General features: G+C 60.3%; 46 protein-coding genes and 1 pseudogene (1 of these 47 running past the window's edge). 20 read left to right on the top strand and 27 right to left on the bottom strand.

The annotated features are described in order from the left end of the window. From BC360_RS16675 to speB, 4 genes are all read right to left on the bottom strand, one after another. Positions 1-973: the 5' portion of a purine-cytosine permease family protein gene (locus BC360_RS16675; protein ID WP_065795999.1), read on the bottom strand. It extends 488 nt beyond the left edge of the window; 973 of the gene's 1,461 nt are visible here — the first part of the coding sequence; it begins with the start codon at positions 971-973; its stop codon lies beyond the left edge, outside the window. A gap of 1 nt (position 974) precedes the next feature. After that, a complete protein-coding gene (locus tag BC360_RS31635; RefSeq protein WP_139110080.1) occupies positions 975-1,145 on the bottom strand; it encodes a hypothetical protein in 171 nt (56 codons plus the stop codon). Positions 1,146-1,267: 122 nt separating this feature from the next. Beyond that, positions 1,268-2,776 carry an aldehyde dehydrogenase family protein gene (locus tag BC360_RS16670; protein WP_065795998.1) on the bottom strand — a complete coding sequence of 503 codons (1,509 nt, stop codon included), beginning with the start codon at positions 2,774-2,776 and terminating at the stop codon, positions 1,268-1,270. A gap of 89 nt (positions 2,777-2,865) precedes the next feature. After that, on the bottom strand, positions 2,866-3,843 hold the full coding sequence (speB, locus tag BC360_RS16665) for an agmatinase (protein WP_065782050.1): 978 nt from the start codon (positions 3,841-3,843) through the stop codon (positions 2,866-2,868). Positions 3,844-3,934: 91 nt separating this feature from the next. Here speB and BC360_RS16660 point away from each other — a divergent pair, with 91 nt between their 5' ends. Beyond that, on the top strand, positions 3,935-4,870 hold the full coding sequence (locus BC360_RS16660; protein WP_065795997.1) for a LysR family transcriptional regulator: 936 nt from the start codon (positions 3,935-3,937) through the stop codon (positions 4,868-4,870). Between the two features lie 291 nt (positions 4,871-5,161). On the opposite strand, the gene repB (BC360_RS16655) is transcribed toward BC360_RS16660, so the two are convergent. Together repB (BC360_RS16655) and repA (BC360_RS16650) are read right to left on the bottom strand one after the other, a co-directional pair. Then, the gene (gene repB / locus BC360_RS16655; protein WP_065795996.1) at positions 5,162-6,142 is read right to left on the bottom strand and encodes a plasmid partitioning protein RepB; all 981 of its coding nucleotides are present in this window, start codon (positions 6,140-6,142) and stop codon (positions 5,162-5,164) included. Positions 6,143-6,198: 56 nt separating this feature from the next. Then, positions 6,199-7,422, bottom strand: a complete 1,224-nt coding sequence (gene repA / locus BC360_RS16650) for a plasmid partitioning protein RepA (protein WP_065795995.1) — start codon at positions 7,420-7,422, stop codon at positions 6,199-6,201. 440 nt (positions 7,423-7,862) lie between these two features. Between repA (BC360_RS16650) and BC360_RS33175 the strand changes: the two are divergent. Both BC360_RS33175 and BC360_RS33170 read left to right on the top strand, forming a co-directional pair. Further along, positions 7,863-8,192 (top strand): annotated as a pseudogene (locus BC360_RS33175) (acyl-homoserine-lactone synthase); the annotation flags it as partial. Then, on the top strand, positions 8,137-8,376 hold the full coding sequence (locus BC360_RS33170) for an acyl-homoserine-lactone synthase (protein ID WP_065795994.1): 240 nt from the start codon (positions 8,137-8,139) through the stop codon (positions 8,374-8,376). The pseudogene BC360_RS33175 and the gene BC360_RS33170, both read left to right, overlap by 56 nt. Before the next feature lie 326 nt (positions 8,377-8,702). Here the strand turns inward: BC360_RS33170 and BC360_RS16640 are convergent, their stop codons facing one another. Both BC360_RS16640 and BC360_RS33165 read right to left on the bottom strand, forming a co-directional pair. Next, positions 8,703-9,233 (bottom strand): dihydrofolate reductase family protein, encoded by a 531-nt coding sequence (locus tag BC360_RS16640; protein ID WP_065782062.1) that lies wholly within the window; start codon positions 9,231-9,233, stop codon positions 8,703-8,705. A 118-nt stretch (positions 9,234-9,351) separates the two neighbouring features. Then, complete coding sequence (locus BC360_RS33165; RefSeq protein WP_065782064.1) at positions 9,352-9,711, bottom strand: ArdC-like ssDNA-binding domain-containing protein; 360 nt, start codon at positions 9,709-9,711, stop codon at positions 9,352-9,354. Positions 9,712-11,439: 1,728 nt separating this feature from the next. Between BC360_RS33165 and BC360_RS16625 the strand changes: the two genes are divergently transcribed. Next, the gene (locus tag BC360_RS16625; protein WP_065782068.1) at positions 11,440-11,646 is read left to right on the top strand and encodes a cold-shock protein; all 207 of its coding nucleotides are present in this window, start codon (positions 11,440-11,442) and stop codon (positions 11,644-11,646) included. 227 nt (positions 11,647-11,873) lie between these two features. Here BC360_RS16625 and BC360_RS16620 read toward each other — a convergent pair whose 3' ends face one another. Continuing rightward, positions 11,874-12,311, bottom strand: a complete 438-nt coding sequence (locus tag BC360_RS16620; RefSeq protein WP_065782070.1) for a hypothetical protein — start codon at positions 12,309-12,311, stop codon at positions 11,874-11,876. Between the two features lie 2,494 nt (positions 12,312-14,805). Here BC360_RS16620 and BC360_RS16615 point away from each other — a divergent pair. Then, positions 14,806-14,988 (top strand): hypothetical protein, encoded by a 183-nt coding sequence (locus BC360_RS16615; protein ID WP_065795992.1) that lies wholly within the window; start codon positions 14,806-14,808, stop codon positions 14,986-14,988. Positions 14,989-15,285: 297 nt separating this feature from the next. Here the strand turns inward: BC360_RS16615 and repC are convergent, their stop codons facing one another. The 4 genes from repC to BC360_RS16590 all read right to left on the bottom strand — a co-directional run bounded on the left by repC (position 15,286) and on the right by BC360_RS16590 (position 21,078). Continuing rightward, positions 15,286-16,503: a plasmid replication protein RepC gene (gene repC / locus BC360_RS16610; RefSeq protein ID WP_065795991.1), complete on the bottom strand. Its 1,218-nt coding sequence runs from the start codon at positions 16,501-16,503 to the stop codon at positions 15,286-15,288. A 205-nt stretch (positions 16,504-16,708) separates the two neighbouring features. Next, the gene (gene repB / locus BC360_RS16605) at positions 16,709-17,725 is read right to left on the bottom strand and encodes a plasmid partitioning protein RepB (protein ID WP_065795990.1); all 1,017 of its coding nucleotides are present in this window, start codon (positions 17,723-17,725) and stop codon (positions 16,709-16,711) included. A 94-nt stretch (positions 17,726-17,819) separates the two neighbouring features. Continuing rightward, the gene (gene repA, locus BC360_RS16600) at positions 17,820-19,028 is read right to left on the bottom strand and encodes a plasmid partitioning protein RepA (RefSeq protein ID WP_065795989.1); all 1,209 of its coding nucleotides are present in this window, start codon (positions 19,026-19,028) and stop codon (positions 17,820-17,822) included. Positions 19,029-20,148: 1,120 nt separating this feature from the next. Beyond that, entirely contained in the window at positions 20,149-21,078 is a 930-nt protein-coding gene (locus BC360_RS16590; RefSeq protein ID WP_065795987.1) for an AraC family transcriptional regulator, read from the bottom strand. Positions 21,079-21,269: 191 nt separating this feature from the next. Here BC360_RS16590 and BC360_RS16585 point away from each other — a divergent pair, with 191 nt between their 5' ends. The 12 genes from BC360_RS16585 (at position 21,270) to BC360_RS16530 (ending at position 37,528) form a co-directional block, all read left to right on the top strand. After that, positions 21,270-22,742, top strand: a complete 1,473-nt coding sequence (locus tag BC360_RS16585; RefSeq protein WP_065795986.1) for an alpha-glucosidase/alpha-galactosidase — start codon at positions 21,270-21,272, stop codon at positions 22,740-22,742. A 149-nt stretch (positions 22,743-22,891) separates the two neighbouring features. Beyond that, positions 22,892-24,970 (top strand): ABC transporter substrate-binding protein, encoded by a 2,079-nt coding sequence (locus tag BC360_RS16580; RefSeq protein ID WP_139110077.1) that lies wholly within the window; start codon positions 22,892-22,894, stop codon positions 24,968-24,970. A 77-nt stretch (positions 24,971-25,047) separates the two neighbouring features. Continuing rightward, positions 25,048-26,061: an ABC transporter permease gene (locus tag BC360_RS16575; RefSeq protein WP_065782087.1), complete on the top strand. Its 1,014-nt coding sequence runs from the start codon at positions 25,048-25,050 to the stop codon at positions 26,059-26,061. Next, positions 26,058-27,179, top strand: coding sequence for an ABC transporter permease (locus BC360_RS16570; protein WP_065795984.1), 1,122 nt, complete (start codon positions 26,058-26,060; stop codon positions 27,177-27,179). The genes BC360_RS16575 and BC360_RS16570 overlap by 4 nt, the downstream gene beginning before the upstream one ends. Positions 27,180-27,189: 10 nt before the next feature. Next, positions 27,190-28,860 carry an ABC transporter ATP-binding protein gene (locus BC360_RS16565; RefSeq protein ID WP_065782091.1) on the top strand — a complete coding sequence of 557 codons (1,671 nt, stop codon included), beginning with the start codon at positions 27,190-27,192 and terminating at the stop codon, positions 28,858-28,860. 17 nt (positions 28,861-28,877) lie between these two features. Next, positions 28,878-30,248: an alpha-glucosidase/alpha-galactosidase gene (locus BC360_RS16560; protein WP_065795983.1), complete on the top strand. Its 1,371-nt coding sequence runs from the start codon at positions 28,878-28,880 to the stop codon at positions 30,246-30,248. A 230-nt stretch (positions 30,249-30,478) separates the two neighbouring features. Further along, on the top strand, positions 30,479-31,483 hold the full coding sequence (locus BC360_RS16555) for a LacI family DNA-binding transcriptional regulator (protein ID WP_065782095.1): 1,005 nt from the start codon (positions 30,479-30,481) through the stop codon (positions 31,481-31,483). 42 nt (positions 31,484-31,525) lie between these two features. Then, entirely contained in the window at positions 31,526-32,818 is a 1,293-nt protein-coding gene (locus BC360_RS16550; RefSeq protein WP_065796038.1) for an ABC transporter substrate-binding protein, read from the top strand. 94 nt (positions 32,819-32,912) lie between these two features. Next, the gene (locus BC360_RS16545; protein ID WP_065795982.1) at positions 32,913-33,848 is read left to right on the top strand and encodes a carbohydrate ABC transporter permease; all 936 of its coding nucleotides are present in this window, start codon (positions 32,913-32,915) and stop codon (positions 33,846-33,848) included. Continuing rightward, positions 33,841-34,734: a carbohydrate ABC transporter permease gene (locus BC360_RS16540; RefSeq protein ID WP_065795981.1), complete on the top strand. Its 894-nt coding sequence runs from the start codon at positions 33,841-33,843 to the stop codon at positions 34,732-34,734. The genes BC360_RS16545 and BC360_RS16540 overlap by 8 nt, the downstream gene beginning before the upstream one ends. Before the next feature lie 3 nt (positions 34,735-34,737). Continuing rightward, on the top strand, positions 34,738-36,459 hold the full coding sequence (locus tag BC360_RS16535) for a beta-fructofuranosidase (RefSeq protein WP_065795980.1): 1,722 nt from the start codon (positions 34,738-34,740) through the stop codon (positions 36,457-36,459). Between the two features lie 22 nt (positions 36,460-36,481). Then, a complete protein-coding gene (locus BC360_RS16530) occupies positions 36,482-37,528 on the top strand; it encodes an ABC transporter ATP-binding protein (RefSeq protein ID WP_065795979.1) in 1,047 nt (348 codons plus the stop codon). 128 nt (positions 37,529-37,656) lie between these two features. On the opposite strand, the gene BC360_RS16525 is transcribed toward BC360_RS16530, so the two are convergent. The 8 genes from BC360_RS16525 to BC360_RS32970 all read right to left on the bottom strand — a co-directional run bounded on the left by BC360_RS16525 (position 37,657) and on the right by BC360_RS32970 (position 47,358). Further along, positions 37,657-38,745, bottom strand: a complete 1,089-nt coding sequence (locus BC360_RS16525; RefSeq protein WP_065795978.1) for an ABC transporter ATP-binding protein — start codon at positions 38,743-38,745, stop codon at positions 37,657-37,659. A 9-nt stretch (positions 38,746-38,754) separates the two neighbouring features. Beyond that, the gene (locus BC360_RS16520; RefSeq protein WP_065795977.1) at positions 38,755-41,001 is read right to left on the bottom strand and encodes a glycoside hydrolase family 2 protein; all 2,247 of its coding nucleotides are present in this window, start codon (positions 40,999-41,001) and stop codon (positions 38,755-38,757) included. An 11-nt stretch (positions 41,002-41,012) separates the two neighbouring features. Continuing rightward, the gene (locus tag BC360_RS16515; protein WP_065795976.1) at positions 41,013-41,828 is read right to left on the bottom strand and encodes a carbohydrate ABC transporter permease; all 816 of its coding nucleotides are present in this window, start codon (positions 41,826-41,828) and stop codon (positions 41,013-41,015) included. Then, positions 41,825-42,721, bottom strand: coding sequence for a carbohydrate ABC transporter permease (locus tag BC360_RS16510; protein WP_065782108.1), 897 nt, complete (start codon positions 42,719-42,721; stop codon positions 41,825-41,827). Before BC360_RS16510 ends, BC360_RS16515 begins: the two co-directional genes overlap by 4 nt. 105 nt (positions 42,722-42,826) lie before the next feature. Continuing rightward, positions 42,827-44,095 (bottom strand): ABC transporter substrate-binding protein, encoded by a 1,269-nt coding sequence (locus BC360_RS16505; RefSeq protein ID WP_065795975.1) that lies wholly within the window; start codon positions 44,093-44,095, stop codon positions 42,827-42,829. A gap of 125 nt (positions 44,096-44,220) precedes the next feature. Continuing rightward, positions 44,221-45,276: a LacI family DNA-binding transcriptional regulator gene (locus BC360_RS16500; RefSeq protein ID WP_065795974.1), complete on the bottom strand. Its 1,056-nt coding sequence runs from the start codon at positions 45,274-45,276 to the stop codon at positions 44,221-44,223. Between the two features lie 775 nt (positions 45,277-46,051). Next, entirely contained in the window at positions 46,052-46,837 is a 786-nt protein-coding gene (locus BC360_RS16495; protein ID WP_065782113.1) for a DUF899 domain-containing protein, read from the bottom strand. 215 nt (positions 46,838-47,052) lie between these two features. Beyond that, positions 47,053-47,358 carry a L,D-transpeptidase gene (locus tag BC360_RS32970; RefSeq protein WP_274533925.1) on the bottom strand — a complete coding sequence of 102 codons (306 nt, stop codon included), beginning with the start codon at positions 47,356-47,358 and terminating at the stop codon, positions 47,053-47,055. 165 nt (positions 47,359-47,523) lie between these two features. Here BC360_RS32970 and BC360_RS16490 point away from each other — a divergent pair, with 165 nt between their 5' ends. Continuing rightward, complete coding sequence (locus BC360_RS16490) at positions 47,524-47,796, top strand: DUF2188 domain-containing protein (protein WP_065782115.1); 273 nt, start codon at positions 47,524-47,526, stop codon at positions 47,794-47,796. Between the two features lie 460 nt (positions 47,797-48,256). Here BC360_RS16490 and BC360_RS16485 read toward each other — a convergent pair whose 3' ends face one another. Then, positions 48,257-50,605 (bottom strand): PBP1A family penicillin-binding protein, encoded by a 2,349-nt coding sequence (locus tag BC360_RS16485; RefSeq protein WP_413813749.1) that lies wholly within the window; start codon positions 50,603-50,605, stop codon positions 48,257-48,259. A gap of 873 nt (positions 50,606-51,478) precedes the next feature. Here BC360_RS16485 and BC360_RS16475 point away from each other — a divergent pair. Beyond that, complete coding sequence (locus tag BC360_RS16475; protein WP_065782118.1) at positions 51,479-51,847, top strand: hypothetical protein; 369 nt, start codon at positions 51,479-51,481, stop codon at positions 51,845-51,847. Positions 51,848-51,947: 100 nt separating this feature from the next. On the opposite strand, the gene BC360_RS16470 is transcribed toward BC360_RS16475, so the two are convergent. The 5 genes from BC360_RS16470 to BC360_RS16450 all read right to left on the bottom strand — a co-directional run bounded on the left by BC360_RS16470 (position 51,948) and on the right by BC360_RS16450 (position 57,263). Continuing rightward, positions 51,948-52,862 carry a sugar phosphate isomerase/epimerase family protein gene (locus BC360_RS16470; protein ID WP_065795972.1) on the bottom strand — a complete coding sequence of 305 codons (915 nt, stop codon included), beginning with the start codon at positions 52,860-52,862 and terminating at the stop codon, positions 51,948-51,950. A gap of 25 nt (positions 52,863-52,887) precedes the next feature. Then, complete coding sequence (locus BC360_RS16465) at positions 52,888-54,015, bottom strand: sn-glycerol-3-phosphate import ATP-binding protein UgpC (RefSeq protein ID WP_065795971.1); 1,128 nt, start codon at positions 54,013-54,015, stop codon at positions 52,888-52,890. 42 nt (positions 54,016-54,057) lie between these two features. Beyond that, positions 54,058-54,945 (bottom strand): ABC transporter permease subunit, encoded by an 888-nt coding sequence (locus tag BC360_RS16460; RefSeq protein ID WP_065795970.1) that lies wholly within the window; start codon positions 54,943-54,945, stop codon positions 54,058-54,060. Between the two features lie 7 nt (positions 54,946-54,952). After that, positions 54,953-55,843: a carbohydrate ABC transporter permease gene (locus BC360_RS16455; protein WP_065795969.1), complete on the bottom strand. Its 891-nt coding sequence runs from the start codon at positions 55,841-55,843 to the stop codon at positions 54,953-54,955. Between the two features lie 76 nt (positions 55,844-55,919). Then, entirely contained in the window at positions 55,920-57,263 is a 1,344-nt protein-coding gene (locus tag BC360_RS16450; protein ID WP_065796035.1) for an extracellular solute-binding protein, read from the bottom strand. Between the two features lie 111 nt (positions 57,264-57,374). On the opposite strand from BC360_RS16450, the gene BC360_RS31620 reads away from it, so the two are divergent. Beyond that, entirely contained in the window at positions 57,375-57,593 is a 219-nt protein-coding gene (locus BC360_RS31620) for a hypothetical protein (RefSeq protein ID WP_139110075.1), read from the top strand. Positions 57,594-57,671: the final 78 nt, after the last annotated feature.

The raw sequence follows: 57,671 nt of genomic DNA, 5'->3' as shown, positions 1-57,671 counted from the left end.
TCGCCATTGAGGTCATGTTGGCGAAGGCGACGAAGAGCAGCGCGATGATGCCGATGACGGGACCGGCGATCCTGGTCATCCAGATGGTCGGATCGCTCTCGCCGAGCGCGACGGCCGCCAGGAGACCGACGATCTCGCCGAGCGCGGCGGCGCCGAAGATGCCGAGGACGTTCGGCCAGAACGCGGTGCGCTCGTTCTTGGTGAGCCGCGCCAGGTTGCCGATATAGGGCCACCAGGAGAAGCCGGCGGCAAGGTTCACTTCGACCGCGACGATGAAGTTCAGCGTCTTGTCCTCGAAGGGAGGCGAGAGCGCCGGCATCGCCAGAAGTTCGCCTAGGGAATGGTGACTGAGGATGAGATAGAGCATCACCACCATCAGGATCACCAGCGCGGGCGAGACGACCATGTTGAAGAACTTGATCGAGGTCGGCCCCTTGGCGACGATGAACCAGGTGACGAGGATGGCGCCGACGGCGGCGATGATCATCTTGACGCCGGTCGGGTTGGCGGCCTCCCCGGCGCTGAGCGCCATCAGGCCGTCGATCGAGCGGCCGAACATCATGGCGAGTACCGCAAGCCAGCCCATGGTGAGCAGCACCACGGCCAGCACATAGACGACGCGGCTGCCGTTGTAGCCGAACTGGCTGCGCAGCGCGATGAACTGCTCGACGCCGTAGCGGCCGGACATGGTGGTGGTGGCGAGCGCCGTCAAAACCACGCCAACGATGTTGCCGATAATGATCGCGGCGATGCCCTCCTTCGGCCCGACGAAAAGGCCGATGGCGCCACCGATCAGGAAGGCCCAGGTGGCGATGGCGAGCGCCGAATTGGCGTAGGTGAATTCCCAGAAGCCCCAGAGCCGCTCGGACGGCAGCAGCGGCGCGTCACCGCGTTCGGCGGCGGCGCGATTGCGGCTGGCGTCCTCCCGCTCGACTTCGGCGGCGACAAGCTCGTGTGCAACATGATCGGTCATCTCAGGCCCCCCAGATCCAGAAGGCGGCGACGAGCACGACCGTCAGTACAGTCATGCCGGTATAGTCGAGCGCGGTCATCGTGCCCTCGAAGCAGTGCCCCGCCTCAATATCCTCATAGATGCGGGCGCGGCGCGCCAGCTCGTTTTGCCAGGCGATATCGTTGTCTTCCATGGTCGTTCCCCTTGTCGCACCGCGCCTTCTGGCGTCTTTCCGCGAGAAATTGCGGCTCCATCAGCCGCCGATCTTTGGAACCGGGCCACCCATGGGCGGCGGCCGGGCGATGGGTCAGGGCCTCATGGCAGCGTGATCCAGACAGCCTTCGTCTCCATCAGGTAGTCCAGCTGCTCCGGCCCCAGATCCTTGCCGAAGCCCGACGCCTTGAAGCCGCCGAACGGCATGGAGGGATCGATGGTGCTGTGGGCGTTGACGTAGATCGAGCCGGCCTGCAGGCGCGGAATAAGCCCATGCACACGCGACAGGTCGTTCGAATAGATGGCGGCGGCGAGGCCGAAAGCGGAGTCGTTCGCCAGCGCGACCGCGTCGTCCAGATTGCCGAAGGCGGCGGTGGCCAGCACAGGCCCGAAGATTTCCTCGCGCACGATGCTCATTTCGGGTTTGCAGTGGGCGAAGATGGCGGGCTCGATGAAATGGCCCGGCCGATCGGGGCTGCCGCCCCCATGGATCAGTTCGGCGCCTTCGCGGCGGCCAGCCTCGATATACGCAGAAACGACCTTCTTCTGCTGCGCCGACACCAGGGGTCCGATGTAGCAATCGCGGTCGAGGCCCGGCGCGATCTTCAGCGTGCGGGTGACGGCGACCAGTTCGTCGAGGAAGGCATCGTGAACCGATCGCTGGACATAGACACGCGTACCGGCATCGCAGACCTGCCCGGAGTTGAAGAACACGCCGTTGGCCACGGCGCGGGCAGCGCTCGTCAGGTCGGCATCCTCGAGCACCAGAACGGGTGATTTCCCTCCCAGTTCCAGCGTGACGTGCTTGAGCTCGCCGACCGCGGTCCGGCCGACCTCCTGCCCGACCGGCGTAGAACCGGTAAACGTAACCTTGTCGATCCCCGGGTGGGACGACATGGCCGCACCGACCACACTACCCCGGCCGGTCACGACATTGACCACGCCGTCCGGGATTCCGGCCTCCTGTACCAACTCCGCGAAGCGGAGGGTCGAAAGCGACGTCAGTTCAGCCGGCTTGACGACCGTCGTGCAGCCGACCGCAAGCGCGGCCGCGAGCTTCCAGGCCATGGTCTGGAGCGGAAAGTTCCAGGGAACGATGGCCGCAACGACACCAAGAGGCTCCTTGCGCGTATAGGCCAGGTAGTTGCCGGGAATGGACGGCTCGACGGTGCGCCCGTGCAGCTTGGAAGCCCAGCCGGCGAAATAGCGGAAGGTATCGATCGTCCCCTGAACGTCTACCTCGCGGGCAAACGTCACCGACTTGCCCATGTCGATGGCTTCGATTTCCGCCAATTCTGCAGCGTGCATTTCGATAAGATCGGCGAGGCGGTGCAGGAGGCGCTCTCGCTCGAGTGGCTTGAGGCGGCGCCACTCCCCACCGTCGAACTGCCGGCGCGCGGCTGCGACGGCGCGGTCGAGATCGTCCGTCGTGCCCGAGGGAACTCGGGTTATCTGGCCCCCAGTGGAGGGCTCGAAGACGTCGAAAGTCGCGCCGTCGCTACTGTCGACCCAGGCTCCACCGATGAACATCGTCTGCGGTTTGGCCAGGAACCGGCGCGTCGCGTCGCTGACGCCATACTGTTCCAGATAGTTGCGGACGCTATCGTCCATGTCTCTTCCTCCTCATCAGCCGGGCGCTCCACGCGCACCGGTTTTTTGCGATGTCGGCAGTGCCGCACCGCCCTCCCCTGGTTTTTCGATCAGGGCTGCGTTGCTCTGTCATGCATGACGCGACCGATCAGGTTCATCAGCACCTGTGCCGCCAGAATGGAGGTGCCGCCGGTGTGGTCGTAGTCGGGCGCCACCTCGACCAGGTCGATGCCGACGACCGTGCCGCGCTTGGTCAGCGCCGCCAGGATCTCCAGCACCTCGTAGTAGATGAAGCCGCCGTGCGACGGCGTGCCGGTGCCCGGCGCGATCGACGGGTCGAAACCGTCGATGTCGATGGTGACGTAGTAGCGCGCCCCGGCCGGCACGCGCTCGACGACCGCATCCGTGCCGAGTGCCCGGATCTGCCGTACCGACAGAATGTCGGAGCCCATCTTGCGGGCATCCTCATAGCCCTCCTTCGCCGTGGAGGAGACGTTGCGGATGCCGAGCTGCGACAGGCCGCTGACATAGGGCTTTTCCGCTGCGCGGCGCATCGGGTTGCCATGGCCGTAGCGCACGCCGTGACGCTCGTCGACGAAATCGAGATGCGCGTCGATCTGGACGATGTGGATCGGTCCGTTACGGGCACAGTCCTCGGCAAAGGCGTTGACGCAGGGGATGTTGACGGAATGATCGCCACCCAGCACCACCGGCAGCGCACCGGCGGCAAGGATCTTGCGCACGCCGAATTCGATATTGGCATGGCTCTTCATCGTGTCGGTATGAACGATGTCGGCATCGCCGATATCGACGATCGAAACCTCTCCGCTGGGCAGATAGGTGACGTCGTCCTCATGATCGTAGGCGCCGCCGTGGCCGAAGGAAAACAGCGTCGAGGCTTCGCGAATGGCGCGCGGCCCGAAGCGCGTTCCCGCCCGCCATTGCGTGCCGCAGTCGAACGGCGCTCCGAGAATGGCAACGTCCGCGTCGATCGCGTCCCAGTCCGGCTGATAGGGATATTTGCCGAAGGTGCAGATGCCGACGAACGGCAGGTTCAAACGTCCGGACTCATAAGAATTGCTGGCCATGTCTGTCCTCCACAGATGGAGGGAGTGTGCAGAAGGCAGATACACATAAAAATATCTATGATTGGATGTTTAGTTGTGACTTAATCAATGCATGATCAACAAGATCCGCCACCGCGTCCTCAATCTGTCGCTCGGCGATGCCGAGCTTCGACTGCTGCGCGTTTTCGCCTCCGTCGTTCAGTGTGGCGGCTTCTCCGCCGCCCAGGCCGCGCTCGGCATGACGCAGGCGACGATCTCCACCCATATGCGCCATCTGGAGGATCGCCTGGGTCTGCGCCTGTGCAGCCGCGGCCGTAGCGGCTTCCTGCTGACGGATGAGGGACGGCTCGTCTATGAGGCCACGCTGGAACTCCTCGGTTCGTTGGAGAAGTTCCAAAGCCGCGTCGGCGAGGCTCAAGGCGAGCTCATGGGCAGCCTCACCTTCGGCACCGTCGATGCGATGATCACCAATCGCGACCTGAACCTCCCGGGTGCGCTCGCCGCCTTTCACGCCGAGGCGCCGCGCGTGCATCTGGAAATCGACGTCGCCGCCCCTCAGGTGCTGCACCAGGGGCTTCTGAACGGATCCTACCAGATCGTGCTCATGCCGTCGGTCGGCAGCGTCATGCCGCATTTCCGCAGTCAACCGGTCTTTGCCGAGGTGCAGAAACTCTACTGCGCCGAGGGACACCCGCTCTTCCCCCGCCCCGATGCGGAACTCACGGACGCGCTTCTCGAAACGCAATCCTTCGCCGGTCGCACCTACATGCTGAACGAGACGATCTGCGGGGTGAACTTCAATTGGGCGGCAGCCACCCCCCATATGGAAGGAACGCTGTTGCTCCTGCTCTCCGGCGCCTATATCGGTTTCCTGCCCGATCACTACGCCGACGAATGGGTCCGCCTCGGCCGACTGCGGCTGCTTGCCCCGGAAAGAATGACCTTCGAGGACACATTTCACATTGCCTATCCGCGCAACAAGCCCTCGCGGGCCGCAGAAATGCTCGCTCGGGCGATTGCCGTCAGCAGGCGGCTAACCCCGAAATAACTCCAATACCCGCCGAATACGTTGTCAATCCCCCGCTGTCGCCAGACGGCGTCAATGCACCGCTTACAGTTATAGAAAAGAATTCAATAACTCATGACATGGAACTGGACGCAGCACGGCTGGCCCGAATTCACCTATGACGCGATTCGGCTTGATTCCAAAATGCGAGCAATATATTGATTTTTCATCGTAATTTTCTGCAATTGCCGGCCGGCAACTCCACACCAAACGGCCTCACAAAATCATGACGCCTTCCTCGCGCGTTGCCGGTCTGCGCTCGCAACTGCGCGTTCAGTCTTCTTTTCGATCCTTCGCTGACAGGAACTCGGCGTAAAGCCGATCGAGGTTGTCTGCGAGGTATTTTCCGAACTGTCCGGCATTCTTCGATTTCATTGAAAGCGCGAATGCCTTGCCGGAGTTCGAATACTGAGCTTGCACAGCTTTATCTTCGGCCTGCCAGCGATCCTTGACCTGAGGCACCGCCTTTCTGACGGGCTTCTTCGACGTCGCAAGCGCGTTGAAGAGCGCATTGAAACGCTCGTCGCTGCCGAGCGAGCCAAACCAAGCCTGGCCGAGGACTTCACCGATCTGTTCGGCGTTGTCGGCCTTGCCGGCAAGGAGCGAGAGTTCAAGCCAACGATCGCGTCCGGTTGACGGGGCAGGGCCTATCTTCTCGATGACCGCAGTCGAAATCCGTTCGGTCACGGTCATCATCTTCGAGATCGCGGTCTTGTCGGCAGCAAGCGATGCAGAGATCACCGAGCGGTCATATCCAAGCGCCTCCAGGCTATGGGCAAAGCTCGCCCGCTCGATGAAGGAGAGATTGGCACGCGCGGAATTCTCCTGCCCCTGGGCGATGACGTGCGTGCGATCATCCAGCGCCTTGACGACGGCCTTGACCTTGCGGCCGAGTTCGCGAGCGGCCCGAGCACGGCGATGTCCGAACACCACCTGATAGCGACCAGAAACCGACGGGTGAGGGCGCACCAGGATCGGCGTATCCTGGCCTCGTTCAGCGATCGCGTGCTTGAGAGCCTCGAATTCGTCTCGGTCATCCTCCAGGCGGTCGGCCACGAAGGATCGCTCGATCGATCCCGGATCGAGTTCAACGACCGCCTCACCCTCGAGAAACTTGTCGGCCTGTCGGGAGAGTTCATCGAGCGAACGAACCATGCTCTTCGATGCACCGCGCATCGGATAGGCGGGCGCGATGTCTCCCTGCGGGATATCGGCTGCGTCGACCAGGCCTGCCAGTAGGTTCTTTCTCGCCATCTCGTTACTCCATTCGTCAGTACCGCATTTGCGGTCATCCCATACCGCGGCGATCGTCAGCCGGCGACCTTGCGTCCCCAGGACGCGTGCACCAGGTCGGTGATTTCGGCATTGACAGCGTTGAAGGCGTCCATGGCGCGCTCATAGGTCGAGCGCGTCATCTGGCTCTTGTCGACTTCATAAAGCGTCTGCTTCGTGATCCCGGCGTCCGACACCGCTGTTGACTTCAGCATCTGGTTCTTCAGCACGAACTGGTGGAACAGGGTCTGCATGAAGCCGACCATCTGCGCCTGCGGTCCGTCTGTCGGCTCATACCGGGTGATCAGATAGCGATACCATTCCAGGTTCACCTCGGCACCCGCATCGCGGATCGGCTTCAAGATGCCGCCGAGCATCAGGAGGAATTGCCCCATCGACATAACATCGAGCATCTGCGGATGAATTGTAATGAGAACGCTCGTGGCTGCGGTCAGCGCCGTGATCGTCAGATACCCTAGCTGGGGAGGGCAGTCGATCACGACGACGTCGTATCGGTCATCCACTTCGGCAAGCGCGCGAGAGATGCGCGTGAAGAAGGTCTTGCCCTCATTCGAACTCCTGTTCGACATCGCAAGCGGCGTGTCGTACTCGAATTCCTGCAGTTCGAGGTTCGCGGGGATGATGTCGAGCCCCGGGAAATTCGTCGGCAAGATGATCTCGGAAATCGGCCGACGCTGTTCGTCGTACCGGATCGCCTCGTAAAGCGACGGCGTCATGTCGAGCTCAGGCTGGAAGCCGTGAAGCGAGGAGAGAGAGGCCTGCGGGTCGAGGTCGACGGCCAGCACCCGGTGGCCGGTCAGGGCCATGTACTGCGCCAGGTGGGCAGCCGTCGTCGTCTTGCCCGAACCGCCCTTGAAGTTGACGACTGCAATGATTTGAAGTTTTTCGCCGACCCGCCGTTGCGGCACGTAGTTGCGTGCCTCCGAGCGACCATGCTGGTCGAGATATTGGCGGAGTTCCACCATCTGCTCGGCGCTATAGGAACGCCTTCCCGACGTCGACGTCTGGGGAAGGGGCCCCTTGCCTTCAAGGTGAAGCTTTTTCAGGGTGCTCTGCGACACACCCAAAAACTGCGCGACTTCATTTAGCGAGAACTGGCGTAGCAGCTTCTTGGCGTTCGGGGGGAACTGCTGCATGCTCAAGAGATGAAGCTTCTTCGAGATCAGGTCGCCCTGTTCCAGGATCAGATCCTCGAATTGCATTGGCTGCGCAGGCGCCGCGGAGGGCGAATTAGCGTTCATTTCAGGGTAACTCTCGAATAACGGTTTTTCGGTCGGATAGACGGCCCAAGCGTTATTAGGGGTCAAATTGCCCTGCTGGCAAGGAATATAGGGTTAACAGAGGATTAACGTTGCTCGCACAGGGTGCCGGATATCCTCACGCAAAATAGCAAATTGTCCTTTGAATCCTTTGCCTTAGAGCGCATCAGCCCTACCAGAGGCCGCTCGCAGATTTGCGGGGGCGAGCGTTCTTCTACCGGCAGCAACGAGCGGCAATCCCTGCGCGAAAGACCGGCATCGGGGCGACTCACCTTCGAACTCGGCTTGGCAAGGCCGATTCGGCTCTTCCCTTGAGCCTCGGCTTCGAGCGCTTTGTCACGAAATCTCGCCTGCATTTCTGCGACCTGAACCGCCGATGGATCTGCCGCACCCCTCAACGCCGCAACGAGGAGGAAGCAGGGGTGATCAGCATTACGGCATTGCCAGGCAGCGCCAGTGACAGGTCGGACGCTTATCTCGATCAGATGTTCAGACTGCGGGCCCGCGTGTTTTCCGAACGCCTCGGCTGGGACGTGACAATACGCGATGGCCGCGAGCGCGATACCTTCGACGATCTGCGCCCCGCCTACATCATCGCCTTGAACGGCACTGGCAGGGTCGTCGCCTGCGTGCGCCTGCCGCCGGCAAGCCGGCCGATGATGGTCACGACCGTGTTTTCCGAAAACTTGGGCGACAATGTTCTTACTCGCAAGCACCAGATGGTCGAAAGCTCGCGCTTCTGCGTGGACACGGCGGTGTGCGAGCGGGGGGAAGGGGGCACTCCACGAAATCACCCGGGTCATGTTTGCCGGCATCATGGAGTGGTGCCTGGTCAATGGCTACACCGAGATCGTCGCGGCAACAGACGTCGTCGTCGAACGAATTCTCGGCAGGGCAGGGTGTTCCCCCATACCTACGCATCCGTGGCAGATGTAACGCCCGACGCCCTGTTGCCGATATGAGCCATCGTCGCAAAGCGCCCAATTGATGCGGGCCAGCATCGGGCAGGGCGAAATCGCTCGGCTGCTCATGAAGTGCGATCCCAAACCCTTCCGGGCTATTCCCCTCAACGATCGTCGGTGCGAGTTTGCCGCACCGGAGGCAAGCTTGTGCTCCATGTCGTTCGAGCGACAATCTTGACGCCGAAGCCATATCTTTTGACCAGCGTTGCGGCAGCTTCCGACCTCATCGCGGACATCAAAGACTGGCGTCACCGATCCCAAAAGCGGCGACTTCAGCTATCCGTCGGCTAATCGCCCTGACTATGCTGGCACGTATGTCAACCTGATTACGTTCTCGCCGATACGATCGCTCGCCACGAGGCGCAGTGGCGGCCGCGGGCCGGCGAAGAACGGCTTACCGCCGCCGAGCACAACGGGATGCATGTACAATTGATACTCGTCGACAAGGCCTAGATCAGTCAGGCTTCTCGCTAACTCTGGTCCGGAGACTTCAATCACCCCATCGAGTTGAGCTTTCAGCCCGCGTATCGCCGCCTCGACCTCATCCTCGACAAGAGTGGCGTTCGGGCCGACCGACTTCATCGAGCGCGACACAACCCACTTGGGTTGGCTACGCCACGCCACCGCATAGTCACGTTGTGCCTCGTCCCACTCGGGGTGATCTTCGTCCCAATACCGCATCGTCTCGTACATGCGGCGACCATACACACTGCCGGCTAGGCCGCGCACGTCGTCGATGAAATGACGAAAAAGCGTAGGATCGGGCGCAAACGCCGTGTGGTCGACGTAGCCGTCCAGCGACTGGTTCAAGCCAAAGACGAGCTTCGCCATACGGAATCTGCTCCTCGCCGCTTTCCCGGGGCCGAGCCGAAGATACGCGCAAATGAAGCGGGCTACAATCTGGCCACCCGCGCGCCCTCGTAGCGGATTTTTGCGCGGCTGGCGGCAATCAGCGCATCGGCCAGCTCGAATCGGGGAGATTTGGTTGTCCTTGGGCGAGCGCCCTTCGCGGGCTGGCAGCCATCGACCTGGCGGAGTTGAACACCCAGCTCAGGCGGACGCAGCGAGCGTGGCGGCTATCCTCGTCATCGGCGCCGTCGCCCTTGCACTCGAGCTTTTTGAACCAGATGACCGGAGTGGCCTTTGCCCCCTTGCTGGCGCGCGCGCCCTTCTCGGACCGCTGCTTGAAGGTAGCCCAATGATTTTCAGCGTAGCCGGCCTCTCGGGCGGCCAGCCCGCAAGCTCCGTGCCCGACCGATCTCCCGCAGGATAATGCAGCGATCCGGACCCCCAGAGCTTCACCGTTCAAAAAGAGACAGATTTCAGTGTGAGCTTCTGATGACCCTTGGTAAAGCGTGGGGTGTTTAAAGGTGACGGATTTGCAAGGCAGACTGAGCAGTTGTACACTTTATTAACGATATGAATTCACGAGGTAATATTCCGATACGGAAGCAATCGGCATATTCACTTCCACCACCCGGATGACCGCGCCCAACTGTCCTTGATTGGATAAATCCACTGCCAGGTGCGCAACCTCTTGCAAGATCTCGATTTTTGTCAGTCACGGGCAGGTTTTGCACTGCCACGACAGACGCGGCGCGGTGCCCCATTGGCAGGCGCGGGCCCAGAACCTTTCGTCAACACGCCTGAGATTTCGTCTCGTCGCGGTCGGTTGACCAGAGGAGCCGATCAAGGTGTTTCGCCGAAACAAGCCTACATCAGAGCATAGGCGAATTCAAAGGGAACGGCATCAGTCGGCTGATGACGGGGGTTCAGGGGGCTCTCGCGGTCGAATGAAGCACCGACGACCAGATCCTAGACGAGTAATGACCACTGCGTCGACGTGAGATGACTTTCCCCATGCATCAGAGCCCTTCTCACCACCGGCCCCTGCAAGACGCTCCGATGACGTCGGGGGCACGCCAACGAACCGAAGCGCATTTGCGTGCGCGGGGCGATACCACGCTGTTTGATGATGCCTCGGGTATCGCCTTCCTTGATATCATGCTCCTTCGCGAAGTAGCCAACCTCATACTTCTGATTGCATGCTGCGACGCGTCGATCTATGACGCTTTTAGCTTGCCATCTTGCATTAGAGACCTCCTTTCCTCTGAAAACAAAGCAGACGGGAATCTCGGGGTCCACGGCCACCCAAAACAACGCTCGCGAGACGGCCATCGCCCGCCCACCTCAAGGCATGCCTAAAGGGATGGAAGGTCGGTTTGTTGTCTGCAGACAACATCGATGGTGGGCGGTCACCTGGAGCGCCTCTGCGACCGTCGCATATGCCAGTCATCGGCATGCGCACTACGCACGGCGATACCTGAATCCCGACCACCAGTTCCCGTCTTCAGCCTGCCGTTGGAAACATCGGAATCGTGCGATGTTGTCAGCTGACAACACCGGCCGCGATCCAAGCCTTCGAAAACCCAAGGGTTACGCGTCCGCCAATCAGCGCAAGACCGACCACCAACGGCGATCGGACCCGCTGGACCGGAGTGCCGCTTCGTGCACGCCAACGCACGTATTCCAGCAGCAGCGTCGGGTGACGGCGTCAGCCAACAAGCGTTATCGCGCCGGCCGTCCCGACACGCTCGCCAAATCCGCAGCACAGACCCCGCCCAATGATCTCCCACCCCGCGACCATGCACACCAAGAGGGCAGGGCATGGCTGCGAACCTTGCGTCCCATTAGGCCCGGCGACCGCTCGGTCTTGCTTTTGTTGTCTGCAGACAACATCCAAGGTCGGACTACCTTCCGAACAATAGCGTACACGCAACTGCATTCATGCTTCGAAAATGGGGGTGGTGGCCTCCAATCATCTGTTGTCTGCAGACAACAAATCGGTCCTTGATGCCAACGTGATCCGGAGGTTTGCTGGCCATCTCCCGTGCCGTTAATGCCAACGCAAAAAGAAACCGGCTCAAACGACATAATTTGGAGCACCCTCTTCCCTTCTCTGCCCGATGGGCTAGTTTTGATGGCGCAACACACGCCGTGCGAACCCCTGGTTCCAAGGCTTACAAAGGGGAAAGTTATGGCGACTGGTACCGTGAAGTGGTTTAACTCGACGAAGGGCTACGGCTTCATCCAGCCCGACGATGGCGGTACAGACGTCTTCGTCCATGCTTCCGCCGTCGAGCGAGCAGGCATGCGCGGTCTGAACGACGGCCAGAAGATCAGCTACGACCTGGTCCAGGACCGCAAATCAGGCAAGATGTCGGCTGACAACCTGCGCGCCTGACCCGATCCGGGAACACCCCTTCCAATGGGCCGCGCGGCCTATTGGAAGACCAGCATCCGCGACCCCCGGATCAGGACACAACATCCAAGGCTACGCTGATCGTTCCCAACGATGTATTTAAGCGCACAACATTGCCGCGAAACTGGGTCAATACGCCCTACACGGAAAGGGGTCGCGCCCTTCGAGCAGCACCCCGATCGGTTATAAATCGCGGCCGCAGCGCCAGCCTAGGCGATGAAAAATGCAGCCACCGCCGACCAGAAGCTCTTCGGCCGCTCCGAAAGTAAAGCGCGGACCTGGCGCGCCGCGGCGGCCGCGCTGACCGTTGTGCCGAAGCGGCAGTAGCAGACGATGTCATGCAGCTCTTCGTCACAGATCTCGAAGAAGCGTTTCGCCTCGCCATAGGTGTCGTTGTCCATGCCGGCCGCATGGAGAACCGGATCGCGGAAGGCGACCGTTATCGGCGAGTAGTCGCTACGTAGCGCATCTCGCTCGTCACTGAACTGGAATTCGGTTTCATGAAGCGTATCGAGGTGCCTATGCCGAATATCCTCCAACAACTCTGCCCAACGTTCCAGTCGCTGGCGGCGCGTCATCTCGTGCGCACCGAAGAATGGCTCTATCTGCGCAATGTTCTGCAACTGCTCCAAGGTGTGATGCTTCATTGTCGCCTCCAATCAAACGACGTTGCGAAAGCCAGCCCAACACCAGCCTGTTCCTAGTCGGTGGCGCTGTCCAATCACGATGCTGGTGAGACGGGCGATCGCAAGTCATCGCATGTTGCGGCGGCATTCCGACACTGTCGGATCAGGCCCTTTGAAAGTCGCCCCAGAGCTTCCCGATCTGGACTCGGGAAGGCGAGGGGAGAAACTGCGACATACGGGATGCCATGACGTTACAGCGCCGCGCGTCTATTTAGACGCGCAAAGGTCGCTGTAACACTTTGAGTTGCTGCATAATTCCGCCGCCGGGGCATTACTCAGCGCGTCAATGTCAACAGAGGGCAGCTGGTCGCGCTCAATAGAACGCGTGCGCCGCTTCCGGTAGCTAACGGCGATGTCTGCAATTCTCAATTGCGACGTGCCCGAACAGCAATCCCGTGAAACCATTCAATCGCTGCCAACCCACATTGGAGGACGCTGGAAATGACATATATTCTCTCGAATATGCTCACCCTTTGCGGAGGCTTTCCCGTTCTCGGGATGCATCGCACATCCTGCATTAGCCCATCGGGTTGACAGACCATCAGAGTGCCGGCGTTCAAAAGGTCGGCGTTTCCCAACTGACCAAACGCACCGACCCACGGGAGCACTCTTGTCCAAGCCTCAACCATGTTCCAGAGCATCCGATCGCGTCGCAGCACCGGGCTAAGCCCATGCGTGAAATAGCACCTTCGCCCGGCGGTACCCGCCGGCAGCGCTCGACGAACTCTGCCGTCCGTTTCGCACATGGAGAACCGCACTTTGGCTCGTCCAATACGGACGCACCTGCGCTTCGCAAGCTGGCAATTTTGCGCGATGGAGCAAGCGAAAGTTGCTACCGATGAACATTATTTCAACGGCATTTTACCCGAAATCACCGGCCATAGCCAAACGCGACAATATCAACCGTGCTGCGCCGGTGTTTGTGTGGCAGAAGTAAATTCCACCTTTTCTTCCGTTACGCGGTTTATTGGTCACAGGAACATATAGTTAACGTTGTGCAACCAACAACAACAGGGCTCCTCCCGAGCGTCCTTGCGTGATATCTGGGCGCCGAAATCGCAGGAACATGACCAATCCCGCTTTCCCATGGCTCGGTGAAATCCGAGCGGTTGCCAGCAGATTTCGCGCCGCGACAATCCGGTTGGCGGCGACTTTCAAGGAATTGCGACACGCATGGCCGACCCGTCTGCAAAGCACCTGGCGCGTCGCGCGAACGAATGGGGTGACCTAATACCAAGGGAAACGAGGCCGCCGCGGACGCGCTGGCGCCCGATCGATCGGACGACGATGCCGAAATCAAGACCGTCATTTCCCATGCCCGCACGTAATCGCGGCTGCGCAGGATAGCCACTGGCCGGGACTGAGGCGACCGATGTAGGTGAAAGATACGCTTGAGGGCCATTTGCGGATCCGCGACAAGGTTGCCTGCCAATGAAATCATGATCATTAGCGGATGACCCTTGGTCGATCGGTCCTATGGCATGGACCTCACACGGCAAGTCTGGACACACTTTGCAACTCATTGCGATGCGGGCGCTGGCCGGCGCATCTCTAGCCTCGCCATCACCGGAATTTTTTTACATGCATCGCCACAAATCCGCGGGCGAAAGGACACCTGTCTATCTCGGCGGAACTCTAGCGACACTTTTCCTATTGCCCTGCTGTCATCGTCGGGCTCTTCTGTTCCCGCAGTTCTAACCAGGGCCGCTTCGGATGCCCATAATTGCAACAGCGCCGACAAGCGTCGGCTTGCCTCGGGCCTCGCAGCGATGTCGCGGTGGAAGCCTGACCCACGGGATCAACCGGCCAAGTAGTGCGAGCGCCAACGAGACCGCCAAGCACTTTCAGCCCGGTTGTCGTATACGCAGACATGGTGAAACCATGACGGCGTCCATCGGCAAGAGATCTTCCGGCGCAACACCGCTGGTGTGACGAGGATCATCGGACCGTGCGGCGACCGATCCGGTGATCGCCGGTTGACTAAAGCCACCAGCCAATTGCCTGGCAACCGAATGTGACACGGACGAGCCGCGCCAGTTGCTGGGAACCGTCGGCTTGTTCATAAATGCGCGCCGCGCAAGTTACAGACGCTCGCGAGTTCGTCAGCCATTTGGAATGACGGGTCACGGCACCTCCAGCCGGAAGACCCGGTTCCGCATAGCGCAACGCGACGCGCGGATTTTCGGATCTGCATTTGAACGGCCAGGACGCGGAATTGCCTGTTTAAACACATTTCCGCTTCGCCTCTTTGGATGACGCCCGAAATAGCTAAGAACAGGGCGCGAACAATCCTCACATCCAGGCCTCATGCTACCTCCGGTCTCAGGTGATCGGCCGGTCCTGGTGCTAGAATGCCGCCAGCCACAAATTCCAAGAACCTGTCCCTCGGCTCTGCCCGTTTCCCGGGAGCCAGCTGCACCCTTTCCCCGTTCCGGTCGTGCAAATGGAGGTCGCTATGTTGGATGAAAGAAACTACCTGAAGCCAGAACGTCACGCCTCCGCCGGCCTGCCCGTTGGCATATTACTCATCTTGGTCTTCGCGCTTTCGGCCTATCTGCTTGTCGGAAGCGAGCTTGTTGGCAAGAAGCCCTCAGTTCCGACCGTCTATCTTCCGATGGTGTCGCAGCAATCGCGCTAACGGCATTCCCTACCGCGACGAAATTGGAGGAGGGGAGGTCAGGGGCTGTGGCGACGACAACCGATCGTCGAAACCGCGACCGGCCTGCCAACCCATTCCGGAGAAATGGCCGGCCCCCTGGCGCGGCAAACCCCTATGGGGGCGCCGGCATTCGCTGTTTCAGACACTCGCTCCTGCATGATTCCTTAAATCGGAATCGATTTAAGGACAAAATTATGCAGCAACTCAAAGTGTTACAGCGCCGCTCTCGAAGGGAAGCTTCGAGCCGAAACCACGTATGCCCATCTCCAGGGCGGCTCACGATGCGGAAGCCAGATTGGATGCCGGCGCCCCGCGAAGCAGTGCCATCAGCATGGGCCCAATCGAGAACTCACCGCGCCGCGCTCGGTTCGTCAGATCTCTGAGATAGCCGCCGGCCGAATTGATGTGACCTGATCGCTCGTAGATGCAGGCCACCACAGATGCTGCCGTTGCCGGCCCCATCACCTCGCACGCCTCCTCATAGGCTGACGGGCTGACGGCAAGCATCGAGCGGACCGTCACGGCAGCCATCATGAGGTCACGCCAACTCGAAACCTCGCCGTTTGGCCCGAACGGTTTGATCTCGGGGCAGGCCCGCAAGACCATCTCCAACGGGAATGGCTGTAAGCCCTTCGGCTTTGCTCCAGTTTCTGCCTTCGGCTTTTCGCCCTGCTCTTTTTCAGAGCTAGGTTCAAGTTCATGGAAGGATTCGGGTTTTGAATTCTGTATGTGCCGCTCAAATGGACCAGCATTGCCGGTCATATTCTCGGAAAATTCGTTATCATCCAGCATGTTGACGACTTCTTCGTGCAGAAGCGTCATCTCATCGGCGATGGCCGCCAAGTCCTTCAGGCTCGGCGAGCGTGGAATTCGTGCGACGAGGGCGACAAACATGTCTTCGACATGAGCCCAATCGCCGGCGGCCCCCTCTTCGATCGCGGCAGTAATCAGCTTGCGAATGTCTCGACGGCACAGGGACACACGCTCCTTGGCGATCAGAAACCGCCGGCGTTCGGCCGCAACTTCCTGCGCCATTCCTGCCAGTTCTTCCGAGCGGGCCAACAGCGGCGCGAGGTCGAAGCCATAGGCCTCTTCGATGCCGCCCTCACCATCCTTGCGCGCGTATCTCTTGCCGTTCGGGCTGTCCTTGCGCGAAACCAGGCCCGCCTCGACCAATGCAGCGAGGCTGCGGCGAAGCGTGCTGCCACCGATGCCATTGGCACGATGGGTCAGCTGCGCGTTCGACGGAAACACGATGAGGTCCTTGCCTTCGGCCAGTTCGCCCTGCGGATAGAACGACAGCAGTGCATTCAGCACGGCCAGAGCACGGTCCTGGACACCAAGAAGCGTCCTTGCCTCGCATACGTCGCGAAGGACCTTCCACTTGTCGACGGTCTTTCCGGCTTTTACGCCGGACGATCTGATCTGCCCCTTCACCAGGGCGAGCGACATCGGCCGCCGCCCGAATGGCGTCGTTACGGATAACCTGTCCATTTCAGCCTTACCTTCTTTCAGGCAAAGGAATAGCGGTCACCGAAACGGCGCCAAATCTCTTGAGAGAGTCTTGACTGTGAATCCCGGAAGTGCGAATCTCGAAATCGCCAAATGACGAGAAAGGGCCTTCAGAGACGGTGTTTCGGGGGCCTTTTTTCTTTTGCCGGTGCTGCTCCTCTAAATTTTCAGTCTTCAGTACGGCGCCCTATTCGGCGCTGCTCTGCTTTTCCGCAAGCACCGCCTCGTAAGCTTCAAACAGCTCGGGCAGCTTCGCCGTCAGATAATCTGCAAATCCGTCATTGCGATCGCGCCGGATCGACAGGCGCCATTGCTTGTCGGTCGTAGCCACCTTTCCAATCTCCGCGCCTGATCCGCTGGTAACGACCTCGGGCGCAAGCTGAGCGGCCGGCCTCTCCTCGGATTTGGTTGCCGCCGCAAACGCCACCATAAAGCGGTCGTCCGTTTCCCGTGTCGCAAAGCCGGGTTTCGTTGCAACAGCCAGCGCACGCTTCAATGCCGCCTCGTTGCCGATCGCATCGACCAGCGACTGCCAACGGCCGCGACCAATCTTCGGTGCACGCCCGATGGCGTCCACAAGTTCACCTGGCAGCGCGCGCGCAACGGCGACAAGCTTGGAAACTTCAGCCCGGTCAACGGAAAGTGCCGACTGGATCAGCGCCCGAGCAAACCCTGCATCCTCCAAACGACCGGCAAATACCGCGCGTTCGATGAAGCTCAGATCTTCACGGGCGGAGTTCTCCACCCCTTGCGCGACGACCAGATCTTCATCGGTCAGCGTGCGCACATAGGCCTTGACAGGGATATTGAGTGCACGAGCGGCGCGAATGCGGCGATGCCCATAGGCGCTCTGGTAGCGGCCGGTGACCGAAGGGTGCTCGCGAACGAGGACGGGAATTTCCTGGCCCCTTTCCCGGATCGAAGTCTTCAACGCCTCGAAACTGACAGCGTCCTGCTCGCTGAAGCGATCGGCAAGAGGCGAGGGATCGATCAGGGAAGGGTCGACCTCCACGGCGAGCTGGCCCGAAGCAAGCTTCGCGCGAAGCACTTCATACTCCTTCTCGACGTCGGAGAAGGTATCCTTGAGTGAGCGCACTGCGCCGGAACTCACGCGTGGCAGCGACGGCCGCTTGATGTCATTGTCAATGGCATGCTCGCTCTGCCCGGCAAACATCGAGCGAATGGACTGGGTGCGCTTGCTCAATGGAAGGACCTCCTCGATAGAGGCGAGGCGTTGTCTGTAGACAACATCGCTCGCCCAAGGGGAAAGAGTACTGGCACGGGGAAGGCGCAATCACTCATCGCTGCCATACCTGCGAAATCAGGTCGATCACCTCGGTGTTGACTGCGTTGACGGATTCCATGGCGCGATCATAAACGGACCGCCCGACGGCACCTTTCGACAATTCGAACAGCGACTGCTTGGTGAGGCCCGCATTTGCGATGGCGGTCGACTTCCAGGCCGTCGCGTTGAGGACATCGCTTCCGAAGAGGTCGCGCAACAGTCCGACGATCTCCTGTTCGGGCACGTCGCGCGGGTCGTGTCTGGTCACGACGAACTTCATGAAATCGTAGTTCAGGTGTGCGCCGGCGTCCTCGATGACAGCGATAAGATCGGCCGTCATCAATAGGAACTGGCTCATCGAGGCGACATCAACCATCTGCGGGTGGATCGTCACCAGCATACCGGTTGCGGCATTGAGAGCGCCCATGGTCAGGAAGCCGAGTTGCGGCGGGCAGTCGATGACAACGACGTCGTAGTCCGCCTCGACTTCATTGATCGCGGCTGCGACGCGGCGGAAGAACAGATCCTCTGGTCCGGCGCGCTTGCCCATGGCGCGCGGCGTTTCGTGCTCAAACTCCATGAGCTCGAGATTGCCCGGGACCAGGTCGATGCCCTCGAAATAGGTCGAACGGATCACCGAACGCATGCCGACCCGCTCGTCGTCGTAGCGGATCGCACCGTAAAGGGTGGTATTTTCGGCAATGTCGAATTCCGGCTGATAGCCGAACATGGCAGACAGGGATGCCTGGGGATCGAGGTCGATCGCCAGAACGCGGTAACCCTGCAGCGCCAGACCCTGTGCGAGATAAAGCGACGAGGTCGTCTTGGCCGAGCCGCCCTTGAAGTTGGCGACGCTGATGATCTGCAGCTTGTCGCCTTCGCGGCGGCGCGGCCAGAACTTCAGCGCTTCCTTCGGGCGCGCTTCGGCAAGATAGGCGCGAAGCTCGTTGATCTGGCGCAGTGTGTAGGAGCGGCGGCCGGCAGTGCCCAGTTCCGGTATCGGCCCCAGACCGTCCAGAGACAATTGCCTGAGGTAGCCGTCCGAGACGCCGACGATCTGCGCGACTTCGCCTGACGTGAACGACCTGAGCGACTTCATCGCCTTCGGCGGAAACGCGATCTCGCCGACGGCCCGCAGACGGTCCGAAAGCGCGGTCGCCTGACGTGTGATACGCTCGGACGTCGTCTCGTTTTCAAACTGGGGATTCGCGGGCTTTAACATCGTGGGCTCTTCAAAACGGTTTCTTCGCGTCTGACGCATTGTTTCCGTCTGGAAGTAGAGACACGATTCTATTCGAACCGACAAGCCGCTTTAGGGTTAACAAACCCTTAACAGTTGTAGTGCCGGCGGCCTCACCCCGGCTTCGCGCCACCATTTTTCGTATATTTCTCAGCATGTTGATCGCGCCAACGCCTCAACGTCCGGCGCGACGAGCTCTTACTTTTGCGCGTCCTTCAAGTGCCTTTGTCAACCGTTTCTTGCGCTGATCGACGTCGGCAACAAGGCGAAAACGGCAGAATCGCCATCGAACGGCCCTCACTTTTGCGACTCGATCGATTGATTCGAATGAGAACGGTTGGGTTGGCCGTCGGCGCACCCACCTGATGTGGCAGTTGCGTCTGCCGAACCAGACGATATCGTTCCAATGCGATTCGTCGCCTGGAGGATACATGCGTCAGCAGACAAAGCCGTTCATCGTTGAGATCAAGCAGTCCCGCAGAGTGAGGGCCGATACCCAAAAGACATCGATCTGGGGGAAGCTGGATCTGAGGGTCGAACCCGATCTGCAAGCAGAACCTGTTCCCGCTGAGGAGCCCGTCGCCGAGAGCGGTCGACCGTAAGCGATCCTGCTCACGCTTGCGGTACGCGATCGGCTCCGGCTTGCTAACCCGATCGACACCCGGGCTAAAGCGGAACAGACAAGCGCGGCTGTATTACGTACGGCAGGGCGATATGAGCGCGAAAGCGTACCAGGCAATTGCGCCGGACGAGATCGACCAAAAAATCATGGCAAAAAAAATGGGCCTGCGGAGACCGCGGCCCATGAAGTGTGAAGGTCATAAAACCTCCAGAGGGGAACAGCTGCTGCGGCGGCACTGGGAGGAGAAGCCGCCATGTGCATCAGCTGTGAGCGTTATGATCGTTTTTTGATCATTTGGAAAACATTTATTGTGCAATGCAGCTATGCACAGGCTGCGTTGCTTCTCCGTTCCAAGAGGAGCGAGGCAGCAAGTCAGTTGCACGCGGCTACGCAATGCACTGGATCACTGAACCGGCGCGGGGAGGGGATCCATGGAGGATTGCCCGTTCGGAATTTCGCGGGCGCTGGTCGCAACCGCGGCTACTCATTTCCCGCAGGAGGGAGGTTTGCCGCTTCCTGGCTCCTGGCAGCGACACTCGAATACATGCCCGTCGTGCGGAACTCCGTGGGACTTGCGCCAAAATAGCGCCGGAACACTTTGGCGAAATAGTTCGGGTCTTCGAAGCCGGACATGATCGACACTTCCTTGACCGAGAGATGCGCCGCCTTTGTCAGGAGCTTCGTTGCTCGCTGTAATCTCTTGCGCAGCACGAACTCCGCGGGCGGCATGCCTTCGCTGGCGGCAAAGACGCGCGAGAAATGGGCTCGGCTGAGCCCCGAGACTTCGGCGAGCCTCTCGACGGGCAGGGGATGCTCCAGGTTCGCCATGATGTGCTGGATCACATGCTGCATTGTCCGGTATTCCTGGCTAAATACGGGATGTGCGCCGAAGACGTCGTCATAGAGCGCCATCGCCGCCTCGTAGGCGATAGCCGATGCGCTGCCCGGCGCTTCGCCGCCGCCTGAAATGAGCCGCAGGCTGCAGTCTGCCAGGTGCTCGATCGTCTCGGGCTTCAGGTTCAGGATGGGACCGGTTGTCGAAAGAATGGCCTTGTGGATGCGCAGCGCCTCTTCGCCGTTCATGGAGATCCAGAAAAACTCCCAACGACCATTCTGCTCGAGCCAATAGCGATGGTTGTGCGGCACGAGAAGGAGCAGCGTCTCGCCCTCGCGCACACGGTGGTTGCGCGATTCGTAGCGCAGGTTCCCGGCACCCGAGATCGTATGCTGCAGCACGGTAAACGGCGTCTGGCCACGCTTGCGTCCATCCCAATCGTAACTTGCATCCGTGCGGATCTCATAGCCCGTACTGGTCGGCATCGTGTGCAGGCTTTGGCGTCCGCGCGGTAGCGAGACAGTCTTCATGGCGGGGCCATTCTCGATCAAGCGTTTCAGCATAGAATTACCCATGAAAGCACAATACCTCTCTGGTGACGCCAAGCATTATACGCATAATACCTTTCAGCAACGCAAGATGGCCGGTTCTGAACGATCAGGGAGAAGAAATCTGGGAGGGAAAATGCACTTCAGTGCAACCTTCTCGGCGCACCAATTTTACCCACTCCCCTTCACGCGGCCGAACGAACAGCGACGAGGACAGCATGAGCAACTTCAAGATTGCCATCATTGGCGCCGGCAGCGTCGGTTTCACCAAGAAGCTCTTTACCGATATTCTTTGCGTTCCGGAGTTCCACGACGTCGAATTCGCGCTCACTGACTTGAGCGCGCACAATCTCGACATGATCAAATCGATCCTCGACAAAGTTATCGAGGCGAACAACTTGCCGACCAAGGTCACGGCAACGACTGACCGCCGCGAGGCAATCGCAGGCGCGCGCTACATCATCAGCTGCGTGCGGGTCGGCGGGCTCAGCGCCTATGCCGACGATATCCAGATCCCGCTGAAATACGGCGTTGACCAGTGCGTCGGCGATACGATCTGCGCCGGCGGCATTCTCTATGGGCAGCGCAACATTCCGGTGATCCTGGATTTCTGCAGGGATATCCGCGAACTGGCCGAACCGGGCGCGAAATTCCTCAACTATGCCAATCCGATGGCGATGAACACCTGGGCGGCGATCGAGTACGGCAAGGTCGACACGATCGGCCTTTGCCATGGCGTCCAACACGGCGGCGAGCAGATCGCCGAGATCCTTGGCGCGAAGGAGGGCGATCTCGACTTCATCTGCTCGGGCATCAATCACCAGACCTGGTTCGTCGACGTCAGGCTGCGCGGCCGCAGGATCGGCAAGGACGAACTGGTTGCAGCCTTCGAGGCGCACCCAGTTTTCTCCGCCCAGGAAAAGCTGCGCATCGACGTGCTCAAGCGGTTCGGCGTCTATTCGACCGAGAGCAACGGCCACCTGTCGGAGTACCTGCCCTGGTACCGCAAACGGCCCGAAGAAGTGGCCCGCTGGATCGACATGTCGGATTGGATCCATGGTGAGACCGGCGGCTATCTGCGTCACTCGACCGAAACCCGCAACTGGTTTGAGACCGAGTTCCCACAGTTCCTCGAAGCCGCCGCCAAGCCGATCGACCCGACCCGCCGCTCCAACGAGCACGCCAGCCATATCCTCGAGGCGCTCGAGACCGGGCGCGTCTACCGCGGCCACTTCAATGTGAAGAACAACGGCGTGATCACCAACCTGCCGTCGGATGCGATCATTGAATCGCCAGGTTTCGTCGACCGCTTCGGCATCAACATGGTCGCGGGCATCACGCTTCCCGAGGCTTGTGCCGCCACCTGCATCTCATCGATCAACGTCCAGCGCATGTCGGTCCATGCGGCGATCTCCGGCGATATCGACCTTCTGAAGCTTGCAGTCCTGCACGATCCCCTGGTCGGGGCCGTCTGCACGCCCGAAGAGGTTTGGCAGATGGTCGACGAGATGGTCGTCGCCCAGGCGGAGTGGCTTCCCCAATACGCCGACGCAATACCTGCCGCCAGGGAGCGTCTGAGCAAGGCAACGGTCAGGACCCGCGAGTGGAAGGGTGTTGCCCGCCGCGAAATCCGATCGATCGAGGAATTGCGCGCCGAGATGGACGCGACGAAATTGCGCGCGGCCGGCTGACCGGCCGAGGCGAGGGCAGGGGATGCGGCACCATGGGAGAGCCCCCCGCGGATCCCATGCGCGTCTTCGGATGAAGGAAATGCTTGAGGAGCAAGCCGTGCCGTTTCGGACCGGCGTGAAGCATGAGGGAGAGAGAAACGATGAACGCAATGCGCTATCTTAGACTGCGAGCGGCCTTGATGCTCGGCGTATCGGGCTTTGCCCTGCAGGCCTGGGCCTCGGAGCCAACTGTTGTGCCCGAACAACCGCCATTCCCCGCACAGGGCAAGATTACCTATGTGCCACGCGATTCCATCCTTGAATACAAGGCGCTGCCGGAATATCGCGAGCCAGAATGGGTCACGGAGAAATTCGTGAAAACCGGCAAGCTGCCGCCGGTGGCCGAGCGCCTGCCAAAGGAACCACTGGTCTTCAAGACGGGGAACATGGCTGACGGTATTGGCGTCTATGGCGACACGATGCGCCACGTCGTCGGCGGGCGTCCGGAAGGCTGGAACTATTCGGCCGGGCAGACGCAAGGCTGGGGCGGCATCGATATCGAAATATTCGAATGCCTGACCCGCACCGCGCCGCTTTTTCAGGTCGAGGCGAAGGATATGGAACCCTTGCCGAACCTAGCGAAAAGCTGGGAGTGGTCGCCGGACGGGCACAAGCTGACCATGCATCTGATTGAGGGCGCCAAATGGTCGGACGGCGTTCCGTTTTCGTCGGAAGACGTGATGTTCTACTGGGAGGACAACGTCGTCGATCCGAACGTCTCCCCGCTCAATGGAGCGACGCCGGAAACCTTCGGGGAGGGCACGACGCTGAGGGCCATCGACGCCAACACCGTCGAATGGACCTTCAAGGAGGCGTTCCCGCGCCAGCATCTCTATTCCATGGCCTATGGCACCTTCTGCCCGGGGCCGGCGCATATCCTCAAGACCAAGCACCCGAAATACAACAAGGATATGACCTACGACCAATACAAGAACGGCTTTCCGCCGGAATACATGAACACGCCTGTTATGGGCGCGTGGGTGCCGGTCGAGTATCGCTCCGACGACATCATCGTGCTGCGTCGTAATCCCTACTACTGGAAGGTCGACGAGGCGGGCAACCAGCTGCCCTACATCAACGAGATGCACTACAAGCTGTCGACCTGGGCCGACCGGGATGTGCAGGCGATCGCCGGGTCAGGCGACTTCTCCAACCTCGAGCAGCCGGAAAACTTCGTCGAATCGTTGAAGCGCGCGGCATCGGAGACCGCACCCGCACGCCTTGCCTTCGGCGCTCGCCTGATCGGCTACAATCTTCACATGAACTTTTCCGGTAACGGTTGGGGTGATCCGGATGAACGCGCGAAGGCCGTGCGCGAACTCAATCGCAACGCGGATTTCCGCAAGGCCGTGACAATGGCGATCGACCGCAAGAAGCTTGGGGAGTCACTCGTCAAAGGGCCTTTCACCGCGATCTATCCCGGCGGGCTGTCGTCCGGCACCAGCTTTTACGATCGCCAGTCGACGGTCTACTATCCCTTTGATCTCGAAGGCGCCAAGGCACTGCTCGAAAAGGCCGGCTTGAAGGACACGGACGGCAACGGCTTCGTCAACTACCCCGCCGACAAGCTGGGCGGCAAGGATGTCGAGATCGTGCTACTCGTGACCTCCGACTACAATACCGACAAGAACCTCGCCGAAGGGGTGGTCGGGCAAATGGAAAAGCTCGGGCTTCGCATCGTCCTGAACTCGCTGGACGGCAAGCAGCGGGACGCAACGAACTATGCCGGCCGCTTCGACTGGATGGTTCATCGCAACGGAGCCGAATTGTCCTCCGTCGTGCAGAACACGCCCCAGCTTGCGGCCACCGGCCCGCGCACCAGCTGGCATCACCGCGTGCCGGAGAGCGGCGCGCTTGATCTGATGCCGTTCGAACAAGAGCTCGTCGATATCGTCAACAAGTTCATCGCCAGCAATGACAATGACGAGCGGGCAGACCTGATGAAGCAGTATCAGAAGGTGTCGACGAGCAATGTCGATACGGTCGGCCTGACGGAGTATCCGGGCGCTCTGGTCATCAACAAGCGCTTCTCCAACATTCCGAGCGGCGCCCCGATCTTCATGTTCAACTGGGCGGAGGACACGATCATCCGGGAAAGGGTCTTCGTCGCTGCCGACAAGCAGGGGGACTATGAATTGTTCCCCGAGCAGTTGCCGGGCAAGCCGGGTGAAGGCGGCCCCATCAACTGACCCTCACAGAGTTCGTTCCGGCCGCAGCCGATCGTGGCCGGAACGATCCCTTAAACACACAAGAGAAGCTAACAGCCATGTTCCGATTTCTGCTTGTGCGCATCGCATCCGCCATACCCGTACTCTTCGTGCTGAGCGTCGTCACGTTTGCGATCATTCAGGCGCCGCCGGGCGACTACAGCGACTATATCCGTTCGCAACTGATCAACCAGGGCGGCGCCTCCTTTGAGGAAGCCGACGCCCAGGCCCAGGCCTACAAGATCGCCAACGGCCTCGATAAACCGATGCCGGTGCAGTACGTCAATTGGATCACGGGCATCCTGACGCGCGGCGACTTCGGCCATAGCCTGTTCTACAACAAGCCGGTGGCGGATGTGGTCGGCGAACGGCTGCCGCGCACGCTGGCTCTGGCGCTCGTGTGCCACATCCTCGCATCGATCATCGGCATCACCTTCGGCATCCTGGCTGCCACGCGGCAATATTCCTGGATCGACAGCCTGCTGTCGGGCATTTCCTTTCTGGGCATGACGGTGCCACGTTTCCTGATGGCACTGATCATCGTCTATGTCCTGGTCTTCCATTTCAACGTGACCGAGATCAACAGTTTCCATTCCGCCCGCTACGGCGGCGCGCCCTGGTCCTGGGACAAGTTCGTCGACCTCCTGACGCATGTCTGGCCGGTGATCGCCATCGCCACCTTCGGCGGCCTCGCCTACAACATGCGCGTGATGCGGGGTAATCTGCTCGATACGCTCAACGCCCAATATGTCGAGACCGCCCGTGCCAAAGGGCTTTCGGAGGGTGCCGTCATCATGCGCCATGCCGTGCCGAATGCGCTGCACCCGCTGGTCATGTATCAGGGTGTCGTTCTGCCCTACATGCTGACTGGCGAAATCGAGACGGCGATCATCTTCGCCCTGCCGACCGTCGGCCCGGCGATCGTGGGATCCATGTGGGTCGGCGACGTCTATGTCACAGCCACCTTCATGCTGGTGTTGTCGGCAACGCTCATTATCGGCAACATCATAGCCGACCTGCTCCTGGCAATGCTCGACCCGCGGGTGCGTCTTGGCGGAGGTGCACACGCATGAAGGCCGACGTTCAAGACATCATCGCCGCTCCCATTCCGGCGCCTCATCACGGCAACGAAACCTATCTGGCGCTCGTCTGGCGCCGCCTCAAGCGCTCCTGGACCGGCATGGCCGGCCTCATTCTCGTCTGCCTCCTGTTGGTCATGACGATCTTCGCGGAGTTTTTCTCCCCCGTCGATCCGAAGCTCACCGGCGTCGCCTTCGCGCCGCCGCAGAGGATCAGCATCACCGATCAGGACGGCAGGCTCGTCTGGCCGCGCACCTACCAGGTCGGCGAGGGCACCGAGCTCGACCCGATCACCTTCCAGCCGATCGTCGGGCCGGATTATGCCAATCCGAAGGACCTCGGCTTCTTCGTCAAGGGCTTCAGCTACCGGCTCTTCGGCCTCTTGCCGACCGACCGACATTTCTTCGGCGCCGTCGACGGCACGCCGGTGAATTTCCTCGGCACCGACAAGTTCGGCCGCGATGTGCTGTCGCGCATCTTCCACGGCTCTCGCGTCTCCCTGATGATCGCATTGACGGTGGTGTTCATCGTCACCGTCGTCGGCACCACGATCGGCATGGTGTCCGGTTACTTCGGCGGACGCTTCGATGTCTGGATGCAGCGTTTCGTCGAGCTGGTGCTGGCCTTCCCGCAATTGCCGCTCTACCTGGCGCTGACGTCGCTGATCCCCGTGACGGCACCGACCAACGTCTTCCTTGCCTTCGTCATCTTCGTCATGTCGGCACTCGGCTGGGCGCAGATGTCGCGCGAGGTGCGGGGCAAGACGCTGGCACTCGCCAGAATAGATTATGTGCGGGCGGCCATCGCGATCGGCGCCACCGATCGCCGCATCATCTTCCAGCACATCTTTCCCAACGTCATGAGCCACGTGATCGTTGCCGTCACACTGGCGATCCCGAACGTGGTCCTCCTGGAATCGTTCCTCGGCTTCCTCGGTTTCGCGGTCAAGCCGCCGCTGATGTCCTGGGGGCTGATGCTCCAGGACACCGCCACCTATTCCGTCATCGGGTCCTATCCCTGGATCCTGTCGCCCGTCGCCTTCGTGCTGATCACCGTCTTTGCGTTCAACGCGCTGGGCGATGGCCTGCGCGACGCCGTCGACCCCTATTGAGGAGGCGCAAATGGCACTTATGGATTTGAACTTGCTTGCCCCCGAACAGCGGCACGATCACGCCGCCGCCATCGGCTCCCCGATCATCGACGCACGTCATGTCGCGGTAAAGTTCAAGGTCGAGGGCGGCCTGGTCGATGCCGTGAAGGATGTCTCCTTCCAGCTCTATCGCGGCGAAACGATCGCGGTGGTCGGCGAATCCGGTTCGGGAAAATCGGTCACGGCCCGCACCGTCATGGGCTTGCTCACCAAGCGCGCAAGCGTGTCGGAGCGTTCCAGCATCGATTATGACGGCAGGAATGTCCTGAAGCTTTCCGATCGTCAGCGCCGGGCGCTCCGTGGAAACCGCATCTCGATGATCTTCCAGGAGCCGATGAGCTCGCTCAATCCGGTCTACACCATCGGCGCCCAGATCATCGAGGCAATCCGGGTGCATCAGAAACTGAGCCGCAAGCAGGCAATTGAGCGGACGCTGGAGCTTTTGCGCCAGGTCCAGATCCCCGATCCGGAAGCGCGCCTCAACCAGTACCCGCACCAGCTGTCGGGCGGCCAGCGGCAGCGCATCATGATCGCCATGGCGCTCGCCAACAATCCCGATGTCTTGATTGCCGACGAGCCGACGACGGCACTCGACGTCACCGTCCAGGCGCAGATCCTCAACCTCATCCGCGATCTGCAGAAGACGCTCGGCATGGCGGTGATCCTGATCACGCATGACCTGACCGTCGTCAGGCAGTTCTCCGACTACGTCTACGTCATGCAGAACGGCGAGGTTAAAGAGCACAACACCACCGCGGCGCTGTTTGAAAACCCGCAGCACCCCTACACCCGCCATCTGCTCAATTCCGAGCCGAAGGGCATCGCCAACCCGATGCCGCCGGATTCGGCTGCCATTCTGGAAGGCCGCTCGGTCCGTGTTTCCTTCATGTTGCGGGCGGGCGGTTTCTTCAAGCCGCAGCTCAAGGAGCTGGTCGCGGTCGACAGCCTGAGCCTGAAGCTCCACCGGCACGAGACATTGGGCCTCGTTGGCGAATCCGGCTCGGGCAAGACGACGTTCGGTCAGGCTCTGGTCAAGCTGCTGAGAGCCGAAGGCGGCGAGATCCTGTTCGACGGCGAGCCGATCCAGAACAAGAGCCGCGACGAAATGCGGCCGTTGCGCTCGCGCATGCAGATCGTCTTTCAGGATCCGTTCTCCTCGCTCAATCCGCGCATGTCGGTCGGCCAGATCATCGAGGAAGGGCTGATCGTCAACAGGCTCGGCGCCACCCGCAGCGAGCGGCTGGAGCGGGTCCGCGACGCGTTGAACAGTGCCGGCCTGCCGAACAATATCCTGTCGCGTTTCCCGCACGAGTTTTCAGGCGGCCAGCGCCAGCGTATCGCGATCGCCCGGGCGATCGCGTTGGAGCCCGAGTTCATCTTGCTCGACGAACCGACCTCGGCGCTCGATCTCTCGGTTCAGGCACAGATCATCGAACTGCTGCGCAAGCTGCAGGACGAGAAGGGACTGAGCTATCTCTTCATCTCCCACGATCTGAAGGTCGTGCGCGCACTTTGCCACCGGGTGGTGGTGATGCAGCACGGCAAGATCGTTGAAGAGGGGCCGGTCGAAGACGTTCTTTCCCATCCCAAGACCGCCTACACGGAACGGCTCGTCAGAGCCGCGTTCGAAGTGGCTGCCTAGCAAAAAAGAGGCATTTCATGACGAGACAACCCAAGATCACCTTCATCGGCGCCGGATCGACCGTGTTCATGAAGAACATCATCGGCGACGTGCTGCAGCGTCCGGCCCTGTCGGGCGCACGCATCGCGCTGATGGACATCAATCCGCAGCGACTTGAGGAAAGCGAGGTCGTCGTCCGTAAGCTGATCTCGACGCTCGGCGTCAAAGCGACCATCGAGCTGCACGCCAACCAGCGCAAGGCTCTCGACGGCGCCGATTTCGTTGTCGTCGCGTTCCAGATCGGCGGCTACGAGCCGTGCACGGTCACGGATTTCGAGGTGCCGAAGAAGTACGGCCTGCGTCAGACGATCGCCGACACGCTTGGCGTTGGCGGCATCATGCGCGGCCTGCGCACGGTGCCGCATCTGTGGAGCATCTGCGCCGATATGACCGAGGTCTGCCCCGAGGCGATCCTGCTTCAATACGTCAACCCGATGGCGATCAACACCTGGGCAATCGCCGAGAAGTACCCTCATATCAAGCAGGTCGGTCTCTGCCACTCGGTTCAGGGCACGGCGATGGAGCTCGCCGAGGATCTGAACATCCCTTACGAGGAGATCCGCTACCGCTCGGCCGGCATCAATCACATGGCGTTCTTCCTCAAGTTCGAGCACCGCCAGCCGGATGGATCCTACCGCAACCTCTACCCCGATCTTCTGCGCGCCTACCGCGAGGGTCGCGCGCCCAAGCCCGGCTGGAACCCGCGCTGCCCGAACAAGGTGCGGTATGAGATGATGACCCGGCTCGGGTATTTCGTCACCGAAAGCTCGGAACACTTCGCCGAATATACGCCCTACTTCATCAAGGAAGGCCGCGACGATCTGATCGAGAAATTCGGCATCCCGCTCGACGAATATCCCAAGCGCTGCATCGAGCAGGTCGAGCGGTGGAAGGGGCAGGCGGCCGCCTATCGATCTACCGACAAGATCGAGGTCAAGCCATCGAAGGAATATGCCTCCTCGATCATGAATTCCGTCTGGACGGGCGAGCCCTCGGTCATCTACGGCAACCTGCGCAACAATGGCTGCATCACCTCTCTGCCCGACAATTGCGCGGCGGAAGTGCCGTGCCTCGTCGACGAGAACGGCATACAGCCAACTTTTATCGGCGATCTCCCGCCGCAGCTCACCGCACTGATCCGCACCAATATCAACGTGCAGGAACTGACGGTCGCCGCCATGATGACCGAGAACCGCGAGCACCTCTATCATGCAGCGATGATGGATCCCCACACCGCCGCCGAGCTCGATCTCGACCAGATCTGGTCCCTTACCGACGACCTGCTCGCCGCGCACGGCAACTGGATCCCGGAATGGGCGCGAAGTGCCAAGAAAGTTCACGCCGCGTAGCTTTTTCTCCCGGCCGCGCGGCGAGGAAGCCCCGGAACCTCCCAGTTTCGGGGTTTTCCTTTGTTCGTTTACCTGCCGCGCCGACAAGAAATGTGCGGACATGTCTTGCCGGGGCAGGGGAGGGGATGATTGTCTTTTCACGAGCCTTGCTGCAGGTCATTCAACGCCGAGGATTGACTCGAGGATACCGATTGGGTAGAGATGGGTAACCGTTAACCCAAAGGCTGCCCGTGACAACTTCGTTGAGCGACATTGCGGAACGCGCCGGCGTATCCATCAAGACCGTTTCGGGTGCGTTGCACGGCGGTTCGGCGCGGATGTCGGAACAAACGCGACTGCGCATCAAGGAGATCGCCGAGGAGCTGGGTTACGTCACCAACCTCGCCGCGCGTGGCATGCGGCAGGGGTGGATGCCGCTGATTGGCGTCGTCGCCGACGACCTGATCACCTCGCCGTTTGCCACCGAGATCATCCGTGGACTGGATGGTGCCGCCCGCGCCGCCGACATGGCGGTCTTTGCCATGACGCTCGGCGGCGGTCGCGATGTGGCCTCCGTGCTTGAGGAAGTGCGCCGCTTCCGCCCACGCGCAATTGCCTACGCGGCGATGTATCACAAGACGGTATCGCTGCCGGCGGAGTTCGCAGAGACGGTCGGCGTGATGATCAATTGCCGCGAGGCCAATGACAAGGTGACGTCGCTGGTGCCGGACGAGATCGGCGCGGCCCACGAGATCACCAGCTATCTGATCGAGGCTGGCCGCCGGAATATTGCCTTCATCAACCTGCCGGGGCTTTTGGCGGGAGAGTTGCGTGAAGCCGGGTTCCGGCGTGCGCTTGAGGAAGCAGGGCTTGACGCAGGTCGTGCCCGCGTGCTGCCGGCGGTCCGGCGGGCGATCTACAGCGACCGGGCCCATAGCCTTGTCCTTTCACATGTAACCGCGCTGATGGATGGCCCGGAGCGTCCGGATGCTATCCTTTGCGGTAACGACCGTGTCGCGATGGAAGTCTACGCAGCGCTGCGACGGGTCGGCGCGCAGATTCCGGATGACGTTGCCGTCGCAAGCTTCGACAATCAGGTGGACATTGCTTCCAGGCTCGATCCACCGTTGACGACCATGGCCCTGCCGCACCGTGCCATGGGCCGCCTGGCGGCAGACATTCTGCTTGCAGAAAATGCCGCCCCCGGCGAGGTGCGCAAACTCGCGTTCCAGTTGGTGGAGCGCTCATCCGTCTGATCATACTGAAAGACCAAACCCTGTGGAGGAGGAGTGACAATGATGGGTAAACGTTTACTTTCAATGTTGATGGCGTCGGTGGCCCTTGCGGCTACGGGCGTGAGCGCCGAGGCGAAAACCGTCCTGCATGTCATGCACCAAGGCGATCCGGGCTGGGTTTCGACCTATGGCGAGGTCGCCAAACGTTTCGAGGCGGCCAATCCGGATGTGGATGTCGAGCTGATCTACGCGCCGCACGATGCCTACAATGAAAAATTCAGCGCCGCGGTTATGTCCAAGCAACTGCCTGACGTCATGGAGCTCGATGCGCCTTTCCTCGCCAACTATGTCTGGTCCGGTTATCTGCAGCCGATCAAGCCTCTGGTCGATCAGGATGTGCTCGATGACATGACCGCATCGAACATCGCCCAGGGCACCTATCCGATCGACAAGGATCTCTATGCGATCGGCCTGACCGATTCCTCGGTCGTGCTCTACGGCAACAGGAAGTATCTGGAAGCGATCGGCGCCCGCATCCCGAAGGCGGTGGATGATGCCTGGACGCAAGAAGAATTTGAAGGTTATCTCGAAAAACTCGCCAAGGTCGATGGCGTCAAGTGGCCGATCGACACGTTTCGCGGCTACGGCATCAAGACCGAATGGATCACCTATGCCTACGGCCCGATCCTGCAGTCGGCAGGCTGCGACCTGATCGATCGCACGACCTGGAAATCGACCGGCGCCCTCGACAGCAACGCGTGCGTCAAAGCCCTGACGATGATGCAGACCTGGGTCAAAAACGGCTGGGTCGTGCCACAATCCTCGGGCACCAACCAGTTCTTCGCCGAAGGCCATCCGGCCGCGCTCGCGCTCGGCGGCCATTGGTTCTATGCGGAAGCAGCCGCTTCGATGAAGGACGACATCGTCGTCATGCCGCTGCCGAAGTTCGGACCGAAGGGCGCAAGCCCCAACGGTACCTGGATCTGGGGCATTACCACGGCCTCCGAGCATCCGGATATCGCCGGCAAGTTCGTCAGCTTCATGCTGAAGGACAAGCTTTATCGCGATTATGCGACGGCCGATTCCGGCTATCCTGGCTTGAAGAGCTTCGCGGCGGCATCGCCCCTGTACGACACCGGCGGTCCGCTCGCCGTCGCGTTCGAACAGGCGTCCAAGACCGCCGTCGCGCGTCCCCCGCACCCTGCCTATCCCGTCATCACGTCTGCCTTCATGCAGGCTGTGGATGAGATCTTCAATGGCGGCGACGCCAAGTCGGCATTGTCTGCGGCGGCAGCCAAGATCGATGAGGACATCGAGGAAAACGACGGCTACCCGCCTTTCGACGAGCAGCAATAAACAATCGAAGACGGGCCCCGATGACGGCCACAAAAGATCTACCGCCATCGGGCCCGTTACCGGTCCCGCCTATTGATGCAGGGAGGAGGAGAGTATGACATTGCAACAATCAGCCCAGCCGGCGGTTGCAGCGCGTCCCGCCTGGCGCCGGGACAAGAGCCGGCTGTTTCAGGAGATCGGCATGCTTGCGCCCGCGGTGGCGCTGCTGACGATTTTCCTGATCGTCCCGTTCCTACTGTCGTTCTGGACGGCGATGACCAACCAGCCGCTGGTGCCGCGGCCAACGCCGATCCGCTTTGTCGGCTTCGGCAACTTCCTGCGTATCTTTAGAGATGATCTGTTCTGGACATCGCTCTGGAACGTCTCGCGCTTTACCTTCTGGATCCTGCCGGTGCAATGCGGCCTGGCATTTGCCACCGCGCTGCTGCTGCACCAGAAGATGCCGTTCCGAAATCTCTTTCGCGGGCTGTTTTTCCTGCCTGCGATCACGTCGATGGTCGTCGTCTGCGTCATCTGGGGAACGCTGTTTCAGTACCCAACCGGACCCTTCAACCAGGTGATCGGCTTTCTGTCGGGCGGAACAATTGAACCAATCGACTGGCTCGGGGACCCCAACTGGGCGATGTTCTCGATCGTGCTGCTATCGGCCTGGCAGGCCTATGGCTTCCAGATGATCGTCTATCTCGCCGGTCTCCAATCTATACCGGACGAACTCTACGACGCAGCAAGGATCGATGGCGCAAACGCGCTGCAGCGCTTCTGGCATGTGACAATGCCGGGCTTGCGGCCGACCCATGTCTTCGTGCTGGTCATCACGACAATCCAGGCGTTCAAGCTCTATACGCAGGTTGCCATCCTGACCCAGGGCGGCCCGAAGAGCAGCACGGAGACGGTGGTCCATTACATGGTCCGCTCCGGCTTCGAGGAGCAGAAGCTCGGTTATGCCTCGGCCGTATCGGTCATTCTCTTTCTCATCGTTCTCGTTATCGCGCTGCTTCAGCGTCAACTTCTGAGGCGTTTCGATGTCTGATATTGCAATCTCCACACCGCAGGCGCAGATGACGCGCACCCACTCGGCCGTCGGTTCGCTGCGCATCGTCCAGACGGCCTGCATCCTTGTCATCGCGCTCGTCATCGTGTCGCCCTTGTTCATGCTGCTGATCGCCAGCCTGAAGGACGATCGTTTTCAGATCCTGGCCGACATGGGGAGCTTCAGGGCGTTCTGGGTGTCCGATCCGACATTCGCCAATTTCGCGGAGGTCGGCAATTTCTCCGGCGAGCTCGCCTTCGGACGCTATCTACTGAACTCGCTGATCATCCTCGCGCTGACGGTCGGTTCGGGCCTGATCGTCAATTCCATGGCAGGATTCGTTCTTGCCTGGGGCTCCGTGCGTGGGCGCGCACTGATCCTGTCGCTGGTTATTGCTCTCTACGTGATCCCACAGGAAAGCATCATCATGCCGCTCGTCATCATGGTGTCGCGCGCCGGCATGACAGATACATTCGCGGTGCAGATCGTGCCCTGGATCGCCAGCCCGCTCTATATCTTCCTCTTCTACCAGTTCTTCGCGCAGCTTCCGAAGGAACTCGTCGAAGCGGCGCAGATCGACGGCGCATCCATCTTCCGCATCTACCGGTCGATTTTCCTGCCGCTCAGCCTCCCGGCACTTGCCACCGTTTCGATCCTGATGGGGATCGAGAGCTGGAACCAGTATCTCTGGCCGATCCTCGTCACCCAGACCGATTACGCACGGCCGATCGCCGTCGCGATCGCCACGTTCTTCGGTCAGGACAGCATCTATTGGGATCGCGCCATGGCTGCGTCCGTATTGATGATGCTGCCGATCCTCGCCCTCTATCTTGCCTTCCAGCGCTGGTTCGTCAGTTCCTTCGTTGGCTCGGCCGTGAAAGGTTGATCAATGACAACGCATGCAAATACAGCTCCCGCTCAAGCCGGAGAAATCGAGACGATCAGCGCCGTCCTTGCGGATGCGACCACGATCCACATCTGGCTGAAGGCGACACGGGCAGGAGCACCGGCCGAGATCTCGGCGTCCGTGGCCGGCCACGAGATCAGCCGTCTTGTGGTTTCCAACGCTGACGAGTTCGAGCAGCGCAGCCTGCAGCTGGAGGAGGGCGGTCGAACCGTCCTCGCCTATGACCCGACCACAACGGCAGTCTCCGTTGCCTATGCCTTTCAGCAGCGGGATGTCCTTGCCAAAGGCGTCCGGATCCTACACAGCAGTCGGGAAAATGCAGCGCCGACAGTCGCCGGCAGCTATCATTTCCGTCCCCCCTTCGGATGGATGAACGATCCAAACGGATTTGGCCGCTTCGGCGATCATGTCCATCTGTTCTACCAGCACTATCCGCACAGCCTGCGCTGGAACACCATGCATTGGGGCCATGCGGTATCTGACGACTACGTTCATTGGCGACACCTGCCGATCTTCCTGTTTCCCTCGGCGGACCTTTCGGTGCGCGCCGATGGTCGCGGCGGGGCGTTTTCGGGCTCGGCAATTCCGCTATCGCCAAGTGAACCCGGTATCCGGGTCTTCTTCACCGAGCAGGTCAAGGATCGGGAGCCCGAGGAGCAGATCCAATTGACGGCCGTGTCGCGGGACCAGATCACGGCTGGCGCCGAAGAGATCATTCTTCCTGAGCGACCGGCTGGTCTCGACTTGACGCTCGACTTCCGCGATCCCTATGTCTTCAAGGGCCCGGACGGTCGTTGGCAGATGCTGATCGGCAGCCGCGACCGGGCCGGCGGCGTCGTTTTGCTCTATGAAAGCGGCGATCCGGACGGCGCCTCAGACTGGACCTTCATCGGCATTCTGCACCGGGAGGACCGGTTCGGGATGACGGCGGCAGAGTGCCCTTGCATCGTGCCGCTTGACGGGCCGGCCGAGGATCCGGAAACGCGCTGGGCTCTCATCTTCGGGTTGCTGACAAGCCGCGACCCGAAATCGGGGCGCCGGAACATCACGGCTGCAACTGTCGGCCGCTTCGATGGCCGCACGTTCGTCAAGGAGTTCGAGCAGGAGCTGGATTTCGCAACCGACGCCTATGCTTTCCAGGCATTCGTGGATCGATCCGGGCCGGTCGGCATCGCCTGGCTTGCAAACTGGACCGAGGTCTCAAAAAAGATCGACTTTCCAACGGCAATGACGCTGCCTCGCCAGCTGCTGCTGCAGCAGGGCGCACTGCTGACGCCCCCGGTCGAAACAGTCGCGACGCTGCGCCGGGACCTGATCGATGACAGCAAACTCAAGGGGCAGGAGCCTGTCAGCCTCGGTAACGGGGCGGTCGAGATCATCATCGAACTCGCGGCGCCGGGTGCGGCGTTTCATCTCGAGCTTGATCATCCGGCCGTCGGCCTCGGCGTGCAGCTCGGCCCGGAGGGCCTGGTCATCCACTACGACCCGCCGAACGGCAAGGAGACGCCGCGCTACATCGCCGTCGGTGCGAAGCCGTCGACGCTGCGTATCTTCCTCGATGTCGGCTCCATTGAGGTCTTCGCAGACAACGGCCGCTGGACGGGGACGAAACGGTTGCCAGGCTTCACCGGCGTGCGCTCGGCACGCCTGTCAGCGCCGGCGGGCAACATTGCCGCCGCCACGATCTGGCAACTCGAACTCTGATTGCGCAAGGGGAGGAATAACCATGGCATCTGTCACCATCGAACAGGTTAGAAAGCAATATGGCGCCGTTCCTGTCATTCAGGATGTCTCCATCGACATCGACGATGGCGAGTTCGTCACACTTGTCGGCCCCTCGGGATGCGGCAAGTCGACATTGTTGCGCATGCTTGCCGGTCTCGAAGACATCAGCGGCGGCGAGATCCGCATCGGCGGCCGCGTCGTCAACGATATCGCGCCCAAGGAGCGCGATATCGCCATGGTTTTTCAAAGTTACGCGCTCTATCCGCATATGACCGTGGCCGAGAACATGGGATTCGCGCTGAAGCTGAAGGGCCAGGACAAGGCCGCGATCCAAAACCGCGTAAAGGAGGCGGCCGATATCCTGGCACTCGGACCGTTGCTCGACCGCCTGCCCAGGCAGCTTTCCGGCGGTCAGCGCCAACGCGTGGCGATGGGCCGTGCGATTGTCCGTCATCCCCAGGTGTTTCTGTTCGACGAACCGCTGTCGAACCTCGATGCCAAGCTACGGGTGACCATGCGTGCCGAAATCAAGGATCTGCACCAAAGGCTGAAGACAACGACGGTCTACGTCACGCATGATCAGATCGAAGCGATGACAATGGCAGACCGGATCGTCGTCATGCGTGGCGGCGTGGTCGAGCAGATTGGCCGGCCGCTGGACCTCTATGACCGGCCCGTAAACACCTTTGTCGCCACGTTCATCGGCTCGCCCGCCATGAACCTTTTCAACGGCTCGATCGTGGATGGGCGGTTCGTCACCGATGACGGCAAGGCGCTTCCGCTGCCGCCCGGCTACTCCGGCGGTGCTGCGCGCACCTATGGCATCCGCCCCGAGCATCTGGCCATCGCCGAGAGCGGCATTCCAGTGACGGTCGGCGTGGTGGAGCCCACCGGCGCCGAGACGCACCTGGTGGTCAAGCTTGGCGCTTTAGATACGACATTGGTCATCCGCGACCGTGTCGATGTTCGCCCCGGGCAGTCGGTGGCGATCGCCCCTGATCTGGCGAAGATCCACCTCTTCTCGGCGCAAGGGGCGCGCTTGAACTGAAACAATGGATTTCGTCCATTGCGGATTTTGACGACAGCCTGCGCGCAACGCGCCACATTGCGCGCAGGCGTCGCTTCTCATTGGCTAGACCGGAGATTGGCGGGTCGCGCGAAGCGCGCCCAATTCCGTTACCTGATACGATTACCATCATCATCGAACAGGAATGACCGCGATGCAGCGATGCCGATGGTCAAGGTCTCGCGACTTGCGATTTTGCGGACATCAGCGTGTTCGATGATGATCCGCTCGCTGTCGGAGACATGAGCATAGACATAGCTCGTATTGCCGAGGTGCTCTGCAACATCGACCTCGACGGCGAGTTCCGCATCACCTTTTTCCTGGGCAAGAAAATGTTCGGGCCGAATTCCGAGGGTGACGGCGTCACCCGTGGTGACCGACGTCGATGCAATGGGAAGGGTCAGCGCAACTTCGGGCTGGCTCGTCAGTGCCACGGTCACATGGCCGTCCGCGACGGTGGCGACGCGGCCTTTAAGAAAGTTCATCCGCGGTGAGCCGATAAAACCGGCAACAAAGGTGTTTGCCGGGTCGTCGTAAAGCTCAAGCGGCGCGCCGACCTGTTCGACAACACCCGACCGCAGGACGACGATCTTGTCGGCGAGTGTCATTGCCTCCACCTGATCATGCGTAACGTAGATGACGGTCGATTTCAGTTCCTTGTGCAGCTTGGCGATTTCGACGCGCATATGCACGCGCAGTTCGGCGTCCAGGTTCGACAACGGCTCGTCGAACAGGAAGACGAGAGGGTTGCGCACGATGGCGCGGCCGATCGCGACGCGCTGCCGCTGACCGCCTGAGAGCGCCTTCGGCTTGCGATCAAGGAGCGGTTCAAGCTCAAGGATGCGTGCCGCGTCGTTGACCCGGCTATCGATTTCCTCCCTCGCCATGCCGGCGAATTTAAGCGCGAAGCCCATGTTCTCGCGGACAGTCATGTGCGGATAGAGCGCATAGGACTGAAACACCATGGCGATGCCGCGCTTGGAAGGATCGACATCGTTCATTACCGCGCCGCCGATGGTGAGCTCGCCGGAGGAGATGTCCTCCAGCCCGGCGATCATGCGCAGCAGCGTCGACTTTCCGCAGCCCGACGGGCCAACGAAGACGACGAACTCTCCGGCCTCGATCGACAGATCGACACCCTTGATGATTTCGAGCGCGCCGAAGCGCTTGCGAATGTCGGTGAGACGGACTTCGGCCATGGCGGTTACTCAGCTGACGGTGAAGGTGATGGACTGGGTGTCGAAGCGCCGGCTCTTCACGGTCAGCTCAAGCTTGCCTTTGGCGTCACCGGCCTCGATCCAGAAGCCGGTCGCTCCGCCCTTCAGTGTGTGTTCGGAGGGACCGATGATCCGGCCCGGACCGGCGAGCGAAAGAATGACGGGCTCCTCGAAATAGGGCAACAGGTTGCCGCATTGATCAAGCGCGCGCACGACCACCCGCACGGCATCCTTCTCCGAAGCGCGAAGCTCCAAGTCGTCGGCGATGACTTCCAGCGTCGCCGGCACCGGGTCAGCCGGCAGGGTCAGCGTCTTGACGGGCTCGCCGTCGACGTAGCCGGTAATGGTACCTTCGCGCCACACCCGGCCCCAGGTGCCGAATTCTTCCGGCGTCACGCTGCGCAGGTCGAGGACGACGGGCGGATGCGGTAGGTGCGGGTAATTCTCTCTGTCCGGATAGATCCGTTTTGCCGGCCATTCGCCGAACTTCACTTCGACATAGTCGCAGTTCGTCAGCACGATCAGCGGCAGCACGCCGCCGATATTGCGCTCGCCGCGCGCCCAGAAGGTTACCGGCTGAAGCACGACATTGTCCCTGGGGTCTCCTTGCGAGGCATAGGCATAGGCGGCCAGTTTCGGGATCCGGTACATGTCGAGCACACCGTGATAGCAGATGCGGTCGCCGGCGCCGAAGTCCTTGTGGGTGTTGTAGTCGAACATGCACCAACCGGTGGAACCGGAGATGTCCTGGTCGCCGGCAACGGCGTTGAGGATCAAGAGATGGCGGGTCACATGCTCGGCCTGACGCTGCTCCTGGTCGAAGCGTTTCGTGGGATACATGTGACCGTTATATTCGGTGATCATATACGGGATCGGCCGGCTGATGCCCGTCGTTTCCACCCGATCGCGCAGCACCACGCGTCCACGGTTGTTGCCCGGCAACTCCTCGTTGCCGAGTATGAAGTCGTTCATCGTATAAACGTCTTCCAGTAGTTCCGAATTGGTGATGAAGCGCACGCCGCCGGTCTGACGGGTGGGATCAAGCTCGCGGGCAAGACGGTTCGTTTCGGTGTAGAAGGCGTGATTGTCCTGGCTTTCGTTGATGCGAACGCCCCAGATGATGATCGAGGGATGGTTCCAGTCCCGCTCGATCATGCGGCGCACATTCTCGATCGATTCCTTCTGCCAGGCTTGCCCGCCGATATGCTGCCAACCGGGAATTTCCTCGAAGACGAGCAGGCCGATTTCGTCGCAGCGCTCGATGAACCACTTCGACTGCGGATAGTGCGATGTGCGAACGACATTGCAGGCGAGTTCATATTTCAGGATGTCGGCGTCTTTTTCCTGCGCGCGCCGACCCATGGCATAGCCCGTGTGGGGAAAGGCCTGGTGGCGGTTCAACCCGCGCAGTTTCAGCGGCCTACCATTGAGCTGGAAACCCTCCGGCGTGAAAAGTGCCGTGCGGAAGCCGAAGCGCTGCGTCAGCACGTCTTCACCGTGTTCGGTCTCAAGTTTGAGCGACAGGGCGTAGAGCACCGGATTGTCGATATCCCAGAGTTCGATATCGGTGAGATCGGGGAAGGTGAGCGCCACTTCGTTGCCATCGACCTTGATCGAGGAAGCCGCAACATCGCCGCCACCCTTGCGGTGGATCTTGGCAGTGAGTGTGCCGGAAAAGGCCTGCCCTTGCGGATTGGCGAGGAAGACGCGGGCGATGACGGACTTCTTCTCAGCGAGCGCATCCGGCGTCTCGATCTTGACGTTGGCGATCGAGACCGGGCTTGCCACTTTCAGCCAGACGTCGCGGTAGATGCCGGCATAACAGAGATAATCGATCTGGCCGCCAAAGGGCGGGATCTCGGGGTTTTCCGAACCGTCGATCTTCACCGTGATCAGGTTTTCACCGTGCGTAAGATGCGGCGTCAATCGCGCCTCGAAGGGCGTGTAGCCATCCTTGTGCGCGATAATCTCTTGGCCGTTCAGATAGACGACGCTGTCGGCCATGGCGGCGTCGAAGACGAGCGAGACCTCGCGGCCCTCGAATTCCGGGCGCCAGTCGAACCGCTTCTGATAGGTGAACGGCTTCTGGTAATCGGTCTCGTCGAAGTAGTTGTAGGGCAGTTCGACCGCGCTGTGCGGCAGGCGCACGGTTTCGCCCGGCTGAAGCGCATGGACATGCACCGGCTCGAAGCCGTCGCGGAAGACCCAGTTGCCATTGAAGTTTTCAGTAATACGCATTGACGACTTTCCTATTTCACTGAGCCGAGCATGCCCTGGACGAACTGGCGCTGCATGACGAAGAAGACGAAAAGGGTGGGGAGGGTGGCGAGGATAGTGCCGATCATGACCACGCCGTAGTCGGGGTAATAGGCGGACGCGAGCGAGGAGACGACCAAGGTGATCGTCTTGGTCTCGTTCGACTGGAGGACGATGAGCGGCCAGAGGTAGTTGTTCCAGTTCGTCATGAAGACGATGACGAATGCGGCCGCGTAGGTAGAGCGCATCACCGGAACGTAGATGTAGAGGAAGATCTGCCACTCCTTGAGGCCGTCGACCTTGGCCGCATCGCGAAGCTCCGTCTGAAAGGCCTTCGTCGACTGGCGGAAGTAGAAGATGATGAAGGCGGACGCGATCGTCGGCAGCATGATTGCGATATGCGTGTTGATGAGGCCGCTCTTCGCCATCATCATGAAAAGCGGGATCATCAGCGCCGCAAACGGCACCATGAGTGTCAAAAGCACCAGCGCGTAGATGCGATCGCGCGCCTTGGACCTGAACATCTCAAAGCCGTAGCCGGCCAGCGACGACACGACGATCGTCAGCAGCGTCGCAAGCACCGCGAGCTTCGTGGAGTTCCAGAAAACCAGCGGCACATCGACCTGTGCGAAGAAGTTGCCGACATTGGTGGCGAAAGCCTCGCCGATGCCCGTTCGGCCGCTGATGATGTCGATCGACGTGTTCGTCGAACTGATCACCATCCAGATGAACGGGAAAATCGACAGGAAGGCTGCGGTCGCGAGGAAGACGTATTGCAGCGCGGCTGTGAAAAGGCGCGAGGCGTTCATGAGCGATCCCTCGCCGCATAGAACTGGAGGAAGGAGAGAAGCGCCACCATGATCACGATGACGTAGGAAATGGTCGCTGCGTAGCCGAAGCTCGGCATGAAGCGGAAGGTCAGATTGTAGATGTAGAGCGAGAGCGTCAGCGTCGCGTTCGCCGGGCCGCCGCGGCCCTCGGTCAGGTTGTAGACCTCGTCGAACAGCTGGATCGTCCCGATGGTCGAGATGATCGTCGTAAACAGGATCACCGGCTTCAGCATCGGCACGGTGATGTAGACGAAGCGGGCCCAGGCGGGTACGCCGTCGATCCTCGCCGCCTCGTAGATCGACTTGTCGATGTTCTGCAGCGCCGCAAGGTAGAAGATCATGTTGTAGCCGGTCCAGCGCCAGGTGATGGCGAGGATGACGAGCACCTTGGCCCAGAAGGGTTCCGTCAGCCAGCCGATCGGCGTGGCGATCAGACCGACCGCCAGAAGTGCGGAGTTCACCACGCCGTCGACGGAGAACATGCTTTTGAAGAGCACGGAATAGGCAACCAGCGAAGCGACGCAGGGCAGGAAAATGGCGGTGCGGAAAAAGCCGATGAACTTCAGTTTGTCGTCGTTCAGGACCGCTGCGAGCATAAGCGCCAGCGTGATCATGATCGGCACCTGCACGACGAAGAAAGTGACGGTATTCGTTAGCGCCTGGAGGAAGACCGGGTCATTCCATAGCCGCGCGACGTTTCCGAAGCCGGCAAACTTCATCATCATGCCCTTGCCCGAGAAGAACGACAGGTAGAGCGAGCGCAAGATCGGATAGACGAGGAAGATTGCGATGAGAAGCAACGACGGGGCGACGAACAACCAGCCGTTCAGATCGTAATAGCGCTTCAATCCGCCTGTTTTGCCGGCAGCCATGGGATGCTCTCAACGAAAAGGGACGACATTGCGGAAGGCACGCGACGTGATGGCCGCATACCCTCCAGCGAAAGAGGCAGGCGGTCGCCGCCTGCCTTTGGGCCGTTACTGGATCTGGCCCTGGGCCTGGCTGTCGACCGCTTTCAATACGTCATCGATGGGGGCACCCTGGCCGAGCGAGGGCAGATGCGCGGTGACCGCCGTGTCTACCTCATTGGTGAAGACGCCGTAGTTGACCGCCGGAACCTTCGCCAGCCAGTCGGAGAAATTCTGCCAGACCTTCTCGCCGTCAAAGAAGGCGTCGGCTTCGGAATAGGCCGGCCCGTTGCGGGCAGCCAGGAGCGAGCCGACGGCACCGCGTTCCGTCAGGATCCTCTGGTAGAAATCGATGTCCTTGGCGTAGACTTCGTTGAGAAAATCGATGGCCTCGTCCTTCTCGGCGGAGCCTGCGGTAACATACCAGCTGGAACCGCCAAGGTTGGAGGCATGCGAAGCGCCCTCGACATCAAGCTTGGGAATGGGCGCAACACCCCATTTGCCGGATTGATCGGCCTGAGCCTTGACCGTACCGGTGATCCACACACCCGTCGTCACGGTGGCGACGTCGCCGGAGGTGAAGGTCGCCACCCATTCCGTCCAGCCGGCAGCCGGCTTATGGATATTGGCCTGCAGGATCTTCTGCTCGGTCTCGAGTGCCGCCTTCAAGGCCGCGTTGTTCTCGATCGAGAGATTGCCATCCTTGTCGAAGTACCAGCCACCGGCGGACTGCATCAGGATACGCACGAAGCCCGCATCATTGACGTCGAGGCCGAGCATCTTCTTGCCGGTCTTGGCTTCGACCTGCTTGCCGATCTCGATGAAACGGTCCCAGGTGATATTCTGCATGTCTTCGGGTTTGAACCCGGCTTGTTCCAGGTAATCCTTGCGGTAGTAGAGACCTGTGACGCCCGAATCGAACGGCATGCCGTAGACGGCTCCGTCCATCGTCATCAGTTGAACCTTGTAGGGCGCGAACCCGGAGAAATCGATCTTGCTGGAAAGCTCGGCGAAAGCGCCGGGGAAGGACTGAAGGTACTTCTGCGCACCGTAGTCCTCGATCAGCACGATATCCGGCAAGGCATCGGTGGTGCCGGAGGACAGCGCCGTCTGCAGCTTCTGCTCGACATCGGCCTTGGCGAAGTCGACGATGTTGAAGGTCGTCTCAGGATGCTTCGCGCTGTAGCGCGACGCGGCTTCCTTCATGATTGCGACATTGAAGTTGGGGTCCCAGCACCAGATCGTGACTTCACCGGCAAAGGCGGCGGTGGACGCAAGCAGGCTCGCTGCGGCGAGCGCGCCAGCCGCCACCCGCGACAGGTTCGTTTTGCGATACATTGTTTCCTCCCTAGAAACTTGCTGAGGGCAGGGTCTCCTCTCCTGCCGTCCGCGCAAGAGTTACCGAAATTCAGGCAACACGCAAGGGCGATTTAGTAAATATTTACTTCGCACCTGGAGCAGCGTCACAACGACTGGGATTCCAAGGGTTTGCGGCAGCTGTCGCGCCAGACGAGTTCCGTGGCGATGCGCACCTGCTTGCCGTAGCTGCGACCGGAAAGACGCTCGAGCAACAGGTCGACGGCCGTCTCGCCGATATGTTCGCCATGAATGCGCACCGTGGTCAGCGACGGCGTCAGGAACTGTGCGACGGGGATGTCGTTGAAGGAGATGACGCCAATGTCGCCAGGGATCGACAGGCCGACCTCCTGGACCGCCCGATAGGTGCCGATCGCCATATTGTCGTTGGACGTCACGATCACATCCGGACGGTCAGTGAGCGAAAGCAGTTCGCGCGCGAGACGATAACCGGTATCCAGCCGAAGGCTCTGACCCGACGAGCAATCGGCGAGCGCCAAAAGCTCGGGTGCGAAGGTGCCGTTCTTCTTCTGCCAGTCGATATACGCAGCACAGCGGCGCTCGGCGAAATGCTGCACGGCACCATTGAGGTTTTCGTGGCTTCCGATAAAGCCGATGCGCTTGTATCCGCTGGATTTCAAGGCATCGAGGATCTTGCAAGTGGCGAGCGCCACATCGGAAAATACACTGTCGATCCGGTCGCTCCTGGGGTCGAAATCGGCAAAAACGATGTGCCGGGCATGCTGGTTCAGCCACTCAATCTCGTTGTCCGAGTGCTTGCCTATGACGATGACACCCGAAGCGCCTTCGAGCAGGGACGCCTCGGGTAGCGCATCGGAATGGAAGACCTTGACGATCTCCGCCCTCAAGTCACGGCAGCGGCTTTCGATGCCAAGCCGGACGCCGACATAGTAGGGGTCGGCAATCTCGTCCGAAGGCTCGAGAAAGTGCACGATGACGAGCTTCGTCAAAAGGCTGGGGGCAACCTGTCCGTTCGCCTTGTTGCGATTGCGCGGGGTCTCATAGTTCAGAGCCTCGGCGGTCTCGATGATCGCCTGGCGCTTCGCGGGCGAGATGGACAAGGCGGGGTCGTAATTGAGCACCCGCGACACCGTGGCCGACGACACGCCAACGCTTTTGGCGATTTCCTTGATAGTGACCATGCCGTCATTCCATTGTTGTCATCGGGCGACTATGTCACATCCGCACGAATTCCGAAATCGCTTTTAGTAAAGTTTTACCAGGCCTTCAGGCGTCATAAGACCAGCGAACGTATGACCGCAGGGCCTAAAAATGCGCAGTTATAGCCAAGCGGTAAGTTGCCCCCAAGGAAACACCCGGTGTCGCAGACTTCTCAGCGACATGTCAAATTCGGTTCGTCGAGCCTCAGGGTCATCGCCTCAGAGGCGCCCCCTCTTTTCGACTTCGCGCACGGCGGAAGGCAAGCGGCCGGCGCCACCTCTTTTCAAGAAAAGAAGGGAAATGAACGCACCAGGCGCTGGCCATAGATAGCATCGCAACACTGCAATAGAACAGTGCAGGGCCAAGCCTAGGCGGTGTTGGAGCATCATCGGATTCGGCGTCGCGCTGGCGCGGGACGTCCAGCCACCAGTCCTCAGCCCGGACGGGTCAGGTAAATTTCTCTTGCATCGATTATCCGATACTAAGGGCCTGATGATGATGGACAAAGCCGGTCTCGCCTTCCTCATACTCATCTGCGTACTGGTCGCTCTCGCGCTCAGCATTCTCGCATTTGGGCCGGGACCAGAGGTGGCCCCAGCCGGAGCCCCTGCAATTGTTCCAGGCAACTAGCGAAACGAAGAGGGCACCCCACCGCGTTGCCAATTATGCGGGGCGCCGTCTGCTCGATCTGTCCTCAGACCGTACACTGGAGCTAGATGACCCGAGAGGAAAGAGACGCTTCCTCCGTAGACGTACTCAGGGCTTCGCGTTGGCTTGTTTGTCCCTGAATGCCGCTTCGCCGGCCTCCGACACTTCGACCCACTTCTGGTCGGGTGCGGCGTCTGCGACGTAGCTGTCGTTCCAGTTCCACCATTTGTATGTCGGCGTCTGCGGGTAGCCCTTGGGCGAGTCTTCCCAGACTTCCTGGCGGCCGAGCGGTGTGATGTCGAGGTAGTTCCACGTGCTCCCCATCTGCTCGTCGCCGCGGTTGTTGATGAAGTAGGTGCGATACACGCGCCCGCCGTCGCGGTAGAACACGTTGGTGCCATGCCACTCGGCGACACCGAAGTCGGCGTCGAAACCGTCGGTAATGGTGTACCAGGGCATCTGCCAGCCCATCCGAGCCTTCAGCCGCGCAATGTCCGCCTGCGGAGCACGCGAAACGAAAACCAGCGTGGTGTCACGGGCGTTCAGATGGGCAAGGTGAGCAACCTGGTCGGCTACCATGGAGCACCCTCTGCAGGCGTGGTCTGGCCAACCGAATACCCCCGGCTCGAAGAAGGCCCGATAGACGATCAACTGGTGCCGACCAGCGAAGAGTTCGAGTAGGCTGGCCTTGCCTGAAGGCCCCTCGAAGACATAACCGGCGTCCACTTCCATCCACGGCATTCGCCGACGCTCTGCCGCCAGGGCGTCACGGGCACGGGTCTGAGCCTTTTCCTTGACCAGCAGTTGCTGGCGGGCTTCTTCCCACGCCTGCGCCGAGACGACCGATGGTCTCTGCATGGCTCCGTGTTCGCTTTTGTCCGTTGTTGTCGTCATGGCAACCTCCTCGTTGGTGCGAGTTCGCTCATTGCTGAATAGGAGATAGTCTTGCACCGGAAATCAAACGACGGGAGTAACAAGTGTGGCGGCATTTCCGCTGACACGATGACCATTTCTGCTCTGCCCACGCCGGGCGGCAGCCTGCCGATGTTTTCTTTGCCACGGCTACGTGAGCAGGCGATGCACGCGTTTTTAGCTCAAGCAGTGAGCAACTAATCCACGAATTCGACGCTAACCCGCGGTTTGACCGTTGCGGCCAATTCCTCCACATCCCAGTTTGCAAGGCGGACGCAGCCGTGCGAACCGACTTGGTCAATGAGCGCAGGCTCGGGTGTTCCGTGAATATTATAAGTGCTGCAACAAATTTGTCTCTGTTCATGGGCGCAGAACGGATGCCGGCGCGCATTGTTCCAATCAGCCACCGGGGCGGGAAGACCACGATTGGAAGACTTGTCAATGCATTGGTCAGCACCCCGGCGGACGGCCGTGGTGAAGGTGTGCCCGTGAAGGTTCTGCATATGGTACCATTGCGATCTCGGCGCCCTATCTGAAATATGAGTGCCCGGCTCGAAGGCGCTCACTGCGGCTGTTGAAACACGGAGCATCAGTTTCGGCGTGAACCGGAGGTGTCGCAGAAATCAGCTTGGCGCCGTCAAAACCGGATTTGTGCATCGGAGGTGGAAATGGCGAAAACGAAATACGAGGTTGTCCCCCACGACGGCGGCTGGGCATACAAGTCGGGCGGTGTCTTCTCGGAAGCTTTTCCCTCTCATGACGAGGCTCTTGAGGCGGCCCGCATTGCCGCCCAGGAACACCAAAGCGCGGGGAAAGACGAGGAAATCGAGTATCAGGACGGAAGCGGGAATTGGCGTCAGGAACACGCCGATGGCGAAGACCGACCCGATACCGAAGTGGTCGATCGCAGCAACGAACCGAAAGGGCACGAAACCCCATAGATCGTGGACGCCGCTGCAGCCAGAATATTGCCGGCAGTTTCAGCGGCATCGGCCCGATGCGGATAGCCGGCTAAGAAATTCGCGCCTGTGCGCCGTCAAAGTGCGATTCCAGCAGCTAATGACCGGCACCGGCGATCAGATACTGCTGTGCATCCGGCAGGTCGCACGAATAATCTTGGCCAGACTCTGCAGGCATGCAACCGTCTTCCGGTCCCCAGACGATTACTGCATAATTCCTTAAATCGGAATCGATTTAAGGAGAAAATTATGCAGCAAGTTTAGGGTGTTACAGCGTCCTTAGCGCGTCATATTTGACGCACGGCGCTGTAAAGTCGCAGACTGATGCTGCCTGACATAAGCTTGATAGCGAGAGCAGTTGTTCCCTCGACTTGCGAGGCGGACGGCCAAGGACGACAAAATTAAACGGCTTGGAAATGTGAATTATCTGGGCGGGCCAAACCTACCTCTCACACAGCCGCCGCTCTCCCCAATATGGCTGGTAGGTACAATCGGAAGCTCGAAACGATCGATAGCTCCCGGCGCAAGCCCTGATATTGCAGGACGCCGCGGGCGTTCCTTGGCTTGTCATGAGCCCCGTATCTGGATCGATCTGGGGCGCAGGTTGCGCCATCGCCGCTTGCATGAAATCCCGCCAAATGCGAGCGGGAAGCGCGCCCCCGGTGACGCCCTTCATGGGCGTGTCGTCATCGTTACCGACCCAGACGCCGGCAACAAGATCTTCCGTAAAACCCACGAACCAGGCGTCACGATTGTTCTGGCTGGTGCCGGTCTTTCCGGCTGCAAATGCGCCCGGAGAAGCGTCTCGCCCGGTACCACGCTCGACCACGAGCTGCAGGAGGCTCACCAGATCCTGCTGGTAAGAGGAGAGATCGGCCGAAGCGGGTACCAGCGGACCGACGCGGAACGCCTTGGCTTGGGTCGACGCCTGAAAGTCGATCACGCCCCAGGGTTCGACGGGGGATCTGCCAAGGCGGATCGAAGCATAGGCACCCGTCAGGTCAAGCAGACTGACTTCGGATGATCCGAGCGCCAATGCCGGCACCAGATTCAGTGGGCTGTCGATACCAAGCTCCCTTGCGGCGGCGACGACGTTCTCGATGCCCACTTCCTGCGCGAGCGCTACGGTTGCGCCATTGAGAGATCGGGCAAAGGCTTCCGCAATTGTCACCCAACCGCGATAGCGGCCTGTCGAGTTTTGCGGCGACCAACCGTCGACTTCAATCGGGCCGTCGAAGACCCGATCACGCAGGGTAAGTCCGCTCTTCAATGCTGCATAAAAGACGAATAGCTTGAATGTTGAGCCCGGCTGTCTCTTGGCGGCGACGGCGCGATTAAACTGGCTGGTCTTATAGTCGCGTCCACCCACCATGGCGACGACTGCTCCATCTGGTGTCATCGCCACCAGCGCTGCCTGCGACGCACCCAGCGCTTTCCCATCCTTATCAAGATTGCGAGCGACCACATCTTCGGCAAGCTGCTGAAGGCGTGGTACCAGCGTCGTGCGCACGGTTGTCGAACCTGGAGAGGCTCCCGCAATTTCGCCGGCCTGGGACGAGATCCAGTCTGCAAACCAACTGCCCGAGCGCGGCGTCGGGGTGGTCGGGTGCAACTCGGCAAACTCTGCCTTGGCGGCGGACGCATCCTTCGCTTCGAGCTTGCCGTTTGCCACCATCGCGTCGAGGACCGTTGTCGTCCTTTCACGTGCGGCCTCAAAATTGTCGATCGGATTCAATTGGCTCGGCGCCTTCAGCAGTCCGGCCAGCATCGCGGCCTCCTGAACGTTGAGTGCGGCGATGTCCTTGTTGAAGTAGATACGGGCCGCCGCGGGCATTCCTGTCGCGCCGGATCCAAGGTAAACGGAGTTCAAGTATCGCGTGAGGATTTCGCGTTTGCCGAGCTTCCACTCGAGCCAGAATGCGATGACCAGTTCCTGCAGCTTGCGCTTCAGCGTGCGATCGCTTTCAAGATACTGCACTTTGATCAGTTGCTGGGTAATGGTGCTGCCACCTTGAACGACCGAGCCAGCCTGGAAGTTTCTCAGCACCGCCCGCATGATCCCTTTCAAATCGACGCCGTAATGGACCATGAACCGCCGATCCTCTATCGAAAGAACGGCATCGACCAAATGTCCGGGAAACTCCTCGTATCGGGCATAGGGCCCCTGGAAAGGGCCCTGTCTTACGATTGGCTCGCCGTCCGCCGCTTCAAGGACCACAACAGGTTTTAGGGAGCCCTCGGCGATTTCTTCCCACGGGACATCCTTCAGCGCCCAGATCAGCATTCCGGTCACGAAGATCGCAAAGGTCAACGCCACCGTCAAAATCCCGGCTTTCCATGACCGTGGTGCGGGTCGCAAGGGAGGAAGCCATGCGGGCCTGGAAATGACGCTAATTGCACCGGATATGAATTTGCGAAGCGAGCCTGTGGTTGATGCCGTCTTCAGCATAAAATCGTGCGGGATCCAAGCGCGCGAAGCGCTGGCGGCCGGTTTGAGCATTTTTACCAGCGCGGATGAACCCGCCAAGCAATGCTGCCCGACCATGCCGAGATCGCGGCGAAAAGCAGATGCAAGATGGCGAAGCGCACGCTTGCTTTCTGTGAAGACTGGCGGGTGCGGCTCGGGCATTTGCGGATCGCCTTGCCGTGACGATGCGATCACTTCCCCGCTTTCGTTGGGGCTTACAAGCGGTTCGTCCACTGCCTGAAGGTTTTCTGGTTCGGCCCCCATTGTCGAAGAGTCGGCACTTTTACCGTCGGTCTGATTTGGGCTGTCTGCAGAGTGGGTCATTTCCTGCCGGCGCTATTGTTCCGTCTAAGAAATTAGTGCGGGAAAGGGCAGAAGAAAGGCGGTGACGGCAACCGGTAGCGATCGCGACGGAACGCGGTAAACGGCAACGGGTTGTCGCCCCTTCCGCGCCATTGTGATTGGCGAACGAAAAAGGCACGCGGCAACCGCCGTCGATACGGCGGAACCTTAGTCCGCCTTCCTCGTTCAGTTTTCAATAGGTTCAACTGAACTCCACTGAGGAGGCGAACATGCAAAAGTCCATTCACAACTTTCTGGCGGCAAGCCTGGTCGCGGTCGGCGCCCTCTCAGCCGCTTTATCCACGTCATCGGCGCAGTCCCTGGACCTCTACATCGGGCCCGACGGACGCCCAGGCCTGGAGCTCCGCGATAGAGATCGAGACCGTCGATATTACGACGACGAGTACGAGCGGCCTGGCTGTAGCGAGCGCCAAGCCCTTCGTCGTGCATTGAGACTCGGAGTTCGTGACCCGGAAATCCAGGCCGTTACGCGCAGGCAGATCATCATCGACGGCGAACGGCGCGGGCGGTTCGTTACGGTGGCATTTGCCAATCGGCCAGGCTGTCCTCGCATCGGATAAGCGCGCTTCGTGGACAAACCTTGAGAGTTGCGGCGGTCTCTGGCGCCGCACGTCCAGCCTGCTCCCTCTGACAGTCGAATTTCCGCCGGGCATGGGCACCTCAAATCGCCGAAAAGTTGTCGAGGCGAAGGGGTCGGATGTGTCGATCGCCACCCACACCTATCGTCAAGTTACCCGCGCGCGATGCCGCCAAATCGAGATTTCATCTCGTTAGCCGATTGATATTGCTGTCCGTCCTCTAGTTATTCAGCAGATAACGCCTTGGAGGAACGGCATGAAACGCTACGCGCTCTTGTTGAACCTGGTCGCATTTCCAGCTTTCGCCCAATCCGGGGATCTGGAGGCGGTATGTGCGACGGTCGCAAAAAACTTCCTTCTGACTGACGTTTTGCAGCTTGGAATCGTTCAGTCCTTTCCGGAACTGAAACCGCCCGGTGTTCGGCTGACCTATTCGACGCGCGCCGGAGTGGCAAAATCGGAAATGTCGGACACGTTTGCGTGTGAATTCCGTGACGCGAAGCCGCCTTTTACACTGGTTCGGTTCTGCCAATCGAACACTTGCTATTCGCCCCAGGAGGAGGACGCGGCGCGAAAAAGGAGGTTCGACGAAATGCGCATCCTTTTGGAGCGATCACAAAAATAGTCCGGGAACCAAGACGACCGCAAGAATGAGAGACCGCGCCTGCGGAGTAGTGCGCGGTCTCTTTGATAATTGCTACGCTAACGCCTGCTGCACCAGGCCGTCAGGCTGCGGCGCGAAAGCCAAGCCCGGTGGCCAACGCCCTCGCACGCTCCAGGCAAGCCGGTTGCTGGTCGGCAAAGCGTTCGGCGTTGATCTCCATGATCAGCGTCGTATCCGGAAGGAAGGTAAGCTCGGAGAAAATGTCTTCCCATGGAATGTCGCCCCAGCCGATAGGCAGGTGCAGATCACCGATTCCCAACGCGGTCGCCTCGGCCGGGTGATAAAAATGCTTCATCGAATAGGGCAGTCCGAAACTGTCGTGCACATGCAGATGGCCAGTCACCGGGGCCATCGCGCGCAATTGTTCGCGGAAATCCAGCCCCCGGTAAGTGGCCTCGATATAGGCGTGCGAGAAGTCGATCAGCGCCACGACATTGTCCGAACCGATCGAGCGCACGGTTTCTGCAACCTGGCTGGGTGTTTGCCGATACTGACCGCTTTCGGTCGTGAAGATGTTCTCAAGGGCGATGCGCACGCCGTATTGTCCTGCGATGTCCGCCATCTCCGCCAGCGCCTCGCGTTCCATCCGGTCGAGATCGGCGGCGTTCTCTCCGTCGGCGAGCCGAGCCGCACCGGAATGGTGCACGAGAATGCCTGCCTCGAGGCGATTGCAAAGCTCGAGCATCGCCCGCACGACCTTCTTCTGCAGCCCGAGATGTTCACGATCCATGAAATTGGAGACGATCTGGCCGTGCAGGGAGAGTTTCTTGAACGGGTAGTGCCGGGTTATGTCGGCGACACGCTGCAGCCGGTCCTCGATGAGCCGACCTCCGCTTATGATTTCCTCGCCATAGATCCCGATCTCGCAGGCATCGGCGCCCGTATCGGCGATTTCCCGCAAGGAAACGTCAAGGCTCGACAGGTCTCCCTTGCCGGTCCGATTGCAAAAGCCCACGGCGGATATGATTTCGTTCATTGCCATCGTTCCTTCGATGTTGTGATCAGACTGCTTCGAGCATTTGCCGCTTGGTCGCACCGCGGCCACTGCGTGGCTCGAATTCAAGCTCGATACGTCGACCGGTCTCCCGGTCGAAGACATGCAAGTGCGCCAGTGGCAGTTCCAGCGCGATCCGATCGCCGGGCCTTACGTGCGTTTCTTCATCGATACAGGCTGCAAACGGCTGGCCACCCAATTCCGAATGGATGACACGGCCAGATCCGAGCTCCTCGACGAAGTCCACCTTCATCGCGATGCCTCTTGCTTCAGACGCAACGACACACTGTTCCGGACGAATGCCCACGGTCACGTGTCTTTCACCGAGACGCGCGGCAAGAGCCTTTTCGATCGGCATCTTCGTACCGCCGAACGCCAGGCAAGCGTCGTGAACACTGATGTGAGCGTCAAACAGGTTCATCGCCGGCGAACCGATGAAGGAGGCGACGAAGATGCTTGCCGGACGATGGTAGATGTCGAGCGGCTGGCCCACCTGTTCGACGACCCCCTTGTTCATGACGACCAGCTTGTCGGCCAGCGTCATCGCTTCCACCTGATCGTGGGTGACGAAAATGGAGGTTGCCGACAGGCGCTGATGGAGCTTGCGGATCTCGGCGCGCATGGTGACGCGCAGCTTGGCATCCAGGTTCGACAGTGGTTCGTCGAAAAGGAATACGTTCGGTTCGCGGATGATCGCGCGCGCCATGGCGACCCTTTGCCGCTGGCCACCGGAGAGGGCCGCGGGCTTGCGATCGAGATAGTCCACGAGCCCGACGATCTTGGCTGTCTCCTCGATCCGGCGGAGGCGCTCTGCCTTTGGTACGCCAGCCACCTTCAGGGCATATCCGATGTTGCCCGCGACCGTCATGTGCGGATAGAGGGCGTAATTCTGGAACACCATGGCGCAACCGCGCTCGCGTGGCTCGAGCCTGTTCACGACCCGGCCGTTGATGGCGATCTCACCCGCGGTGATTTCCTCCAGCCCCGCGATCATCCTCAAGAGCGTGGATTTTCCGCAGCCGGACGGACCGAGGATCACGACGAACTCTCCCGACGCAAAAGCAAGGTCGATGCCATGCAAGGTGGGGGTCTTGCCATAGGATTTACGCACGGCGCGAATTGCGATGTCAGCCATGAGCGTGGACCTTTTTGTTTATGCTGATTTGGGGAAGCGGGTTCATTTTTCCGTAGCCACGAGGCCGCGAACGAACCACCGCTGCAGGACGGCAACGACGATCAATGGCGGCAGCATGATGATCAGGGAACCGGCAAGCGTGACGTTCCAGTCCGGAGTGCCGTTGTCGGACGGCAGAAGTGCCACCAGCGACATCATCGTGGTCTTGTATTCAGGGTCCGTCACCATCAGGAGAGGCCAGAGATACTGGTTCCAGCCGTAGACGAACATGATCGTGGTCAGCGCCAGCATGTTGGTGCGTGAGAGCGGCAAGAGCATATCGATGAAAAAGCGGATCGGGCCTGATCCGTCCATCCGCGCTGCTTCCGCCAGTTCATCGGGCAGGGTCAGGTAGAATTGGCGATAGAGGAATGTTCCCGTCGCCGTGGCGATCAGCGGCAGCGTGAGGCCGGCGTAGGAGTTGAGAAGGTTCCAGTCGACCGAAACCTCGAAGCCGGTCACGGCGGAGATGAGGAGCCGAACAGGCTGGAAGAGATCGGCGGCAACCGCGTAGGTGGGCACCACGCGCACCTCGAGCGGCAACATCAGGGTGATGAACACCATCCAGAAAAAGAAGCCCTTGAGCGGGGTTCGGAAGAATACGATGGCAAAGGCCGTCAGTGCCGACAGCGCGACTTTGCCGACAGTCACCAGACTGGCCATGACGAAGCTGTTCAGCATCGCCGTACCGAGGCTCGCCCGCGTCCAGGCGGCGCTCATGTTTTCAAGCAGGCGGTCCTGGGGCAGGAAGCTGAAGGGTATGGCGTTGACCTGCTGAAATGTCTGGCTGGCACCCGACATGATGACGACGAAGGGACCTATCAGCAGGAGGAAGCCGAAGACCATCACGCCATAGGTGAGGGCGTTTGCGAAAGGAGTCCGCTGAATCATGTGAGCCTCACTTGTAATGGACCTGGCGCTCGATGAAGCGGAACTGGATGAACGTGAAGACCATGATGAGGCCGATGAGCACGAGGCTCTGGGCCGACGCGCCGGAATAGTTCAGTCCGCGGAACGCCTCCTCGACGATGCGGTACACCATCACATCGGTGCCGTGGTTCGGGCCGCCATCGGTCGTGCGTGCGACGATGCCGTAAGTGTCCGCGCCAACGAAACCTTCCGTCATCATGATCACAAGCAGGAAGAAGAGCGTTGGCGCCAGCATCGGTATCTGGATGTCGACTGCGCGGCGTATCGGGCCGCAGCCGTCCATCGCGGCCGCCTCGATGAGCGATCGCGGAACAGATTGCAGGCCGGCGAGAAGGAAGATGAAGGTGTAGCCCGCCCATTTCCACGCGAAGACGACAATCACGAGGATAAGGGCGTGACTGCCGTACTTGGCCGGATTCCAGAAGTCCGGAAAAGCGGCGTTGACCGATGCCATCAACCCGCGCTCGGGCGACAGGATGAAACGGAAGGCCATGCCAGCGGCGGGCCCGGCAATCGCGTAAGGCAGGATGTAGAGGAACCGGAACGGCGCGGACCCCGGTAGCTGCCGGTCGACCGCAAGAGCAAGGACAAGGCCGATGAAAATGGTGGCCAAGGTTCCGCACAGGGCAAATGCCAGGCTGACCCCCACGGAATTCCAATAGAGCGGGTCGGCGAACACTTCCTGGAAGTTGGCAAGGCCGACGAATTCCGCGGCTCCCCCGAAGGGTGGCTCGAGCGTGAATGCCCACCGCAGCACGGCGACTGCCGGCCAATAGAAAAAGAGCAGGATCAGGATGATCTGCGGCAGGGCGAATAGGCTGGGCAACCACCAGCTCCGAAAGGCCGCACGCTTGTCCATGTGTACAAATTCCGATGCGTAAGAACAGAAAATGGGAGCCCGCCACTACCGCGGCAGGCTCCGGACGGATCAGGTTTTAGTTCAGCGTCTGTCCGGCGTAGGTCTTCTCGAAGCGACGCAGAACTGCGTTGCCGCGCTCGACCGTCTTGTCGAGTTCAACCTGTACGTCTGCGTTCTGCATGAAGATCGCTTCGAGGGCCGTCGCGAATTCCTTGCGGATCTGCGTGAACCCGCCCAGGCGAATGCCGCGGGTGTTTTCCGACGTTGGGGTGAAGGAAAGGCTCTGAATGGCGAACTCACGCCCCTTATAGGGCGCCTTGTCGTAGAACCCGTTGGACTTCATGGCGTCGAAACCGGTTTTTGTCACCGGAATGTAGCCCGTTACCGTCGACCACCATTCGGCCATTTCCGGTGCCGCGATGTAGTTGAGGAACGCGGCTGCACCCTTGTACTCCGCTTCCGGACGGCCAGCCAGCACCCAAAGGGAGGCGCCACCGACCAGCGAATTCTGACGCTCCGTGCCCTTCCATACGGGCAGCATGGCAACATCCCACTTCACACCCTCGGGAAGAGACTTGCCGATGGTGCCATGGTCGGCGATCGAGGTCTGTATCATCTGGCAGGTCTGGGATGTGAAGGCAGGTACGATATCCATGCCGAGCTGCTTGGTCTTGACGACGAAGAGCTTTTCATCGGCCATTTTCTTGAAGAACTTCACGTGATCGACGAACTTGGTCTTGTTGACGACGAGTTCGGCATCCAGCCCCTCATAACCATTCGCCTTGGTGGCGATCGGCTGGTTGTGGATGGCCGAGAACTGCTCCATGAGCGCCCAGGTATCGAAGTTGAAGGCGAGCGGGCACTCGAACCCGGCAGCCTTCAGCTTGCGGGCTGCTTCGTCGACCTGTTCCCAGGTATCCGGTTTGAAGTCCACGCCAGCCTTCTGGAAGGCGTCGGCATTGTAATAAAACATTGCGGTCGAGGAATTGAAGGGGAAGGAGTTCAATTCGCCGCCGGCGGTTGCATAGTAGTTGGCGATGCCGCCGAAATAGTTGTTCCAGTCGATCGTGTAGCCATTGTCGGCCATCAGCGTCTTGGCGGGCACGAATGCGCCGGACAGCATCATGTCCAGAGTGCCGGCATCATAGATCTGCGTGATCGCCGGCTGTTTCTTGGCACGGTAGGCGGCAATCGTGTTTTGCAGGGTCGTGTCGTAGCCATTTTGGGAGGTGCAGACGATTTCGAACTCGGCCTGGCTGTCGTTGAATTTCTTGCAGGCATCCTGGACCCGTTCTCCAAGATCGCCAGAAAGGCCGTACCAGAATTCGAATTTCGTCTTTTCGGCCGCAGCCGGCGAGGCACCGAGGGTGGTGGCCGCCAGAAGGCCGGCGATAAAGGACTGAGTAGCGGAGATTCTCATTGCAAATGCTCCTTGCAGATAGGATGGGCCAACCAATCGGTGACACGAATGAAACCGGGCATCTGCTAGCATCCGACTGTGACAATCCGTGCCAATCTCCATGATGAAACGATGAAACTTGATCCGCGCGATCTCCGCCTGGCTGATCTTCTTCTCATGCATCCGCCAAATGACGCGGCGTTCATCCATACTCAGCTGCACAAAAGAGCGGGCCACATCCATCCTCCTGAAACCTGGGCCAATTTGTCTCTGTTGCATTTGAAAATGGAATCCGCCCCCTGGGACATGCTGTCACAGCTGATTAGAGATGCGGCGCCGCCAGCCAGTTAGAAATGCGACACTCGACACCTCTGCTGGCGCTGACGGTCAGCCCCCGATCCGCCCGGCTGGTCCGGGTTGCAAGGGAGG

This window comes from Ensifer sp. LC163, assembly GCF_001695855.1.
In the GTDB taxonomy this organism is placed as follows: Bacteria; Pseudomonadota; Alphaproteobacteria; order Rhizobiales; family Rhizobiaceae; genus Ensifer.
This window is presented reverse-complemented; position numbering and strand designations above follow the sequence as displayed.

Excerpts from the sequence above, each read along its gene's own strand:
- BC360_RS31635 (WP_139110080.1), bottom strand. The coding sequence starts at position 1,145 with ATGGAAGACAACGATATCGCCTGGCAAAACGAGCTGGCGCGCCGCGCC.
- BC360_RS16670 (WP_065795998.1), bottom strand. The coding sequence starts at position 2,776 with ATGGACGATAGCGTCCGCAACTATCTGGAACAGTATGGCGTCAGCGAC.
- speB (WP_065782050.1), bottom strand. The coding sequence starts at position 3,843 with ATGGCCAGCAATTCTTATGAGTCCGGACGTTTGAACCTGCCGTTCGTC.
- BC360_RS16660 (WP_065795997.1), top strand. The coding sequence starts at position 3,935 with ATGATCAACAAGATCCGCCACCGCGTCCTCAATCTGTCGCTCGGCGAT.
- repB (WP_065795996.1), bottom strand. The coding sequence starts at position 6,142 with ATGGCGAGAAAGAACCTACTGGCAGGCCTGGTCGACGCAGCCGATATC.
- repA (WP_065795995.1), bottom strand. The coding sequence starts at position 7,422 with ATGAACGCTAATTCGCCCTCCGCGGCGCCTGCGCAGCCAATGCAATTC.
- BC360_RS33170 (WP_065795994.1), top strand. The coding sequence starts at position 8,137 with ATGTTCTTACTCGCAAGCACCAGATGGTCGAAAGCTCGCGCTTCTGCG.
- BC360_RS16640 (WP_065782062.1), bottom strand. The coding sequence starts at position 9,233 with ATGGCGAAGCTCGTCTTTGGCTTGAACCAGTCGCTGGACGGCTACGTC.
- BC360_RS16625 (WP_065782068.1), top strand. The coding sequence starts at position 11,440 with ATGGCGACTGGTACCGTGAAGTGGTTTAACTCGACGAAGGGCTACGGC.
- BC360_RS16620 (WP_065782070.1), bottom strand. The coding sequence starts at position 12,311 with ATGAAGCATCACACCTTGGAGCAGTTGCAGAACATTGCGCAGATAGAG.
- BC360_RS16615 (WP_065795992.1), top strand. The coding sequence starts at position 14,806 with ATGTTGGATGAAAGAAACTACCTGAAGCCAGAACGTCACGCCTCCGCC.
- repC (WP_065795991.1), bottom strand. The coding sequence starts at position 16,503 with ATGGACAGGTTATCCGTAACGACGCCATTCGGGCGGCGGCCGATGTCG.
- repA (WP_065795989.1), bottom strand. The coding sequence starts at position 19,028 with ATGTTAAAGCCCGCGAATCCCCAGTTTGAAAACGAGACGACGTCCGAG.
- BC360_RS16590 (WP_065795987.1), bottom strand. The coding sequence starts at position 21,078 with ATGGGTAATTCTATGCTGAAACGCTTGATCGAGAATGGCCCCGCCATG.
- BC360_RS16585 (WP_065795986.1), top strand. The coding sequence starts at position 21,270 with ATGAGCAACTTCAAGATTGCCATCATTGGCGCCGGCAGCGTCGGTTTC.
- BC360_RS16580 (WP_139110077.1), top strand. The coding sequence starts at position 22,892 with ATGCGCTATCTTAGACTGCGAGCGGCCTTGATGCTCGGCGTATCGGGC.
- BC360_RS16575 (WP_065782087.1), top strand. The coding sequence starts at position 25,048 with ATGTTCCGATTTCTGCTTGTGCGCATCGCATCCGCCATACCCGTACTC.
- BC360_RS16570 (WP_065795984.1), top strand. The coding sequence starts at position 26,058 with ATGAAGGCCGACGTTCAAGACATCATCGCCGCTCCCATTCCGGCGCCT.
- BC360_RS16565 (WP_065782091.1), top strand. The coding sequence starts at position 27,190 with ATGGCACTTATGGATTTGAACTTGCTTGCCCCCGAACAGCGGCACGAT.
- BC360_RS16560 (WP_065795983.1), top strand. The coding sequence starts at position 28,878 with ATGACGAGACAACCCAAGATCACCTTCATCGGCGCCGGATCGACCGTG.
- BC360_RS16550 (WP_065796038.1), top strand. The coding sequence starts at position 31,526 with ATGGGTAAACGTTTACTTTCAATGTTGATGGCGTCGGTGGCCCTTGCG.
- BC360_RS16545 (WP_065795982.1), top strand. The coding sequence starts at position 32,913 with ATGACATTGCAACAATCAGCCCAGCCGGCGGTTGCAGCGCGTCCCGCC.
- BC360_RS16540 (WP_065795981.1), top strand. The coding sequence starts at position 33,841 with ATGTCTGATATTGCAATCTCCACACCGCAGGCGCAGATGACGCGCACC.
- BC360_RS16535 (WP_065795980.1), top strand. The coding sequence starts at position 34,738 with ATGACAACGCATGCAAATACAGCTCCCGCTCAAGCCGGAGAAATCGAG.
- BC360_RS16530 (WP_065795979.1), top strand. The coding sequence starts at position 36,482 with ATGGCATCTGTCACCATCGAACAGGTTAGAAAGCAATATGGCGCCGTT.
- BC360_RS16525 (WP_065795978.1), bottom strand. The coding sequence starts at position 38,745 with ATGGCCGAAGTCCGTCTCACCGACATTCGCAAGCGCTTCGGCGCGCTC.
- BC360_RS16520 (WP_065795977.1), bottom strand. The coding sequence starts at position 41,001 with ATGCGTATTACTGAAAACTTCAATGGCAACTGGGTCTTCCGCGACGGC.
- BC360_RS16515 (WP_065795976.1), bottom strand. The coding sequence starts at position 41,828 with ATGAACGCCTCGCGCCTTTTCACAGCCGCGCTGCAATACGTCTTCCTC.
- BC360_RS16510 (WP_065782108.1), bottom strand. The coding sequence starts at position 42,721 with ATGGCTGCCGGCAAAACAGGCGGATTGAAGCGCTATTACGATCTGAAC.
- BC360_RS16505 (WP_065795975.1), bottom strand. The coding sequence starts at position 44,095 with ATGTATCGCAAAACGAACCTGTCGCGGGTGGCGGCTGGCGCGCTCGCC.
- BC360_RS16500 (WP_065795974.1), bottom strand. The coding sequence starts at position 45,276 with ATGGTCACTATCAAGGAAATCGCCAAAAGCGTTGGCGTGTCGTCGGCC.
- BC360_RS16495 (WP_065782113.1), bottom strand. The coding sequence starts at position 46,837 with ATGACGACAACAACGGACAAAAGCGAACACGGAGCCATGCAGAGACCA.
- BC360_RS32970 (WP_274533925.1), bottom strand. The coding sequence starts at position 47,358 with ATGCAGAACCTTCACGGGCACACCTTCACCACGGCCGTCCGCCGGGGT.
- BC360_RS16490 (WP_065782115.1), top strand. The coding sequence starts at position 47,524 with ATGGCGAAAACGAAATACGAGGTTGTCCCCCACGACGGCGGCTGGGCA.
- BC360_RS16485 (WP_413813749.1), bottom strand. The coding sequence starts at position 50,605 with ATGACCCACTCTGCAGACAGCCCAAATCAGACCGACGGTAAAAGTGCC.
- BC360_RS16475 (WP_065782118.1), top strand. The coding sequence starts at position 51,479 with ATGAAACGCTACGCGCTCTTGTTGAACCTGGTCGCATTTCCAGCTTTC.
- BC360_RS16470 (WP_065795972.1), bottom strand. The coding sequence starts at position 52,862 with ATGAACGAAATCATATCCGCCGTGGGCTTTTGCAATCGGACCGGCAAG.
- BC360_RS16465 (WP_065795971.1), bottom strand. The coding sequence starts at position 54,015 with ATGGCTGACATCGCAATTCGCGCCGTGCGTAAATCCTATGGCAAGACC.
- BC360_RS16460 (WP_065795970.1), bottom strand. The coding sequence starts at position 54,945 with ATGATTCAGCGGACTCCTTTCGCAAACGCCCTCACCTATGGCGTGATG.
- BC360_RS16455 (WP_065795969.1), bottom strand. The coding sequence starts at position 55,843 with ATGGACAAGCGTGCGGCCTTTCGGAGCTGGTGGTTGCCCAGCCTATTC.
- BC360_RS16450 (WP_065796035.1), bottom strand. The coding sequence starts at position 57,263 with ATGAGAATCTCCGCTACTCAGTCCTTTATCGCCGGCCTTCTGGCGGCC.
- BC360_RS31620 (WP_139110075.1), top strand. The coding sequence starts at position 57,375 with ATGAAACTTGATCCGCGCGATCTCCGCCTGGCTGATCTTCTTCTCATG.